General features: G+C 42.6%; 47 protein-coding genes (2 of these 47 cut by a window edge). 24 read left to right on the top strand and 23 right to left on the bottom strand.

Going from position 1 to position 57,671, the window contains the following annotated elements; genetic code table 11:
- Positions 1–510: the 3' portion of a LacI family DNA-binding transcriptional regulator gene (locus J3P37_RS07445; RefSeq protein ID WP_256010466.1), read on the top strand. It extends 492 nt beyond the left edge of the window; the window shows 510 of its 1,002 coding nt (coding positions 493–1,002); the start codon falls outside the window, past its left edge; the stop codon is at positions 508–510.
- 73 nt (positions 511–583) lie between these two features.
- Here the strand turns inward: J3P37_RS07445 and J3P37_RS07440 are convergent, their stop codons facing one another.
- The 5 genes from J3P37_RS07440 to J3P37_RS07425 form a co-directional block, all read right to left on the bottom strand.
- Positions 584–2,752, bottom strand: a complete 2,169-nt coding sequence (locus tag J3P37_RS07440; RefSeq protein WP_256010465.1) for a TonB-dependent receptor — start codon at positions 2,750–2,752, stop codon at positions 584–586.
- A gap of 443 nt (positions 2,753–3,195) precedes the next feature.
- The gene (locus tag J3P37_RS23090) at positions 3,196–3,516 is read right to left on the bottom strand and encodes a DUF6660 family protein (protein ID WP_369414058.1); all 321 of its coding nucleotides are present in this window, start codon (positions 3,514–3,516) and stop codon (positions 3,196–3,198) included.
- Between the two features lie 55 nt (positions 3,517–3,571).
- Positions 3,572–3,856 (bottom strand): hypothetical protein, encoded by a 285-nt coding sequence (locus J3P37_RS07435; RefSeq protein WP_256010464.1) that lies wholly within the window; start codon positions 3,854–3,856, stop codon positions 3,572–3,574.
- A gap of 138 nt (positions 3,857–3,994) precedes the next feature.
- Entirely contained in the window at positions 3,995–4,375 is a 381-nt protein-coding gene (locus tag J3P37_RS07430; protein ID WP_256010463.1) for an SRPBCC domain-containing protein, read from the bottom strand.
- A 53-nt stretch (positions 4,376–4,428) separates the two neighbouring features.
- Positions 4,429–4,938 (bottom strand): YdeI/OmpD-associated family protein, encoded by a 510-nt coding sequence (locus J3P37_RS07425; protein ID WP_256010462.1) that lies wholly within the window; start codon positions 4,936–4,938, stop codon positions 4,429–4,431.
- A 90-nt stretch (positions 4,939–5,028) separates the two neighbouring features.
- Between J3P37_RS07425 and J3P37_RS07420 the strand changes: the two genes are divergently transcribed.
- From J3P37_RS07420 to J3P37_RS07410, 3 genes are read left to right on the top strand one after another with little or no spacing between them, the layout of a single operon-like run.
- Positions 5,029–5,772, top strand: a complete 744-nt coding sequence (locus tag J3P37_RS07420) for a nucleotidyltransferase (RefSeq protein ID WP_256010461.1) — start codon at positions 5,029–5,031, stop codon at positions 5,770–5,772.
- Position 5,773: 1 nt separating this feature from the next.
- A complete protein-coding gene (locus J3P37_RS07415) occupies positions 5,774–6,514 on the top strand; it encodes a metallophosphoesterase family protein (RefSeq protein ID WP_256010460.1) in 741 nt (246 codons plus the stop codon).
- A gap of 38 nt (positions 6,515–6,552) precedes the next feature.
- Positions 6,553–8,865: a penicillin-binding protein 1A gene (locus tag J3P37_RS07410; RefSeq protein WP_256010459.1), complete on the top strand. Its 2,313-nt coding sequence runs from the start codon at positions 6,553–6,555 to the stop codon at positions 8,863–8,865.
- A 54-nt stretch (positions 8,866–8,919) separates the two neighbouring features.
- Here J3P37_RS07410 and J3P37_RS07405 read toward each other — a convergent pair whose 3' ends face one another.
- Complete coding sequence (locus J3P37_RS07405; protein WP_256010458.1) at positions 8,920–9,285, bottom strand: winged helix-turn-helix transcriptional regulator; 366 nt, start codon at positions 9,283–9,285, stop codon at positions 8,920–8,922.
- Positions 9,286–9,411: 126 nt separating this feature from the next.
- Between J3P37_RS07405 and J3P37_RS07400 the strand changes: the two genes are divergently transcribed.
- Positions 9,412–9,993, top strand: coding sequence for a YceI family protein (locus J3P37_RS07400; RefSeq protein WP_256010457.1), 582 nt, complete (start codon positions 9,412–9,414; stop codon positions 9,991–9,993).
- A gap of 138 nt (positions 9,994–10,131) precedes the next feature.
- Here the strand turns inward: J3P37_RS07400 and J3P37_RS07395 are convergent, their stop codons facing one another.
- From J3P37_RS07395 to J3P37_RS07380, 4 genes are all read right to left on the bottom strand, one after another.
- Positions 10,132–12,135 carry a T9SS type A sorting domain-containing protein gene (locus J3P37_RS07395; protein WP_256010456.1) on the bottom strand — a complete coding sequence of 668 codons (2,004 nt, stop codon included), beginning with the start codon at positions 12,133–12,135 and terminating at the stop codon, positions 10,132–10,134.
- 90 nt (positions 12,136–12,225) lie between these two features.
- A complete protein-coding gene (locus tag J3P37_RS07390; RefSeq protein ID WP_256010455.1) occupies positions 12,226–12,960 on the bottom strand; it encodes an acyl-CoA desaturase in 735 nt (244 codons plus the stop codon).
- A gap of 181 nt (positions 12,961–13,141) precedes the next feature.
- Positions 13,142–13,678 (bottom strand): AarF/UbiB family protein, encoded by a 537-nt coding sequence (locus tag J3P37_RS07385; protein ID WP_256010454.1) that lies wholly within the window; start codon positions 13,676–13,678, stop codon positions 13,142–13,144.
- The gene (locus J3P37_RS07380; protein ID WP_256010453.1) at positions 13,647–13,910 is read right to left on the bottom strand and encodes a hypothetical protein; all 264 of its coding nucleotides are present in this window, start codon (positions 13,908–13,910) and stop codon (positions 13,647–13,649) included. Before J3P37_RS07380 ends, J3P37_RS07385 begins: the two co-directional genes overlap by 32 nt.
- Before the next feature lie 270 nt (positions 13,911–14,180).
- Here J3P37_RS07380 and J3P37_RS07375 point away from each other — a divergent pair, with 270 nt between their 5' ends.
- From J3P37_RS07375 to J3P37_RS07365, 3 genes are all read left to right on the top strand, one after another.
- On the top strand, positions 14,181–14,717 hold the full coding sequence (locus tag J3P37_RS07375) for a DinB family protein (protein ID WP_256010452.1): 537 nt from the start codon (positions 14,181–14,183) through the stop codon (positions 14,715–14,717).
- Positions 14,718–14,789: 72 nt separating this feature from the next.
- Positions 14,790–15,104 (top strand): HPF/RaiA family ribosome-associated protein, encoded by a 315-nt coding sequence (locus J3P37_RS07370; protein ID WP_256010450.1) that lies wholly within the window; start codon positions 14,790–14,792, stop codon positions 15,102–15,104.
- Between the two features lie 228 nt (positions 15,105–15,332).
- Entirely contained in the window at positions 15,333–15,836 is a 504-nt protein-coding gene (locus J3P37_RS07365; protein WP_256010446.1) for a DUF6252 domain-containing protein, read from the top strand.
- Positions 15,837–15,905: 69 nt separating this feature from the next.
- Here J3P37_RS07365 and J3P37_RS07360 read toward each other — a convergent pair whose 3' ends face one another.
- The 4 genes from J3P37_RS07360 to J3P37_RS07345 all read right to left on the bottom strand — a co-directional run bounded on the left by J3P37_RS07360 (position 15,906) and on the right by J3P37_RS07345 (position 26,709).
- Complete coding sequence (locus J3P37_RS07360) at positions 15,906–17,825, bottom strand: beta-N-acetylhexosaminidase (RefSeq protein WP_256010445.1); 1,920 nt, start codon at positions 17,823–17,825, stop codon at positions 15,906–15,908.
- A 198-nt stretch (positions 17,826–18,023) separates the two neighbouring features.
- The gene (locus J3P37_RS07355; protein WP_256010443.1) at positions 18,024–24,356 is read right to left on the bottom strand and encodes an alpha-2-macroglobulin family protein; all 6,333 of its coding nucleotides are present in this window, start codon (positions 24,354–24,356) and stop codon (positions 18,024–18,026) included.
- Positions 24,357–24,550: 194 nt separating this feature from the next.
- Entirely contained in the window at positions 24,551–25,573 is a 1,023-nt protein-coding gene (locus J3P37_RS07350; RefSeq protein ID WP_256010441.1) for an LLM class flavin-dependent oxidoreductase, read from the bottom strand.
- A gap of 92 nt (positions 25,574–25,665) precedes the next feature.
- Positions 25,666–26,709 (bottom strand): MBL fold metallo-hydrolase, encoded by a 1,044-nt coding sequence (locus J3P37_RS07345; protein WP_256010438.1) that lies wholly within the window; start codon positions 26,707–26,709, stop codon positions 25,666–25,668.
- A 274-nt stretch (positions 26,710–26,983) separates the two neighbouring features.
- Here J3P37_RS07345 and J3P37_RS07340 point away from each other — a divergent pair, with 274 nt between their 5' ends.
- Entirely contained in the window at positions 26,984–28,663 is a 1,680-nt protein-coding gene (locus tag J3P37_RS07340) for a DNA recombination protein RmuC (RefSeq protein WP_256010437.1), read from the top strand.
- A 41-nt stretch (positions 28,664–28,704) separates the two neighbouring features.
- Here the strand turns inward: J3P37_RS07340 and J3P37_RS07335 are convergent, their stop codons facing one another.
- Positions 28,705–30,882: a histidine kinase N-terminal 7TM domain-containing protein gene (locus tag J3P37_RS07335; RefSeq protein ID WP_256010436.1), complete on the bottom strand. Its 2,178-nt coding sequence runs from the start codon at positions 30,880–30,882 to the stop codon at positions 28,705–28,707.
- A gap of 178 nt (positions 30,883–31,060) precedes the next feature.
- On the bottom strand, positions 31,061–32,167 hold the full coding sequence (dinB, locus tag J3P37_RS07330; protein WP_256010435.1) for a DNA polymerase IV: 1,107 nt from the start codon (positions 32,165–32,167) through the stop codon (positions 31,061–31,063).
- Between the two features lie 140 nt (positions 32,168–32,307).
- Between dinB and J3P37_RS07325 the strand changes: the two genes are divergently transcribed.
- The 4 genes from J3P37_RS07325 to J3P37_RS07310 all read left to right on the top strand — a co-directional run bounded on the left by J3P37_RS07325 (position 32,308) and on the right by J3P37_RS07310 (position 36,850).
- Positions 32,308–33,807, top strand: coding sequence for an FAD-dependent oxidoreductase (locus J3P37_RS07325; RefSeq protein ID WP_256010434.1), 1,500 nt, complete (start codon positions 32,308–32,310; stop codon positions 33,805–33,807).
- A 100-nt stretch (positions 33,808–33,907) separates the two neighbouring features.
- A complete protein-coding gene (locus tag J3P37_RS07320) occupies positions 33,908–35,296 on the top strand; it encodes an APC family permease (protein WP_256010433.1) in 1,389 nt (462 codons plus the stop codon).
- A 32-nt stretch (positions 35,297–35,328) separates the two neighbouring features.
- On the top strand, positions 35,329–35,847 hold the full coding sequence (locus J3P37_RS07315; protein ID WP_256010432.1) for a class I SAM-dependent methyltransferase: 519 nt from the start codon (positions 35,329–35,331) through the stop codon (positions 35,845–35,847).
- 193 nt (positions 35,848–36,040) lie between these two features.
- On the top strand, positions 36,041–36,850 hold the full coding sequence (locus J3P37_RS07310) for a hypothetical protein (RefSeq protein ID WP_256010430.1): 810 nt from the start codon (positions 36,041–36,043) through the stop codon (positions 36,848–36,850).
- A 180-nt stretch (positions 36,851–37,030) separates the two neighbouring features.
- Here the strand turns inward: J3P37_RS07310 and J3P37_RS07305 are convergent, their stop codons facing one another.
- A complete protein-coding gene (locus J3P37_RS07305; protein WP_256010428.1) occupies positions 37,031–38,212 on the bottom strand; it encodes a hypothetical protein in 1,182 nt (393 codons plus the stop codon).
- Between the two features lie 66 nt (positions 38,213–38,278).
- Positions 38,279–38,725 carry a MarR family winged helix-turn-helix transcriptional regulator gene (locus J3P37_RS07300; RefSeq protein ID WP_256010427.1) on the bottom strand — a complete coding sequence of 149 codons (447 nt, stop codon included), beginning with the start codon at positions 38,723–38,725 and terminating at the stop codon, positions 38,279–38,281.
- 85 nt (positions 38,726–38,810) lie between these two features.
- Between J3P37_RS07300 and J3P37_RS07295 the strand changes: the two genes are divergently transcribed.
- From J3P37_RS07295 to J3P37_RS07270, 6 genes are all read left to right on the top strand, one after another.
- Positions 38,811–39,284, top strand: coding sequence for a cupin domain-containing protein (locus J3P37_RS07295; RefSeq protein WP_256010426.1), 474 nt, complete (start codon positions 38,811–38,813; stop codon positions 39,282–39,284).
- Between the two features lie 118 nt (positions 39,285–39,402).
- Positions 39,403–40,215, top strand: coding sequence for a DUF5602 domain-containing protein (locus J3P37_RS07290; protein ID WP_256010425.1), 813 nt, complete (start codon positions 39,403–39,405; stop codon positions 40,213–40,215).
- A 1-nt stretch (position 40,216) separates the two neighbouring features.
- Positions 40,217–40,840 (top strand): hemerythrin domain-containing protein, encoded by a 624-nt coding sequence (locus J3P37_RS07285; protein ID WP_256010424.1) that lies wholly within the window; start codon positions 40,217–40,219, stop codon positions 40,838–40,840.
- A 104-nt stretch (positions 40,841–40,944) separates the two neighbouring features.
- Entirely contained in the window at positions 40,945–41,865 is a 921-nt protein-coding gene (locus tag J3P37_RS07280; protein WP_256010423.1) for a helix-turn-helix domain-containing protein, read from the top strand.
- 247 nt (positions 41,866–42,112) lie between these two features.
- Positions 42,113–42,952, top strand: a complete 840-nt coding sequence (locus J3P37_RS07275; RefSeq protein WP_256010421.1) for an SDR family NAD(P)-dependent oxidoreductase — start codon at positions 42,113–42,115, stop codon at positions 42,950–42,952.
- Between the two features lie 31 nt (positions 42,953–42,983).
- Positions 42,984–43,838, top strand: coding sequence for an oxidoreductase (locus J3P37_RS07270; RefSeq protein ID WP_256010420.1), 855 nt, complete (start codon positions 42,984–42,986; stop codon positions 43,836–43,838).
- Positions 43,839–43,967: 129 nt separating this feature from the next.
- Here J3P37_RS07270 and J3P37_RS07265 read toward each other — a convergent pair whose 3' ends face one another.
- Both J3P37_RS07265 and J3P37_RS07260 read right to left on the bottom strand, forming a co-directional pair.
- Positions 43,968–45,107: a glycerate kinase gene (locus J3P37_RS07265; protein ID WP_256010419.1), complete on the bottom strand. Its 1,140-nt coding sequence runs from the start codon at positions 45,105–45,107 to the stop codon at positions 43,968–43,970.
- A complete protein-coding gene (locus tag J3P37_RS07260; RefSeq protein ID WP_256010418.1) occupies positions 45,104–46,180 on the bottom strand; it encodes an SGNH/GDSL hydrolase family protein in 1,077 nt (358 codons plus the stop codon). Before J3P37_RS07260 ends, J3P37_RS07265 begins: the two co-directional genes overlap by 4 nt.
- Positions 46,181–46,528: 348 nt before the next feature.
- On the opposite strand from J3P37_RS07260, the gene katG reads away from it, so the two are divergent.
- Together katG and J3P37_RS07250 are read left to right on the top strand one after the other, a co-directional pair.
- Positions 46,529–48,805 carry a catalase/peroxidase HPI gene (gene katG, locus J3P37_RS07255; RefSeq protein WP_256010417.1) on the top strand — a complete coding sequence of 759 codons (2,277 nt, stop codon included), beginning with the start codon at positions 46,529–46,531 and terminating at the stop codon, positions 48,803–48,805.
- 326 nt (positions 48,806–49,131) lie between these two features.
- On the top strand, positions 49,132–50,487 hold the full coding sequence (locus tag J3P37_RS07250) for a glycoside hydrolase family 28 protein (RefSeq protein WP_256010416.1): 1,356 nt from the start codon (positions 49,132–49,134) through the stop codon (positions 50,485–50,487).
- A gap of 131 nt (positions 50,488–50,618) precedes the next feature.
- On the opposite strand, the gene J3P37_RS07245 is transcribed toward J3P37_RS07250, so the two are convergent.
- Positions 50,619–51,506, bottom strand: a complete 888-nt coding sequence (locus tag J3P37_RS07245; RefSeq protein ID WP_256010415.1) for a phosphodiester glycosidase family protein — start codon at positions 51,504–51,506, stop codon at positions 50,619–50,621.
- 120 nt (positions 51,507–51,626) lie between these two features.
- Here J3P37_RS07245 and yidD point away from each other — a divergent pair, with 120 nt between their 5' ends.
- Entirely contained in the window at positions 51,627–52,850 is a 1,224-nt protein-coding gene (yidD, locus tag J3P37_RS07240; protein WP_256010414.1) for a membrane protein insertion efficiency factor YidD, read from the top strand.
- Between the two features lie 11 nt (positions 52,851–52,861).
- A complete protein-coding gene (locus J3P37_RS07235) occupies positions 52,862–53,389 on the top strand; it encodes a hypothetical protein (protein WP_256010413.1) in 528 nt (175 codons plus the stop codon).
- Between the two features lie 129 nt (positions 53,390–53,518).
- Here the strand turns inward: J3P37_RS07235 and J3P37_RS07230 are convergent, their stop codons facing one another.
- Together J3P37_RS07230 and J3P37_RS07225 are read right to left on the bottom strand one after the other, a co-directional pair.
- The gene (locus J3P37_RS07230) at positions 53,519–54,079 is read right to left on the bottom strand and encodes a DinB family protein (protein ID WP_256010412.1); all 561 of its coding nucleotides are present in this window, start codon (positions 54,077–54,079) and stop codon (positions 53,519–53,521) included.
- Between the two features lie 89 nt (positions 54,080–54,168).
- Positions 54,169–54,753 carry a Crp/Fnr family transcriptional regulator gene (locus J3P37_RS07225; protein WP_256010411.1) on the bottom strand — a complete coding sequence of 195 codons (585 nt, stop codon included), beginning with the start codon at positions 54,751–54,753 and terminating at the stop codon, positions 54,169–54,171.
- A gap of 167 nt (positions 54,754–54,920) precedes the next feature.
- Between J3P37_RS07225 and purL the strand changes: the two genes are divergently transcribed.
- Positions 54,921–57,671 carry the 5' portion of a phosphoribosylformylglycinamidine synthase gene (gene purL, locus J3P37_RS07220; RefSeq protein WP_256010410.1) on the top strand. Its footprint extends 915 nt past the window's final position, so only the first 2,751 of its 3,666 coding nucleotides appear in the window; the start codon lies at positions 54,921–54,923; its stop codon lies beyond the right edge, outside the window.

Raw genomic sequence — 57,671 nt, 5'->3', positions numbered from 1 at the left:
TATCAAAGTGGATTCAGGTCAGCTCTTCACCTAATTCAAAAAGGCTGTAAAAACCTCGCCTACCTGTCGATCTCTAAACAGCTTTGCATGGATAAAAGGCGAATGAAAGGTTTCCTAGATGCAGTGAAGAAATTTGAAATCCGTAGCCGGGTGGTCTATTGCCATCAAGATGACGCGGGGAATGAAAAGGTACTTAGCGGTTTGCTATCTGCGGAAGATGCCCCTGATGGCATCTTTGCTTCTGTAGAAAAGCTCGGCGTTGCCGTGTATGAGGTGTGTAACAAGCTTTCGGTTAGTATCCCTGAAAAACTCAAGGTGATCAGTTTTTCAAATTTAAAGATGGCTCCCTTGCTACAGCCACCACTTACTACTATTACTCAGCCTGCATTTGAAATTGGCAAACAAGCTACTGTCGCTTTGTTTAAAGCTTTGAAGAATAATTTCATTTATGAGGAGGATGAAGAAATAATCATCCGTTCCGAGTTGATCGTTCGAAGATCAACCGAATGATAAAACAAATTAAAGGCACAGCTACTTTTAACTGATCGCTATACCCCTAATGTGTTTAATAAGGGTGTTACAACTATAACCTCAATTTGACACCTCCGTTCACCACAAAACCATCCAGTGGTGCATAAATATCTTTAAATACGGGGTTGGTAATACTGCCGGTATAAATGCTCTCGAATTTAGTCTGCCTGGTATTTGTGAAGTTCTCGAAGTTTATATACAAAGAGAACTTTTCCCAAAGTTTTTCAGCCATAAAACCGGTCACCCAATATGATCTTCCGCTTCGGCCATCGTTAAGTTTTTGCTTGCCAAAATAATAAGCTTCGGCTCCTATTTTCCATTTATCTTCCAGCTCATACATCAATACATTATTCAACCGGTGCTTTGATGTGAGGGGATTCTGCCTAAATTCACCATCAGTATGTAACTTAGTGTCAGTAAGAGTATAGCCAAGAAACAACTTAAAATCCCTAAATCCCAATTTAATGTTCGTTTCGGCTCCCCGGGTGTCTATATGTCCGGGGGAATTGACAAGCGAGAAAGATTCTCCTGTACTTATTAGCTGCAATGGGTTATCAAGATAGGTGTAAAAGAATAGCTGATTAATGCTGAAAGAAACTGCATCATCAAAAAAAGCGGTACGATAGTTCAAATCAGCATTCAGTCCATAACTCTTTTCCAACTTGTTTTTGTCAGCATCTACCGGTAGCACATTGCGGTATTGAATGCGTTCGGTATCCTCTGTGAAGATATTCGGTGTTTTATAACCGAAACCTCCTCCAAGCCTGGAACTTAATCCGGAGTTAATTTTAAACAATACCGACATACGCGGAAGGAATGCGACACCATAATCGACAACATAGTCGGCCCGGACTCCTGTTTCAAGTTCCATCCATGGCTTTATGCGCGTATTGTTTTGTACAAAGGCACCAGCAATTGTCTGGGTATAACTCCGTGACAATATACCGGGGGGAACTCCTTTCTCACGAAAATCATCCGTCCAAACGTTGAGGCCTGTGATCCATTCTGTAGCGTTTGACTGATGTGCGAAACTTAGCTCTGTAAAACTGCCGTTTTGGATGCCGTCAAAAGTATAATCATGAACACTTATTCGCCGGTTAAAGTGGTTGACACTGTTCTTCACTGTAAGCGTGTTGCTGCTGCTTAAATCATGTTCGAGAACAAACTGACTTGAAATACGTTCGGATTTATTCCGTTCAAAATAAGTATGACCGGCTGTTCGCTCTCCCTCAATATAGTGAAGATCACCACCTATCCGGTTCTCAAAATTGCTGTTGATCCCGATGTTTAGTTTGGTTTTGTCATTTAGGTAAAAAAATAGCTTCGGATTGAGAGTGTATCGTTCAAACCGAGGTATGGCTGAAAGGTCAATGTCCGCGGGATCATAAGCAGCATTGCTGTTCCGGGCAGCAAATACAGTTATTCCGACTTTACCATATCGGTCACTATAAAAACCATTCAGGTCTAATCCTCCCGCTGAAGTACCGTTAAAATGGAAATTTAATTCCGGCTCATTTCCCGGCTCTTTACTGATCAGGTTAACCAGCCCAGCTATAGCACCGCCGCCATACAAGGTTGAAGCAGAACCTTTAATTACCTCGATACGTTTAAGATCAAGCGGAGGCGTCTGCAGTAAACCGAGACCACTTGCAGCCCCCGAATACAAAGGAAATCCATCCTTCAGTATTTGGGTGTAGCGTCCGTCCAGGCCCTGAATCCTGATGGACGTATTACCACTTGTTGCAGAAGTTTGCTGGGTTTGGATCCCCGTGCTCTCGCTAAGTACCATTCGAATGTCGCCAGGTTTCATATTGGCTTTTTCCTCCAGTTCTTCGCCGGCAATAAATTCAACCCGGGTTGGGATGTTTTCGATGGTCCGGCTGGACCGGGTTGAACTGATGACCAACTCCTCCATTTCCTCCCCCGCCCTTTCGAGGGAGATCTCGAGGGTATCATTTCCTGTGATGTCCACCGTATCTAAATAACTATGATATCCTACAAAACTGATCTGCAGCGGCTGTTTACCGGCAGCAAGATCTTTAAATCCGGCATAACCGCGGCTATCACTGCTCGTCCTTAGACCGTTGTCAGGCAAAAGGAAAGAAGCGCCCGGAAGAGGATCACCAGTATCGGCGTCCCTTACAAAAAAACTGATATTATGCTGCGCATAAGAATAAGCGCTAAAAAGAACTATCTGTAGGGTTATTAAAAAAATCTTCATTTAAATACTGTTTCTAAAAAATAGAGTTTTATATGGATAAACGGAGCCTGGGCTCCCTCAGAGTACCATTTTTAACGTACGATGGGTGAGAGACTCTGGATCAAGCGGAAAAGTTGGGGGATGTTCTTTCTTTCGTCATCCTGAACTTGTTTCAGGACCTCTTGCTTAAGCATGTCCTTTATATTCCAGGAGTTGCCGAAATGAATTCGGCATGACGACCGTTTTGAAAAGTCTGTCCCCCCTCCTGTCCGGAGAGTTCCGAAGGGTCTCTCCGGACCAGTAATAAAAAAGAGACTCCGACTCGCTAGATTGCCATTTTAACGTACGATGAGTCACAGACTCTTTTTTATTGGACAATCCGTAGTCTCCTACCGCACCGCCCTTCTCACAAGACTAGCGGACAGACGGAGGCGTGCTAAATAAGCAGTGCTTTAGTCCCGGACTTAAACCAGCCGCGGTGGCTGCCAAATGGGCAAACAGATGTCTTGTAGACAAAAATAGGTATAAAGGGAATATTTTTTACTTGAGGAGAAAGAAACAACAGGCTTCACAAAAACAACAGAGCAGTAGATCATAAAACCGCTGCAGGAAGAGCAGGAAAAGAACGGGGAGCAACCTTTGCAATCGGGATCTTTAGAGCAATCGGCCTCTCGCTGCTCGATAAGGCACTCATCTCCGGAGGCATTCAGGTGCTCAGTGGCACAACAGGGTGATACTGCTAAAAGGAGAACGTAAACCGATATGATGAAACTAATCCATTTCACATTGCAAATGTATCAGAATTCATCAAATTTGAATTCAATAGTAGAAAAATATTACTTAGTCCATGTCACCCGATAGGGCCATACCGCATAAAGAGTCAATACTCACCTTCTCTGCGTTTTCCTTTACTCTTAAAACAAACTTGATTTTTTGGCAGATCTCGTATTCTTCAAGATCTTTAAATCGCTCAATGTCTGCTTTGATATCCTCTACGGACATGTCCGACATCATGTGCAAAAAATCCTCTTTGCTGAAAAAACGATATGCTGTTGTTGCCTGATGAGACCAGGCGAGAATTGAATGTGAAATTCCTGACTTAAATTCAGTTGTTTTTTTGGGCATCGCTTTCATTTTAGATAATTGCTTATACGCAAGTTATCAAGTTCGGTTACATTAATATAATATTAACCGATTGCTAATACAAAGTACACAAATATGAAAAAATAGTTTTCAAAGAAATTTAATTTAGAAAGATGACGGTTAATCTGCGTAAAAATCCTGAAGAGATCCGAAGTATGCAGTATCCCAACCTTCTGTAATATCCTCAAAATCAACATCTGGAATATTAGTATGTCGCAACTCTACAGATGTTCCTTCTTTACTTGGATGGAGCTTTATAGTTACAATAGAAGGTGCTTGCTGCTCTCCGAAATACCATTCCTGTACTATTTTTTTACCCTCTTCAAATTCAAGATTCTTTCCGGAGATACTTCCATCCCATAAAGAGAACTCTGAGCCTGGTTCCGTTGACATCTCTGCCTCTTCGCCTGACCATAAATGGATGGTATTCGGGTTAGTTAATGCCAGGTACACGTCGTCAGGCGGCGCTGGCAGGGTATAATACCTTTTAAAATCTTTCATTAAACGTTATATCTTATTACAAGGGCACAAATGTAAGAGTTTACCCAAAAATATCAGTCCTTTAATCTCGTCGAACGTATCATCTGCCCATAGTCCAATTTACGAGCCATGGCATTTGCTGTATTTACGATCCTCTTCTCACGAGTAGCAGGTGTTTTAGCGCTATCAATCCATTTTATAAAATACTCGCGGTGAGACTTCGCAAGGCTGTTGAAATATTCTTCTGCCTCCAGATCGCTATCAAAATACTCCAGCAGCTCGTCCGGAACCGGGAGAAAATAGTTAACATGCACTTCGAGACTTACCTGGAGCATGGCACCTTCTGATTTTCGGATACACTTGCGCATTCCGGCATTAATGGCCATAATAAAATTCCCTTCACCCACCGGTATAAGAGCGACACCGTCAATGGGACATAAGTCGAGAGTGCCTTTTACCCGGAACGATTTCTTATTACCCGGCGCCAATTCCTGCGCAATGTGAGAAGGAACTTCAATATAGGTCCATCCGGTTTTCTCACCATTTTCAGCAAACTTTAAAATAACCGTACTGTAGCTAACCATTAGGAGCTAAAAATAAGGCAAATTTTTATTTCAAACAGAAATCTTATAATCTAAGTTATTATGCTACCTGTAAAAAAAGGTAATATTTGTATGATCGTAACAGAAGAGCAAAAGAAAGAAGCTAATGAATTTTATAAAGAAGCCCTGAACTTACTTCACGATAGTGGTTCGAATTTCATGTTAGGAGGCGCATTTGCAATGTTTCAATATACTGGTTTATATCGCGACACCAAAGACCTTGATGTGTTCTGTAAACCCTCTGAGTACCCTAAAATTTTGAAGCACTTCGCTGAAAAAGGCTACAAAACTGAACTGACAGATGTTCGATGGTTAGCTAAAATATTTAAGGGCGAATATTTTATCGATATTATTTTCGACACTGTGAACAACATTTGTACTGTTGATGATACCTGGTACGAGCACTCAACAGAAGGCACTTTTGCCGGTGTACCGGTAAAGTTTTTACCGGCGGAAGAGTTAGTATGGTGCAAAATCTATGTACAGAACCGGGAGCGCTACGATGCGGCCGATGTAAATCATATTCTCCTGAAGTATGGAAAAAAACTGGATTGGAAACGGTTGCTGTTCAGACTTGACCAGCACTGGCATTTGTTACTGACACAGATCCTGATCTTTCAGTTTGTCTACCCTGCCGACTATCATGACATCATCCCAAAATGGCTCTTCGATGAACTTATTGAACGCGCAAAAGAACAATACGATTTGCCGCCTGCAGTCGAAAAAGTGTGCCGTGGTCCGGTTATTGACCAAACACAATACCAGGTAGATATCAAAGAATGGAACTATAAAGTAAGTACAATCAAAACTACTTAACATGTCAACTGAAAATAATAAAGTGCGCATTGCCGCCGTTGGGGATATTCATGTTCGTGAAACGGATAAGGGTAAATGGACTGATTTTTTCAAAGAAGTATCTAACCGTGCAGACGTGCTGATCATAGCCGGCGATCTAACTGATACCGGCGACGAGGGTGAAGCCCAGGTTTTGGCTGAAGAACTAAAAGCCTGTACAATACCTGTATTGGGAGTTCTTGGTAATCACGATTACGAAAAAGGCAGGCATAAGCTCATCCGTCAAATATTGCAAAACAATCAGATGACTATACTTGATGGTGAAGCTCTGGTGGTGCATGGTGTGGGTTTTGCCGGCGTAAAAGGTTTCGGAGGCGGCTTTGATAAACATATGTTGTCGATGTTTGGCGAAGGTGCTATGAAGGCCTTTGTTCAGGAGGCGGTTGATGAAGCACTTCATCTTGACCGTGCTTTAGCCCGCCTGGATCAGGAACATGAACATATCCGGAAGATTGCAGTCATGCACTACGCCCCTATCCAGGCGACCGTAGTGGGTGAATCGGAACAGATATTTCCGTTCCTGGGTTCATCCCGGCTTGCAGAACCGCTTAGCAGAAGAAACGTGGTTGCTGCGTTCCATGGTCATGCACATGTGGGTACACTTGAAGGAGAAACATCCGGAGGAGTAAAAGTTTATAATGTGGCGAAACCAATCCTGATGAAGGCTGGGTACGCACAAGGCTTCTTTTTGCTTGAGGTTTAAAGGAAGTAGGCTACTTACAATTTTTCATTTGTTTATTATTGAGATACGAATTTTCAAAGGGCACGGTAATCAGAATTTTGCTCTATATTATTAAAAAGACAGGACTGCTGATTTTAGTTCTGATGCTGGCCGGCTTCCTTTTTTATCTTAGCGTATTAGCCGGAACATTCGGAGCACTCCCAACCAACAAGGCACTCAGATCTATAAAGAATAGTACGCCCTCTGAAGTATATTCAGCAGACGGGGTTTTGCTGGGCAGGTATTATATACAAGACAGAAGTAACGTTTCCTACAAAGACATTTCGCCAAACGTGATCGCAGCTTTGTTAGCGACCGAAGACGTTCGGTTCTACAGCCACCGGGGAATCGATGCCCGTAGTACATTCAGGGTTTTCTTCAAAACGATGTTATTGCAGGAAGAGAGTTCCGGAGGAGGCAGCACACTCAGCCAGCAGCTTGCCAAAAATCTCTACCCGAGGAAAGATTACGGCATACTCAGTACACCGGTTAACAAGCTCAAAGAGATGATTACAGCCAACCGTCTTGAGAGTTTTTATTCTAAAGAAGCCATACTCGAGCTATACCTGAACACAGTTCCTATGGGAAGTAATGTATATGGAATTGAAAGAGCTGCCGGGCGCTTCTTTGACACTAGCGCAGCAGACCTTAAAATAGAACAGGCGGCCGTGCTGATTGGAATGCTTAAGGCCACCACCAGTTACAATCCACGTAATTATCCTGAACGTTCAAAACAGCGAAGAAATGTGGTAATGAACCAAATGGTAAAGTACGGCTTTCTGGAGTCACACAAAGCTGATTCTTTAAAAGAACTGCCTCTTGGTCTTAAATATAACAATAAAGATTCTGACAGCCGCATAGCACCCTACTTTAGAGAGCAACTACGGCTTGAGTTGGAAAAATGGTGTTCGGCTCATGAAAAAGACAATGGCGATAGCTATAATCTTTATACCGATGGCTTAAAGATCTATACTACCATCAACGCCCGGCTGCAGGCACAAGCCGAAAAAGCGGTTAAACAAAAGATGGCTTCCGTTCAGCAGCGTTTTAACCAGCACTGGAAAGGCCGGCAACCCTGGGGGAATAACAGCAATTTCATTAGCAATGCAATAAAGCAATCCCTGCGGTATAAACAGCTCCAGGAATCGGGTATGGATCAGGCAGAAATTGATAAGGTGTTTAATACTCCGGTAAAAATGTCGGTTTTCAGCTGGTCGGGATATAAAAGCAAGGTAATGAGCCCGCGAGATTCAGTTATATATTATCAGCGCCTGCTTAATACGGGACTATTGGCTATAGACCCGCAAAGGGGGTATGTGCGCGTCTGGGTAGGTGGAATAGATCACCGGTCCTTTAAGTATGATCATGTATTATCACGCCGTCAGGTTGGCTCTACATTTAAGCCTTTTGTTTATACGGCGGCGCTTGAAAATGGGCTTGATCCCTGCCAGTATTTTCCGAATCAGCGTCTAAGCTATCCGGAGTACGAAAACTGGTCGCCTCAAAACGCCGACGGTCAGTATGGAGGCGAATATAGTATGCGTGGAGCACTGGCTCATTCGGTTAATACCATATCGGCACAAGTACTTTTACAGACTGGTATTGAACCGACTAGAAGACTTGCCCATCAAATGGGAATTCATAGTGAAATTCCAAGAGTACCCTCCATTGCCCTCGGTACAGCTAATTTGTCGCTCATGGAGATGGTCGCTGCATATACAACTTTTGCCAATAAAGGCCGTTACAATCCGCCGGTTTACCTTTCAAAGATCAAAGAACAAAGCGGTGCAGTCATATTCCAGCATGTACCTGCGCCCCCAAAGCAGGCATTCAGTGAAGAAAGTGCAGCGATCATGCTAGAATTATTGAAAGGCGTTGTGGAGGAAGGAAGTGCTTCCACCCTTCGATCACAGTATGGCTTAAAAATGGATATCGCCGGAAAGACGGGGACTACTCAAAACCATGCTGATGGCTGGTTTATAGGGATTACCCCGGATCTGGTGACAGGTGTCTGGGTTGGAGCCGAAAGCCCTTTGGTACGTTTTAGGACACTCGCATTAGGACAAGGTGCGAAAACTGCCCTACCTATCTGGGGAGAATTTATGAGACGAATTTCAAAGGAAGATAAACTCCGATACGCCCGTTTTGAAACGCTGCCCGATTACCTTGCTCAGAGAATGTCTTGTGCCTCATTCAGATATGAGCAGGACGTGCGGACTGAAGAAAAAGAGTCTTTCTTCGAAAGGATCTTTAAACGAAAGAAAGATAAGGGTAAGCGAAAAGGCTGGAAGATCTTTGGCGGTTGGGGTAAGAAGGAAAAATCCCGTGATTAGTCATGAGATTAATTATCCGGGTAATCTGGATTATTGGTTTATATCTTCATACTTCTATCCTACTCTGCCGCTGATACGCTTACGGTGTTCAATACCCCAATTTCTCAGGGCATCAATTACATCATCCAGCGACTTGCCATATTCAGTCATGGAATATTCCACCACAACGGGAAAAGAATCGTGAACAGTGCGTTTTATCAGGTGGTTCTGCTCCATATCTCTAAGTTCTTTGGATAGCATCCTGTCCGTGATGCCCGGAATTTCGTTAGCCATTTGCTTAAATCTTTTGTTTCCAAAAGACAAAGCAATTATTATCGGCAGTTTCCACTTTCCGCTCAATATGGCCAGGGCATCTCTTACTGGAACGATCATGCTTAGACATTCGCTGTGAACTTTTGGGTTTTTATCGGATTCTGTCATTGTAATATCAATATGTGTTTAAACACACTATACTTTAGTATAGTACTTACAAAAGTATAGCAAATATATGTAAGTTTGCGACACATTTTAGCAACAAAACAAAACAATTAATTGAATAAAAACAAGATGAGAAAACTTACATTACTTTCACTATCAGCTATTTCAGCAATTCTTTTTTCGTTTACAGCTATTGAAGCTTCTACATGGAGTTTAGATAAGTCGCACGCGAAACTTGGCTTCAGTATCACTCACTTATTGGTATCTGATGTAGAAGGTTCATTCAGATCATTCGAATCAAAGATCACCTCAACTAAAGCAGATTTTTCTGACGCTGTGGTAGAGCTTACTGCAGATGCGAACTCTGTAGATACTGATAATGACAAACGTGACGAGCATATCAGAAACGCGGATTTCCTTGAAACGTCTAAGTTCCCTACTCTGACTTTCAAAAGCACGTCTTTCAAGAAACTTAGCGGCAATAACTATAAAGTGAAAGGTAACTTAACACTTCATGGTGTGACCAAACCAGTGGAATTAAACGCTGTCGCAAAAACTGGCGTTAATCCAATGAGCAAAAAGACTATTGCAGGTTTCAAAATTACAGGAACTATCAAACGTTCTGACTTCGGAATCGGCGCGAAATTTCCTGCTGCTGTATTAAGTGATGAGATCACTTTGAACGCAAACGCTGAGTTTATAAAGAACTAAGAAATTTTTTGTTCCCAAAAAAGCTTTTTTAGCACACGCGGCACGCGTGCGCTGAAAAGTTTTAAAAACCTTTGCTGGCGCACTCGTGCCGCGTGTGCTTTTTTGCATCTTGCAGCAGCATCCCGCTCAAAAAAGTTCCTACTTCTTAACTATCCTTTCATTATATACCTTGTTCCCCGATTTGACGCTGAGGATATATACGCCTGAAGGCACAGTAGTCAAATTAACCTCCAGCGGACCGGCGGTATATTGGTCTGAACGCTTAAAAACCAATCGCCCGGAAATATCGGTTAACGAATATTGAACCTGATCAGAAGGCTTTTTAAAGGAGACCATCAGCTTATCTGTAACAGGATTTGGATAATACGTTATTTCTGATGCCTGAAGTAGCGGAACTTTTACCGGCTGAACCTCTGAGTAATTAAAATCTCCATTAAAATCCACTTGTTTAATACGATAGTATAAATACCCGCTCTCCGAAAAAGCTTCCGGATCAGAATAGGAATAATGGCTGGTTTGCGTTGCCGTGCCCGATCCTTTAACAGAACCGATAGCACTAAATAACCTTCCATCGTTACTGCGTTCGATCTCAAAGCGGTCGTTATTCAGCTCTGAAGCAGTCGACCAGCTCAGCTTGCTTTGCTGATTTTCGTACCTCACGTTAAAACCCGCAAAACGCACGGGTAAAACCCCATTAAGAGGAACATTCTGGGCATAAATATCATACCCGTCAAAGGTCCTCAGATCGCTCCAAATTACAGCAACATTATCGGCAAATGGTATCATAAAACCAAATTTCGGACTTTGCACACTCGACACAATATTACCGCCCGGAGCATACTGAACTGCTCCGGCAGCACTGATCTTTTGAGCATACAAAAGTGAATTGCCAAATGTGGTTCCTTTTGAAATCAGGAAAACAAAATCGCCCCCCTGATTCCTGACGAGGCCCATTGCTCCTAAATATTGAATAAATTCCGGAACAACGGTTACTCCGTTAGCACCCCAAAACTTTGTTCCGGAAGCATTTATCCGTTGTGCAAAATATCCACCCTCCGCCGAACGCACACCTGTCCAGGCCATGACAACACCTCCGGCATTGTCACTTTCCATATTCACCTGGTAATCAAGATAACTAGCCCCTGGAACCTCTGATGGTCGGCCAATAGAGGGATCAACCTCAATACCCAGCGGCGTATTGTTAAAAGTCTTTGTACCATTGTTCAGCACATGCTGCAGGTACAATTTAGCTGTTACATCATCATCAGTTGTAATTCCTACATAGAACCCACCCGCTCCGTCAGGGACAAAACCGGCGAGATCCACAAAATTAGCAGACGGGGCGAAATCAAAGATCAGGGTATTTGTTGTTGCAGACTTTCTGCTGCCGTTGAGATTTAGCTTTTGCCAGTATGTTCTCGACCCATATACGTCGTCCGCGACAGTCTCTTCGTTCCAAAGTACCGTAAACCCGCCGCTTCCGTCTGGATAAACCAGGGCTCCTAAAATATCTCCCTCATTGTCAGACACCGGTACACCGTTTGTGGCCCATTGAGCCGCTCCGCCTCCATTAAACCTTTGAGCATATACATGACGGGAGAGCTCGCCTTCGCTACGGTTGTCTGTCCATGAAATAACAACACCACCAGCACCATCAGGAACCATATTGCTGGCATACTGCTCCTCGGGACTGTTGCATACTACAACACCGTTATTTCCCCAAAGCCTGTTCCCATGAGCATCTATTCGCTGAGCGTAGATATCTGAAGTACTTTCATCGTCATTAATATTTTCAACCCAGGCCACGAAACAGCCTCCGGTACCATCAGGAACCATAAAACCGTAAACGGTATGATTTAAGGATTCAGAAACCCTTTTTCCTTCTTCGCCCCACTGTTTAAAGCCTGCAGCTGACAATCTCTGCAAAAGAAGCTTGTTTCTGAATACCGCCTGACCGTCAGATCCGGTGTCATCTCCCCATGCGAGGATCAAACCTCCTGTGCCATCGTTGATCGCGTTGTAGACAACCTGACTTTCATCTTTAACCACTATGGGAGTATTTACTCCCGCATCATTGCTCCATTGTCCAAAACTCAGAAGTCTTGAAAACAATAGTCCCAAAACAAGTAGATTTTTTTTCATACAGAATGGAACAGAGCACTTTATGCATTGTTGCCCCTATCCTGCTGTTGTTCGCTTTTTGTAAAAAGCCTTTCTCATAGAGCTCTTAAGCTACACACTCTTGCGGAGTTTGATTATCTTCAGCATGTGCATCAACTTCATCACCGGATAAACCGGGTCTATCTCAAACCATCTTTTACCGAAGTTAGCACTGTTTGGGTGCTTATGGTGGTTATTCTGAAATAGTTCTCCAAGCATCAGAAAGTCGAATGGTGTAGTATTTTTCGACTTGTCATTATTATCATAATTAGTGTAACCGTATTTGTGACCGCACCAATTTACAATAGCACCATGAATTGGCCCCATTAAAAAATGAATAGGTAGTAGTAGAAACAGCCACCAATGGGTGGCAAAAGCGATATAAAAACAGGTATAGGCGGCGCCAAAAAGAAGCCTCGATAATATGGACGAACCTATTCGATCAACAAGTGGCCATTCGGGATAATTTCCTTTGAACCTTAGTTCTGGGTTCGACACGTTTTTGACGTGATCACGGAATGTTTTAACAGTTGCCACCATCATTTGAAACACATCAGTGAAAAAATGAGGAGAATGCGGATCTTTCTCAGTATCACTAAACGCGTGATGCTCCCTATGCATGATAGCGTACGCACGAGGATTTAAGAAGGAGGCGCCTTCACAAACATAAGCCAGTATATAAAAGATACGCTCCCAGGTTTTACTTGTAGTGAACATCCTGTGAGACGCATAGCGGTGCTGAAAAAAGGTTTGAAAAAACAACGACAGGAACCAATGCGCTACAAAAAAGCTTAAAATAATTAACATAGATAGAAATTAATAAGAAATAAAAAGCTGTTTAAATCTTCAAAACACAGATCACAAGCTTTTTAAAAAAAGGAGTGGAAATGGATATTCGAATATTATTGAACATATAACGACATAGCTTACCCGGATAGTATTGCTCAATTCTATTATTAATGTAATATTAGGATGGTAAGTGTACCATTTATTTTTTAAAATGCGGTGGAAACGTATCGGTTCTAACTGTCGCATTTAATTCATGAAGTATACTATACAGCCCGAAGTTGGTACGATTTATATAAATGAAGTGTTTAACGCCTCTTGCTTGTTTGAATTCAGGCATCTTCGCCATCTTTTCGCCATAAGCATAGATCTGCTCAAAGAACTCCTTCTTACTGAAATCGAATATGCTGTTAGTATACGGTTTAGTGAACAGATTGATCATCTCAGAGAAGTTCCTAAAATAGAACTCTATCTGCTGAGGGCTGTCGCCAGGGAGGATCATTTCCAGATCCCTGAATGCCTGCAGAGTTTCAGCTTCGTCATTTAGAGCCTCTTTTGCCGCAAGGGAGAAGAATGGATAGTAAAAATCGTCAGGCAGCACTTTGATGCATCCAAAATCAATGATACCCAGTTTCCCTTCTTCAGTGATGAGGAAATTTCCAGGATGGGGATCCGCATGCACTGCCCTGAGTTCGTGTTCCTGGAAATTATAAAAGTAATAAAGAAAGTACTTTTTCACGGGATGAGTATTGCGGCCAGATCTCCTGGGCCTTCACTTCAGTGATCGCTGTATCCAGCAAAACTTTCCAGATACTTTGTTCTATACTGTCAAACGAACCGAAATACTTATAAAACTCTTCTTCGGCAAGTTCATTCTCCTTAGCGAAAACAAAAACGCTTCTAGGTTGCTCATCATTAAGCAGCACGTGGTTAATATAAGCCTGCTGAAGTTGCTCCTTTTTTTCCATCATTGTATTAACGTTTGTGATTGAAATGAATAATCCTTTTAGCTTTTTTAAATATCAGACAAAAAGCTAAAAGGTGAAAGCTCATTATAAATGTTCTTGATTTATATATAGAAACACGTATAACACCGCCGTTATTTAAAGCTCTATCTAGAAAAGGATCACAACCAGATCATTGTCGTATGAAAAAAATGACATGAATCATGTTTATTATCCCATACGTTTCTTGCTATTAAGACTTCTTTATGAGAACTTGCATCACAGGAAACTTATTAAATGGAAAATACTTTTGATCTTAATGTACTCAAGTTCCCAATTGGACCGTTCGTAAAAAAAGACAGCTACAGCCGTGAAGAAATGGCTTCAATGCTCGAAACAATTAGGGAAGCACCGAAAGAGTACAGAACTGTGGCCACGAACCTATCTTTTGAGGATTTGACAAAAACCTACCGGCCTGATAGCTGGAATGTTAGGCAGTTAATCCATCATGTTGCCGACATTCAGCTTCTGCATTTCTTTAGAATGAAAAAAGCTCTGACTGAGCCCGACTATAATGAAGTGACCCTTATTAACCTGGATGCCTGGGTTAATACTGCTGATGGAAATAGTGAGCATATTGATGATTCTATAATGATGCTCGAAGCACTAACCAAAAGATATGTATTGCTCATCCAATCGCTGAAAGATTCGGACTTGAAAATTGAGTACTTTCATCCCGTGAGGAAATTTACGGTGAACCAGGCACAAGCGATTGCAATGTCTGCGTGGCATCTTAAACACCATCTGGCACATATAAAGCTGGCGGTCAACTGAAATAAGCAGAGAACAAGAGGACACTTTTTATGTTATAACACGAGTTGAAATTTCACACATAAACACAAATAAATGGTAATTCAATTCAATACAGATAATAATATTGCTGGGAGTGAAAGGCTGAATGCTTATTTCACGGGTGTAATCACAGACGCTTTAAGCAGATTCGGTAGTCAGATTACCAGGATCGAAGTTCATCTTACGGATGAGAACGGCAGCAAAGAAACCAGGAACGATCAGCGCTGCATGCTCGAAGCAAAGTTAGAAGGTTTGAAGCCAATTGCGGTTACAAACAACGCAGATACGCTAGAACAAGCCGTTAAAGGAGCTATTGATAAACTTAAAGCTTCTTTGGAAACCACTTTGGGACGTCTTAAGACTTATTAGTTTTTCAGTATTTATAAGCCCTATGAGTAGCAAAACACCTCATAGGGTTTGTGTATAATTCGTTCAAGCTCTCCCCTTTTTACTCCCCCCTTTTCCTGATTCCTTTCGCATAATGCCGGCCAGGCAAAACTTTACAGTTCCAAAAACAGAGTAACATTTTTTTCTTGCATTGTAATTGTTTACTGATATGCTCCGTAATCATCTATAAAATTTTAACATTTTATTTTTATGAAAAAATTTACATCTGCATTTTTAATGCTTGGCCTTTTTGCGGCAACACTGTCATCGTGTAAAAAAGATGACGACAACAAAGTTGATGACGAAGAAGATGTTAAGTCAACAAAAATGTCATTCAAAGTCGATGGATCTCAGAAAACGAGTACTCATCTTTTTGCCTACAAAACAGATGAAGACGAGCTTGGGATTTACGGTTCTAATAGTTCAGAAGCGGTTACTGTTGCTATTGACAACTTTCATGGAGTAGGAGACTACGTGTTAGAAGGCGATGATGACAATAACGATGATGATGGGGTGATGGTCCTTTATACTGTAGGAAAAGAATCGGCAGCCAAATTATACTATGCGGAGGAAGCCACGGTTAAAATTACTTCTTCAAATGATAAGGAAGTTAAGGGAACATTCTCGGCAACTGTTAAAGAACTAAACGGGGATGCCAGCATGGTTTTGACGGAAGGAAAGTTCGAAGCTAAAATAGTCGAAAGCATGGACTAAATCTTTTTAATCCATCAAAATAAAAAGTCACGGTAAACCCGTGACTTTTTATTTATAAACCTGAATAAACTATTTCTTTTTAATTCTCCCCTTCAGGTCACTGATCTGCACAGTGATTATGCGGCCGATAGGCTTTCCATCACGGTACGTGATCACCTTTAAGGTATTAGCGTCTTTTGGCACAATAAGAGGCGACGTATATTTGGGATAGAAATTATCAGGAAAAGAGTTATCAAAAGTGTAATGAATATCCAGACCGGGAATTTCAGTACTTAACTGCACCATCAAAGTGTTTTGTGGTCCGGCGGAAGCCTGAAAAATTGGATCATAAATACTTGGCGCATATTTTGTTTCAGCAAAATCTAAACGTTTAAAATGCTCTTCCACTTTGGGGTAAAAGCTTGTCCAGTCTTTTTTAGCTGGAGGTGACCAAACCGACTCCGCTATAGCCATTCCTCTTGGCCAAACCATGTATTCAGCATGACGCATGTTGTAAACATTTTCGGTCCATAAGTTAGCCTGTCCTCCTTTTACTAAATTGACATTAGTGATACCTTCTGCCGGATCAAATTTGTAAGATTTGTTTAAACGCAAGGTGGCGTAAATTTTAGGCTCGATCGCCACATCTCCCTGCATATAATCCAGGTAAGCGTAAGTTAGGGGACTCATCACCACTTCGTGACCAGAATTTGCGGCTTTGATACCTCCATCAACCCCTCGCCAACTCATTACCGCCGTTGACTGAGAAGGCGAACCACTTAATATTTCGTCCCATCCAATGAATTTCTTCCCTTTAGACTGCACAATAGTCTCCACCCTGCGAGTAAAATATCCTTGTACCTCTTCCATTGTCTTTAATCCTTCTCGCTTCATAAGCTCCAATATAGCAGGATTCTTCTCCCAATAATTATGAGGGGCCTCATCACCACCCATATGAATATATTCAAAGGGAAACAGGGCAGCAACTTCCGTGATCACTTTATCCAGAAAATCATACACCTTTTCATTAGCGGGACAAAGTGTATTGTCAAGCATTGCGATGGGCGGGGCACCTTGCGACCAGTCCATGATAGGCTCCCCCGCACGTACGGAGTACTTTTCTACCCCTGGAGTACACGAAAGTTCCGGATAAGATACTACTGCAGCCAGGCTATGTCCCGGCACATCAATTTCAGGCATTATGTTCACAAAGCGGTCAGCAGCATATTTGATCAACTCTTTAATATCATCCTGGGTATAAAAGCCGCCGTAGTCTCTGGGTTCAGTCGGCGTCGGTGGAGAAAATGTACCAAACTGACCGGTCTTGTTCACCCTCCAGGCTCCAACTTCTGTAAGCTTGGGTAAGCTTTTTATCTGAATGCGCCAACCTTCATCGTCGGTAAGGTGAAGATGAAGCATATTATACTTGTATCTCACCATATTATCGATAAACTTCTTTACTTCTTCTTTAGTAAAGAAGTGCCGTGAAACATCGAACATTAGTCCGCGCCATGCAAATCTAGGATAATCCATTATATTGACACAAGGGATCTGCCATTTTTCTGTTTTTACGGGCCTGGCGCTTTCTATTTCATGCGGAAAGAGTTGCAGCAATGATTGTGCTCCGTAATACAAACCGGCTGGCTGATTGGCTTTTATTATGATTGTTTTGGGGCTAACCTGCAAGCGGTAACCCTCTTTGCCTAAGACTGCGTCCTCATCAGCATTTAGCTGCAGCCTGATGGTATAAGTATCGTCTGTATTACTGGTTTCTACGCTTGCTCCAGTCGCTGCCTCCAACCTTGATTTTAACAGGCTGGCAGTGTTCATAACCTCTGGAGATTCCGCCGATCTGATGGTTATTTTTGCAGGAAGGGTAAAATGGCCTCCAGTTCTGTTGATGTCAACAGGTTCAGGGATAATTGAAATTTTTCTTTCAGTATTCTGAGCCAGAACAGCAAGCCCAGTCAAGCAACACAGGGCTATTAATGTAATTTGTCTAAGTATCATGTGTGCAGTGTATATCGCGTTGTTCGCAAATGCTAAAATATACATTTTTGTGTGTCAAAGGAAACAAGAGTCCAAAAAAATGCCGGTTTGTTCGCACACACCGCACATAAGCGTTAGTAAGGATAGCTTTTTATAAGTTCTAATACAGGCATGCCAGTTTTAATTTTTTACACTTTTAAATAAAGCTAGTCGTTGTACTTAATCAATCTCCATCCTCTCGCCTTCTGAGTGAGCATTATATTCAGGGGCATATAAACATTGTATGCTGCTGATCCCGGTTGAGAAATTCCCTGACTGCACTACCCTCAGGCGATACTCAAATACATATTTACCCTTTGGAAGATTGTTTATAAAGAAATTTGTTGACACGTCTTTAGTCACCTGGTAATAGTAAAATCTTTCCTGATACTTGTAACCAGACAATACATCCACAGGCTCCGTTCCTGACGGACGCATATCCTTCAGCTGTACGTATTCATAATCCCTGTCTGCGTTCAGATACACCACCACTTTTAGCAGATCCCCTGTCCTAGGTTTATGGTTTTTATCGATCGCAGTTAATACTGGACCAGCATCAGTTTGCTTCTGAATAAAGTATTTGCGCTCAAGTTTTAAGGCTGTTTCTGCACTGGTGATCTTGTCCAGGCGTTCAAGGTATTGCCAGTGTAGCGCTCCCCAGTTTACCAGCTTAGAATCATTTTTTAAACTAACCTTCCCCAGTTCAGTTTTTATCGCCCTTTCTTTCCAGCTGGTTTTAATATAACCGGATCCAGCTTCTGCTTTAAGTCCTGGTTTTAGATCGGTCAACGTTTTTGACCCAAGACTGATGCCTGGCAGCGACTGAGATGCTAACCAGTTGTCGCCACGCATTAAAAGGGCATAACAGGCCAGAGCTGTAGCTTTAGTTGTTTTCCAGTTTGTAGTTTGTTTATTTCTTAGCAGCCAGATCTTCATTTCATCGATATGTTTCGGGCTGGCGCCGGTTTCAGTAAAAAACTCAATCAGCAGGGCCTGGGTTTCTATTGGCGACTGATACCAATAATATCCAAGCTTATTTTCCGGCCAATACATCCCCAGTTCATCAGATTGCCGGGCCCTTTCTATGAGCGAGCGGATTACGGCTTTGGCATTTTCAATATCTTTATTTCTATGCATAACGACAGCCATGAGTCCTTGTTCATAAACAGATTTGAACTTCCAGCTTGTGATAAGGACTGGAAGGAAATAATTTAGAGCTAATTTCAATTGGGCAGACTTCGGTTCGTCCTGAAAATAAGAACGAACATACAAGGCATGCAATGTAATGTATGATAACTCCTTAAGCTTAACCTTATGCTTCTTTTCATAATTTAAAGCTACTTTATGATCCTGTACAATCTCATTGTCCAGGTACTTCATAGCCTCCTTACCAATTTCCTCCAAAAGCCTGGAATCTGGTACCGCTTTAACATTCATCAACTGCCCAAGCCCGGCCAGAATATGTTGGGTGATATATCTGTCAGAGTAGTTGGATCCTGCAAACCAGGGAAACCCACCGTCAGAGCGCTGCATTTTACGCAGTTTTTCAATATTCAATTGCATTTCATTAGCCATCTTGTTTAGATCGAACAAAAGAGCAACCCGTTTTTTCTGCTCCGCTTCGTTGGCTGCCTGCTGCAGCCATGGAGTTTCTTCTATCAGGAGCGCTTTAAGTTCCTGGTTTTTTTCCAGGTTCGATAGTAGTGCACCTCTGTTAAGGTTCTTCCATTGATCGAATACTGTTTTAATCTGAGGATGCTTATTCACAATATTACTTGCCAGGCTATTGGCAAAAACGCGACTAAAGGTCTGTTCGGAACCTTCGTAAGGAAACTCCATAAGGTATGGCAAGGCCTGAACAGCATACCAGGCTGGATTGGATGTGTATTCCAAAGTAAGTGTTTTATGCTCTAATGTTTCGCTTGTATTATTCAGCAATCTATCAAACGTAAAGTCCTTCGTCTGGCCTGCCCGCACCATCATAGGCATTGACTCTGTCACCACCATGGCGTTGGGTAACACTGGAATTGTGTTTTCCTCACCATCACTAAACTTACCGGCATCAGCAGTTAAACGATAAGTAATGGCATCCAGGCCGGGAGGTATAACAAGTTTAAACGAAACCGATTTATTAAGCGAGCTTCCTATCTCGAAATTTTGTTCAGCCTCACCGGCATTGACCAACAAGGTTACTGGCTGCATGTTTAACGCGTTGAATAGTTGCAGCTTCACTTTTCCAGTGATTGGCCGCTTGCTTAAATTAGCTATTCTTGCAGATAGTTTAATGGTATCGCCCTCCCTGAAAAACCTGGGTGTGTTTGCCGAGACCATCAAATCTTTTTGTGTAACCACCTCCGTTTCAATATGACCTGACTGCAGGTCTTTGGTATGGGCAAAAGCCCTGAATCGCCAGCGTGTTAATGCCTCCGGAATTGTAAATTCAATCAGGATTTCACCTTTTTCGTTGGTAAGCAGGTGCGGATAAAAAAAAGCTGTTTCAGCGAAGTTCTTTCGAATGCTGGCCGTCTCTGTTTTTTTGGGAGCAGGCACTGCTGCAAAATCATAGACACTGTTGTCTTCGACAATTGAACTGGTTCCCCTGATCATAATACTCTTTTCCTCCCCAGGCGCTGTAACTGAACTGACAGCCCCGGTAAGGTCCTGTTTCCTCTGGGTACCGTAACCCACAACCGCTACTTCATTTAATACAGCATCACCGGGTACCATTTTTGCTCCTGCTTCGTGCTTAGCTTTAGAAGTAAGCTTTGTTAAATAACCGAAATAAACATCATTATATCCACTGAAATGCCTGGATCCTAATAAATCAAGAGACTCATAATTACGTTCTGAAACCGAGCTATTGATATATTGGTACCTAAATGGTAAGCTGTTTGCTTGCTGCACAAAGTTGCCGCCATTCCAACGAAAATAACCTGGTACCTCCTCCGAAAACCTCAAATTGGCGGTCCATGAGTCCGGCTGCGCAACGTCATCCAGCGAGGCATCGTAAAGCCCGGCCAGCATTTCAGCGGCTTGCTTATCTTTAGCTTTAACCTGAAGCTTCCACTGCTCTTTTTGTCCCGGCAGCAATTTATCGCGATGTGTCAGAAAACGAATCTCCAGGTCCCTGGCTGATTTCCGTAGGGAAACGTCATGATAGCTACTCATCATACGGTTCTGAAAGACCGTTATAAATTGAAACCGCAAGTTTTTGCTATCTACGTTTACAGGAACCTTAACCAATTCCTGCTTGTTCCCAATTTTCAACCATTGCGAGGAAAGTAGCTGATCTGCCTCATAGGTTTCCATTAATATGTTTCCTGGTATACCTGTGCCAACCAGGAATTCAGCTTCTTTACCAGGAATTACCACCGTCTTTACCGGGATAAGCCAATCCTCGGATTTCGCCGGAACATCTGGTTGTATGATCAGACTGGTAAAATACGTCGCAGAACAAGTATCACCTGTGCGGTTTGTAGCAAAAACTTCTATCTTATATACTCCGCTTTTCTCATTTTTCAGAAAAGACAGATCCAGAGACTCTTTTTTTTCCCCATTTAATTTTTGCTGCCTGGCCGCCACAAGTGCTATCACGGGCCAGCTTTTATACTTAAGGTCGTTATTATATTCGTAATAGGGAAACAGCTGAGAAAATTCATCTTTTGAAAGAATAGGCAGGTCGGGACTAGTCCACAGACGTTTTATAGTTGTTCTTTCCGGAGTCTTCAGGCTATATACCTTCACCTTTACTTCACCATCCAGATTTTGATTATTGAGATTACTTAAACCTATAGGAACTTTGAAAGGGTCAGCTTTAGAAACATTCGTTTCGTTTTTATTTTTTGTTGTGATGAGAACAACACCACTTGCTCCACGTGAACCGTAAATCGCCGTGGTTGATGCGTCTTTGAGCACCTGAATTTCCGCGATCTCCGATGGATCTAAACTTTTAAAATCTTCGAAGACACGCCCATCGACAATATACAGCGGTCCTTTGCCTGGCTTAAAGCTTCCCGAATTCACTGTTCCCTCTTTCTCATCCCCGGGAAGTAATCTTTCAGGCAAGAGCAGATTGATGGTATAGACCTTCTCAGAAACGGCTACATTCGCGAAAGCGGAATGCGTTTCACCGCTCATATCCATGGCGTCAATACTGATCTCAAAATTATATACCATATTTTCCTGGGAAGGAAGTTCTTCAGGCAGGGCCTTAAATCTGACAGTAAACTCCCCGCTTCCATTCGTTTCGATGGTATCAGAAAGTATCTCAGTGCCCGGGTTTGGATTTCCATAGTAATGAAACCTGCGGTGATTTGTCCTTTTTCGGACGACCCGGTAAGCAATATTCGCGTGGGACAGGCCGTATCCGGAAAATGCAGCGACCCGGCCTTTAACCATCACGGAATCATCCAACCGGTAACTTTCTTTTACTGCATCTACCTCCACTGTAAAGGATGGCCGTTTATATTCCTCAACCTGAAACGGCTTTGAACCATTATCAGAATGTATGCGAAAACTGCCGTTCAAGCTACCTGGAGGAAGAATGAATGAGCCACTGAATGTACCAAACTCATTGGTCTTCAGCTCTGCCGAGCTTATATCTTTTCCGTTGGCATCTTTTAAATAAACTTTGGTGGGTTCATTCACCAGAATACTTGAACTTGCCCCTGTTTGTACAAGCTTTATCCCTTTAAAATATACCGACTGACCAGGGCGATAAACATGACGGTCGGTAAACAATATAGTTCTGGTTACGTCTTTCGGTGATGATTTGCTCTTCAATACTCCATATAAGTAATGTCCTTCATCTTTGTAAGAGTCATCGGCAAGAGACAAACTTATAGTTGTCTGTCCAAAACTACCGCTCATACCAGAATAGGTAAATTTACCCTCTTTATCGCTTTTTCCCGAGCCAAGAAGAACATCCGCTCTCTGCCCTGAACTATATTCAACCCGTTTCAGACTGACAGTAACATGGGCTAGCGGTTCTCCTGTTTCGCGGTTAAGCGTTCTAACTTCAATATCTCCCGACGGTGTAACTCTCGATGTATAACTTAGCTTAGTAACTTTGAACTGCAGCAGGCTTAAACAGCTGTCTACGTCTCCTGGAAGTCCTGTTAATAATAAGTAGTTTCCGGTCGTCAGGGGTTTAAGAGCAAACTCTGTAGTATGCTTGCGGTAATCGAGCGGATCTTTAATCTTAAACTGAGCTTGGGCGTATCCCTTTTTAGCCGAGAGGTATTTCAATAACGCCTTCGAAGGCCTTACAGATGTACTGCCCCATCTTTCATAATTTTCATCAAGTTTCCTGATCTCTGCGAATTGCTTGTCGGTCAATTTATAAAGGTTATACTTTACTTCCTGGATGTTTTTATAGTTGAGGAAAACTAAAATAGGGTTATCCGGCAGATTTACATTTTCAGCAGCCACTGAAATTTCCTTGTGTCTGATCTGCATAATCAGCGACCGGCCATTCTTCTCAGCCAGGCTTCCTGACTTTATCAATGTTGCCTGTTCAGCATAATTTAGTGCCAGCTTAAGACTATCCTTCTGCATGTAATACCGGGATAATAAAATCAAGGCGTCGCCAATTATCTCGCTTTTTGGAAGCGTTTTAATACGCTCCCTTAAGTTTCTTACATAAAGACTGTCTTTATCAGTATGCACCGATTTCCTGAAAACAAACTCCAGACGCTTTAAATCTACGTCTGCAAGTGCGGCGCTATTAGCTTTATTCAGATGAAATTGGCTGAGGTCCTGCAAAAGCTTAAGCCCCTGATAACTTGTAGATAAAGTATCAGAAGAAATAATGGGGCTGTTTATAAAATCACGACTGCCTGCAAATAATTTAGCATCTCTGAGAGTAAAGGGTTGTTTAGGCTTAAGAAGATCAGCTTCTTCATGCAGGAAAAAATCAAGTGCACGATGGGCCAGCAGATCGTACAATGTAGGGCGTAAATATCGTGTTGTCGTATCACCGATTAGAACGCCTTCCAGTGCCTCAAGAGGCGTTCTTTGTAGCTTCTCTGTTTCTTTTAAAGAGGCCTTATACAAGACGGACACTTCACGGATGATCGTCTTCAGATCCCAGCGGGTAAAGTCATCATCAGGTTTCTCCAATATGGACCTTTTACTGAACTGGTAACGATTGTTCTGGTAGTAACGCCAATAAAGCTCCCCCAGTAGGGATTCAAGAACAGGTCTGACAGGATAGGCTGTAAGGTTGATATCTGTTTTTAATCGTGCAATAATCGATTCAAGTGCAGTTTCCTCCAGGTACGACATAAAAGTTATGCGGTAGATGGTAGCTTTAATTTGCAGAGGGGTGTTCTTTTCTCTCCTGGCAAGATCTTCGAGTTTACCAATCTCGGCTAAAGCCGATTTTGGTAAGCCTTTAATTGCTAATGAATCTATCTTTGTTATCAGTACTTTGTATTTATCTGCCGTCTTTTGTGCAAAGATGCTGTTGATAGTAATAAAGGAAATCAAGAGGGTGATAAAGGTTTTTTTCATATCTCGGGGCAATCTGTAATTATCATTTTAATTACAGATTGAAAAATGCCTAAATTTCCATAATTAATGAAATAAAAATTTAACCGGGGTTTGACTATGGTTTTCAATTTAGGACTGAAAACTATTTTTCAGGAAATATGGAGGGCTGGGTTGGCATAGGGGGCACGCGTGCGCCAGAAGCGCTAGTAGAAGCGTTAATTCTTTATACCGGGAACTAATTCGAAAGCTTCGGCTAATAGCTCAAATGAACGGAGTCTGTCTTCCTGCGAATACGTCATGGTAGCCACCACAATTTCATCCAGATCAAAATCATCAGCAAGTTTTGTAAGCTGCTCTTTTACCTGATCTTTCGTTCCTGAAATGATCCTGCCGCTGTTGTACTGAATTCTTTCCTGTTCTTGCGGACTGAACTGGTAGTCCTTAATTTCCTCATAAGGGCCCATGGGCTCAAACTTGCCCCGTTCAAATTGCAATAAGAAGTAATCAGACAGCTTCCGAAGCTGCAAAGCTTTCTCTTCGGTGTCCGCGCAAAGTACAGTAATCGACAATAGCTCTTTTGGCTCCGGAAAATACTCTGAAGGTCTGAATTGCTTCCGGTAAGATTCCACAAGGTCTGGAGATGCAAAACCATTAATAAACCTTGCCACTGCAAGACCAAGACCATATCTGGCTGCAATACCGGCACTACCTCCACTGGAGCTCAAAATCCATTGAAGAGGTACCGTTGGAGCCTGGGGCACTGCCAGAATCGCTCCGTAGGAAGTTGCTGCCGTATCCGTAAAATATGCCTGTAAATGCTCTAATTGATCAAGATAACCTTGTTCACTAAAGTCGTTTGAGGGATTAAGCAAAGACGCACTTACCCGGTCTCCACCCGGAGCCCGCCCCATCCCAAGGTCAATGCGGCCTGGAAAAAGGGTCTCAAGCATTCTGAAGTTCTCGGCAACCTTTAAAGCACTATGATTAGGTAGCATTATTCCGCCTGAGCCGATTCTTATAGAGTTAGTTACATCAGCCAGTTTCACCATCAATACCTCGGGGGCTGAGCCAGCGATCATTCTTGAATTATGATGTTCAGAAACCCAAAACCTGGTATAACCAAGACGCTCGGCTAATCTCACAGTTTCAATCGTTTCTATTACAGCCTGCCTTGCATCGCCGCCCTGGCGAACAATCGACTGATCTAATATACTGAGCTTAATCTTCCGCTGCGACATAATGAGTTATAAGTTGTATTGAGTTGAAACTGACAAGTATTTGAGCTCTCGAAGACTTTTTATCTTAAGCATAGTTAACACCTGTTTGATGTCTACTTAACATCGCGCCACCACTGTTTAAACTGTTGATCCTGGGCACGCAGATTCACCTGTTCACCAATAACAGGTGTAATCAAAGGAACGTTTTGATTTTCATTGAGTTCTGTAAGCTTCTTTAAGGGTTCATCCCACGCGTGGTTAGCCATAGCGAATTTAGACGAATGCACCGGAAACAGCCGTTTCGCTTTCAGATCTTTCGCAGCCTTCAGTACTTCATCTGGAAGCATATGTATGTATTTCCATTTGATATCGTATTGACCATTTTCCAGGATCGCCAGGTCTATGGGGCCGAATTTATTGCCGGCTTCCGCGAAATGAGTATCGTAACCACTGTCCCCTCCTATGAAGATCTTTAGGCTGGGGAATTGCAATAGAAAAGAAAGCCATAATGTATTGTTTCGTGTGAAACCTCTTCCCGAAAAATGCCTTGCCGGAACAGTGTGCACGACAAAGCCGCTGTCAAGTTCAACCTTCTCATACCAATCTCTTTCCACAATTTTTGATGCAGCAAAGCCCCATCGTTCCAAATGTTCGCCTACACCGAGACCGCAGATAACCCTCCCGGTCTTAGCATTCAGCTTAATAAGCGTTTCATAATCCGCATGGTCATAATGATCGTGAGAGATAAATAAATAATCAATTTCAGGTAAGTCATCCACAGAATACCGCTCTGTACCCTCAAAGGCCTTATTACTCCCAGGAAGCGGAGAGGCATTCCCACTGAAGACCGGGTCGACCAATATTCTTTTTCCGTCAAGCTGTAAAAAATACGACGAGTGCCCAAACCAAACTAACACGTCCTCTGTCAGCTCAAGAGCTTTCAAATCGGTTTTGACTGATGGAATATTATCCACAGGAACCCGTCGCTCTCTTTTAGAGAATATAAATTCATACAGCACACCAGGATAACTATATCCCTCAGTAAGCGCAGGGGTAAAATGCTGATTTACGAATTTTCCGTCCTTATAGTTCTGAGATTTTCTGATCTGCTCCAGGCGTCTGGCCGATGGGCTGGCACCAAATTCAGGCCTTTGCATATAAAAAAAGATAACTGCAACGAGCAGCACAAATATCAGGAAAAAGGAGAACATTATTCGCTTAAGTATTTTTATAGACTTTCTATTCAATTGAACTAAATTTTACGGGCGCATATTAGCATTTATCTTCCGCCTGGCTATCATGATATTGTCAAATCAGACCTTAAAAAACTAAGGATATTAGCATTTTTATGCGATATTTGAAAAAGTTATCAGCCTGATAAGTTGTGACTGATAACAATATTTTTAACTGCTCTGCTACAATAAAGAAAATATGGAAATCATTTTTTGCTTCGCAATAGGCGCTGTTACCGGAATACTCATCACCTGGCAAATTTCCCAATCCAAATGGAAAAGAACTATTCAGGCTGAAAGAGAGGCCGGTATTCATAAATACAACGAACTTGAAAGACTGCATATCGCGCTCAGGGCAAACTCAGAAACGCAACTACTGGCATACCAAAGAAATCTTGATGAAAAGAACAAAGAGCTTACTGACTTGAGTGAAATTATTCGCATAAAATACAATGATCTTTCGTTGGTAAATCACCAGTTATCCACGGCAACGGCAAACCTGCAAACAGCGCATCAGTCTATTCGCGACAGAGACCGAGAGCTGGATGAAGCAAAACAGGAATTACGAATTCTAAAGCAGCAACTCGACGAAATGAATCAGCAGCTGGTTATATCCAGAGCAGGCAGTGATGCCATGGATGAGCGCTTCAGGCAACTAAGCAACGAAGCTGCTATCCTGAAAGAAGATCTGCACCTTGCGAATAATCAGTTAACTGAAAAGAACCAGGAACTGGCAACAAGTCTTGCCCGAAACATTTCATTGCAAGAGAAGCTAGAAAGGGAGAAGAAAGAAATCGAAGAACTGGGGAAAAAGTTCAATACAGAGTTCGAAAATATTGCCAACAAAATTCTCGAAACTAAAACTGAAAAGTTTACCGAGCTGAATAAAAACAACCTTAAAGACATACTTGATCCCCTGGGTATGAACATCAACGAGTTTAAAAAGAAAGTGGAGGATGTTTACGAAAAAGAATCAAAAGAGCGCTTTTCTTTGGGAGAAAAGGTCAAAGAGCTGGCCCTGCTTAACCAGGTGATCAGCCAGGAGGCCCGTAACCTCACCCGTGCTTTGAAAGGTGAATCGAAAACTCAGGGTCGCTGGGGAGAGATGATTCTGGAAAGTATTTTGGAAAAATCCGGTTTGGTAAAGGGGCGCGAATATTTTATGGAGCACGAACTAACTGGTGAAGACGGCAAAACACTAAAATCCGATTTAGAAGGAAAAAAAATGCGGCCTGATGCTGTCATCAGGTATCCCGATAACCGGAGCGTAATTATCGATTCCAAAGTTTCATTGAACGCATTTACCCGTTTAACCGAAGCGTCAGACCCTGAAGAACAAAAAAAGGAATTAAACGCACATATTTTGGCTATAAAAAACCACATTACCAGTCTGAGCGCCAAAGGTTATGATGACTACAACCATGCGCTCGACTTTGTGATGCTTTTTGTGCCAAGTGAAGCTGCTTACAACGCAGCCCTGCAAGGCGATCCAAACCTATGGAACTTTGCTTACGATAAACGTATCTTATTGCTCAGTCCAACCAATCTGATCACTTCCCTAAAACTGATTGTAGATCTATGGAAGCGCGAATACCAAAACAAGAATGCGCAGAAAATAGCTAAAGCCGGAGCTGACTTGTACGACAAGTTTGTGGGTTTTGTGGCTAACCTACGGAAGGTTGGCGATCACTTGAACTCTGCGCAGGATAAATTTAATGAATCGTATAAGCAACTTTGTACAGGGAATGGCAACCTGCTAAGGCAGACTGCTGAGCTGAAAAGCCTCGGATTGAAAACTAAGAAAGAACTTCCTCAGGAGCTCGTGAATATTGCTTTTGAAGAGGATTTATCGCAGATACTTGAAAAAAATTCCCAGTAAGGACTTACAACCTCTTATTGGACTATTCAACTATCAGGCTCCTATCTGAATCCAGCACTAACTTTATCATAAAGCGATTGCGGGGTAAAAGGCTTGGATAAAAAATCTTTCATACCTGCAGCGAGCACCCTCTCCTGAACATCTGCCATTGCATTTGCAGATAGTGCTACAATAGGTAAATGCTGGAACTTGGGGTCCGGCAGGAGCCTGATTTCACGACTGGCCGTATAGCCATCCATTTCCGGCATTTCAAGGTCCATCAACACCAAATCATAGTCATTCCATTGCACCTCTTTCAGTGCCTCTAATCCATTTCTTGCCACGCCCACCTGAATGTTCCATCTTTTCAGGAATTGGCTTGCAAGCAGAACATTCATCGGATTATCGTCCACCACCAGGATCTTTCTACCTGTTAGGTCTTTCGGAACACTATCCTCTTCCTGATCTTGCTTTTCTTCGGGAGCCACCATTACAAGTTTAAACAAAAGTTCGAATGAAAATGACGATCCTCGTCCAGGTATACTTTTAACATGCATTTCGCTATTCATCAGTTCCAGCAAACGTTTACATATAGTAAGTCCCAAACCAGTGCCGCCAAATTTACGTGTAGTATCAGAACTCGCCTGTGTAAAGCTTTCAAAGATGACGTGTATCTTGTCTTCGGCAATACCTATCCCTGTATCTGTCACCTCAAATAAAACAGCTATACTTTCCAAAGTCTGTTTACCGGGAGTAATATTCACACTAACCACCCCTTCCTGGGTAAATTTAATTGCGTTGCTTATGAGATTAGTAAGTATCTGGGTAATTCTGAAGGGATCGCCCAAGACCATCGGGATACCCTCGGCAGGAAGATTCAGTTCCAACTTGATTCCCTTTTCACCTGCCGCAGATTTAAAGGTAGAAAATATTTTTTGAGCCAACTGGTTAAGGTTTATGCTCATTTCCTCCACATCGATCTTACCCGCTTCAATTTTTGCAAAGTCAAGGATGTCATTGATCAGTACCATGAGGTTCTCCGCAGCAAACTTCTGAACATTTAGATATTCTTTTTGATCCTCACGCGGATCATTCTGCAGCAATAAATGCGTGAAACCAAGTATACTATTCATTGGAGTTCTTATCTCATGGCTCATGGTAGACAAAAACTGATCCTTGGCTGCAGTAGCCTGCTCAGCCGCCTCCCTTGCTTTCAAAAGAACCTTTTCAGTAGCTTTTAAATAACTGATATCTTTGAAAAGAAATATCCGTCCTATTGCGTTGCCCTTTTTATCATTAAGATTGCTAATTGTAACAGAGTATGTTTTTTCCCCGGTTTCAGATTGCAGAACAATTTCCATCTCACCTGTAAATTCAGAATGCTTCAACTCCGGGAAGAACTTATCGAGATTCGCTCCTATAAAATTTTTGTTATCAGCATTTAAAATGGCACTCATTTCCGGATTTAGATCAATTATTCTATTTCCGATATCGCTCACCAAAACACCCTCCCTTAAGGCCTGGATGATCTGCTCGCTGGCAACCGGACGAATATCAAGCAGCTGGTATTTAATAAGCGCATATGAAAAGAACGATGTGCTTATGATAAACGAAAATGGTGTAATATCAATTCCTTCATCCAGCCGGAATCCAATTAAATAGAGAATATTAGCAAGCCAGGGAATGGTCGACGCCAGAATGAGTGCGTTCTTCTGTTTCCTGAACAGGTTATTTTCTTTACTTCTATTGATGACAAGCAGGAATAAGCCGAAAGCAAGTGTTGCATAAAACCAAATGGTAAATACAATGTACCAGGGTCCCGGAGTGAAAGTGAATACACTGTAGTAATCGTTTTGGTTTAACTGAACATCTGAGTAATGAAAATGATGTTTTTCATTAGTCCAAACGATGATTATGGTCAGTAATGGAAACAACAACAGAAGGAGAAAATTTCTGAGGTTTATATATTGATGCAGTCGTAAAAACTTAACTATAAAAATCAACCAAAAAGTAGGAAGCAGGGTGATTCCTATATATTCAATTTCAACAATGGTATAAGCCCTTTCCAATTCAACCTGCAAAAGCTCCACGGCATACATAATAGCCCACAGTGCTGCTGACAGAATCACGAAACTCAGGTATTTGCCTATATCCCTGATCCTGATGAATAAGAAGGTTGAAATTACAAAAGCTGCTATTCCAAAGAAAAACAGTACAACAGAATAAATATTTATGTCCACAAGGCCTTACTCAAACTTTACGAAGGAAAGAAGATTAAATTTTAATATCAATTAAATTAATTGAAAGCCTGATATAACCTTTCAAATGTTATTCAGTAGCCACAAACCGCCACGTAATTCTCATGGACGGTGGGAATAAATTCAGAATCTTCGAAAAATTAATTCAGACAATGCTCATTCAGAATAATTTCAGCTGCGCGGAATTAGCAGCATTTTTTTGCATGGACTCCGGGGTGCCAAAATTTGAAATTGAAATCCCTAAGAGACGCACTTTCTGTTCATCCTGAAAAGTGTCGGCTAACAATTGCTTTGCACATTCAACGATCGTTTTAAGATCCCATACGGGAAAAGGAAAAGACCTGTTCCTTGTGATCTGTTTAAAATCGCTGTATTTGATCTTCAAAGTGATGGTTCGTCCCTTTAAGTTTTTCTTTTGCAAACGTTCATATACCAGGCTGGCAATCCTTTCCAGTTCAGCCTCCATGTCTTTGAGGCTTGTAAGGTCAGTAGCAAAAGTATCTTCGGCAGCTAACGACTTTGTTTCGCGATGCGGTTGCACTTCCCGTTTATCGATTCCCCTTACGATCTGGTAGTAAAAATGACCTGACTTCCCAAAATGCCTTACCAGCTCTTCTTCAGATAACCTTTTAAGATCGGCTCCTGTGAATAATCCTATACCCTTCATTTTGGCGGCCGTAACCTTGCCTACTCCGAAGAACTTCTCTACAGGCAATTGTTCCATAAAACCTTTAACAGACGAGGGGCCAATAAAGGTCAGGCCATCCGGCTTATTGATATCCGAGGCTATCTTCGCGACAAATTTATTAATTGAAACACCTGCAGAAGCACTAAGGGCCAACTCGTCTTTGATAGCTGCTTTTATCTGCCTGGCTATTTCGAGGGCAGAGCCGACACTTAACTTGTCATTAGTCACATCAAGATAGGCCTCATCTAATGATAAAGGCTCGATAAGATCGGTATATCTGCTAAATATCTCACGGATCTTCCTTGAAACTTCCTTATACACCTCAAACCTCGGTTTGACAAATATGGCGTCCGGACATAGCTGAAGAGCCTGTTTTGAAGACATGGCCGAGCGAATGCCAAAATTCCGGGCTTCATAACTTGCCGTAGCCACTACTCCACCTCTGCCTTGGGGCAAACCTCCAACTACCAGCGGCTTACCGCGGTATTCAGGATGGTCGCGTTGTTCCACCGACGCGTAAAAAGCATCCATGTCGATATGAATGATCTTCCGATATGAGGTGACTGCAAGGCTGGCCATGAAATACAAATATAAGGGCCGCACCGAAACGCGGGGTTAAATTTTCAAATCCTGACATTGCTTACGGAGTTTTGACAAACTTTTCTTAAACCATTTTTCCTGCTATTCATTATTACATAACACCCATTAAAAAAGACACTATGGAAAACCCTTCAGTTTGGAGAGATGCAAGTCCTGAAACTACCTATCCGCAACTACGCGGTGATTTAAATGTAGATGTGGCGATCATTGGCGGAGGAATTACAGGTATTACAGCAGCCTATTTATTGTCAAAAGCAGGCAAATCAGTAGCAGTTGTTGAGGCTCGTAAAATAGGCGAAGGAGCTACTGGATTTTCAACAGGAAACCTCTACGCCACCATAGGCGGGGAAGGATTGCATAATGTAGGAAGCAAGTTTGATGCAAATAAGATGAAAGAGGTGGTGAATTCAAGAGCCGCCGCGATAGATCTTATTGAACAAATCGCTGGAAATGAAGGAATCGAATGCAGTTTTGAACGTGTGCCCTGGACATTGTTCAGCGTCGAAGGGAAAAGCGAATCTTTTGTAATAAAAGAAAAGGAAGCAGCAGAAACAGCGGGGCTTGAAGTATTCCCACATATATCCTACCCTATGCCGGTTAGCGAGGGATTTTCCCTCCAAAATCAAGCACAGTTTAACCCGCTTAAATATGTTACTGGTCTGGCGACAAAAATCTACTCCTCCGGCTGCCAGATCTTTGAAGGTACACGTGCCACCAACGTAAAAGAAGGTGAGACATGTGTAGTTGAAACAACATCCGGAAATATCACCGCCTCACAGGTCATTATGGCCACGCATACACCTAAAGGAATCTATTTTGTACATACACTATTGGAAGCTTACAGGGAGTATGCAGTGGGTGTCACCCTTAAGGGTGAATACCCGGCTGCCGGCGTCTATTGGGAAATGCAGTCTTCAGAGCATTATTCCGTAAGAACCGCAGACTCTCCAAAAGGTAAGATCCTGATGGCTTTGGGGCAGATGCATAAAGTCGGTCTCAAGGAAGAGAACGCAGATAGTTTCGAAAAACTAGAAGCGTTTTTACGTGAGCGCTTTGACGTTGCCAGTGTAGAGTATCGCTGGTCGGCACAGCAGTTCAAACCTGCGGATGGAATTCCATATATCGGCAAAAGCATTGCAGACAACAAAACTTATATCGCCACAGGCTTTGCCGCCGACGGATTAACCTACGGCACCCTGGCCGCAATGATCATCAGCGATCAAATACAGGAAATAGAGAACCCATGGAGCAAAACATATGACGCCTCACGAATTACTCCTTTAGCGTCTGCAAGCAAATTTGCAAAAGAGAATTTTACGGTAGCCTACGAGTTGGCAAAAGACTGGTTGTTCAAAGAAGACGCTAATGAACTATCGGAGGTCAAGCCAAATGAGGGCAAAGTAATCAAATTAAACGGCACAAAATGCGCGGTTTACCGAAATGAAAGTGGCAGCTTACATGCAGTATCAGCGATCTGCCCGCATATGGGTTGCATTGTTCACTGGAATGCCGCTGAAAAAAGCTGGGACTGCCCATGTCATGGAAGTCGCTTCGCGATAGACGGAGAAGTGCTCGAAGGGCCGGCTTATAACCCTTTAAAAAAATTAAATCAAATCTGAGAATTTACTGAGCAAGAATAAACCACTGGGTAACAGACCAAAACAAAATAAAACTGTTACCAACTCTGGTGGTTAGATAGTAGTTCTTAATTCAGTTTGTATGAATAAAGATGCTAGCCCGGATGCTAATAACCTGCAATCAACGCTAAATGAGCCGCGAAAAACGTTGGAGTTAAGCGATGCAATAGCGTTGATCATTGGTATTGTAGTAGGTGCTGGCATTTTTCGCACTCCCTCTCTTGTTGCAGCGAATTCCGCTGATGAAACGATTTTCTTTTCGGTTTGGGTTCTGGGGGGTTTGATGTCATTGATAGGGGCGCTTTGCTATGCTGAATTGAGCACCGCCTTTCCAAATACAGGAGGAGATTATCATTTTATTTACCGCGCCTACGGACAAAATATGGGATTCATGTTTGCATGGGCCAGGATGACTGTTATCCAAACTGGTTCAATCGCATTACTTGCCTTTATCTTTGGCGATTATATGGCCGAAGTTTACAATCCTATTAAGTATTCCTCCATAATATATGCCGCTCTGGCGGTGGTTGCCCTCACAGCGATAAACATTGCAGGAGTGCAATTCGGGAGCGGTACGCAAAAGCTTCTGACAGGCCTGGAAGTCATAGGCGTGCTCTTTGTGATTGTCGCCGGTTTGTTCTTTGCCGATACAAGCGTTGAGCATACTCATAATGTTGCGAGGGCTTCAGCCGACAGTTCCTTTGGAATGGCTATGGTTATTGTTCTTTTAACCTTTGGAGGCTGGAATGAGGCAGCTTATATTTCTTCCGAAATGAAAGCTGGCAGTCAACAGATTGTAAGAGCATTAATGACCGGCTTGATTGCAATTACCTTAATTTACCTGCTTGTTAACTTTGCCTACGTGAACACCCTTGGTCTTGATGCCATGTCTAAATCCGGAGCTGTGGGTACAGATGTAATGAAAGCGACGTTCGGCCCCCCAGGAGTTATGATCCTTGCAGGCATTGTTGCTTTATCGGCATTAACTTCGGCAAATGCAACAATGTTTACAGGTGCCAGAACGAATTTTGCCTTGGGCCGGGATTTTAAACCATTTGGACAACTGGGGCGATGGGACTATAAAAACTCAACGCCTGTAACTGCTTTTTGGGTTCAAGCCCTGATTGCACTTGCTCTGATCAGTATGGGCTTTTTTACCCGGAGCGGATTCGAAACAATAGTACAATATACAGCTCCGGTATTTTGGTTCTTCTTTTTATTGGTTGGAATAGCCCTTTTTCTGCTGAGGGTTAAAGAACCCAGGCAAGCCAGACCTTTTAAGGTTCCTTTTTATCCACTAACACCGCTTGTGTTCTGTTTCACAAGTTGTTACCTATTGTATGCCAGCATCATGTATACAGGTATGGGAGCACTGGCGGGAATAGTAATACTGCTTAGCGGCCTGATCGTAAATTTTGCTTTTGGTCGAAAGAATCGGAAGAGAAAAAAATATTTTGAGTCTACTGCATGATCAGACTATAATCATCCATTAAACAATATAAAATGAAAACCCTTAAAAATCTACTCATTCTCCTGCTGATGCTAAGCGCATCAGGCTGGGCCGTCGCCCAGGTTCCCTATGTTCCAACTCCTCAGCCAGTGGTCGACGCAATGCTGAAAGCTGCAAATGTAAAGTCGAGCGACATCCTTTATGACCTGGGCTGTGGTGATGGAAGAATTGTAATAACTGCAGCAAAGCGCTACGGAGTGCGGGGAACAGGAATAGATTACGACCCTGAAAGAATTAAAGAGGCTAACGACAATGCAAAAAAGGAAAATGTTACCTCCAAGGTCAATTTCGTCGAAGCCGATCTATTCAAAACTGACTTCAGCAAAGCTACAGTAGTTACATTATACTTGTTACCCGACATAAATATGAAGCTCAAACCCATTCTCCTGAAGCAATTAAAGCCTGGTAGCAGGATTGTCTCTCATGCCTTCGATATGGGCGACTGGAAGCCGGAACAGACGCTGGATGTTGGTGGAAAGACAGTTTATGTGTGGACAGTGCCGAAGAAGTGATCGTCTTCCTGGTTCCGGGTTAAAGAGTTTCTCACAACCCGGAATTAGCTGTATGCCTGCAACTTCCTTTCCACCAAAGCTTATATATTCATACTACATGATCCAAAAGTTTATACAAAATAATTTTCCCAGTAGCGTTTTGCTAGACTAGTACGTATGGATAGGTGCCCGGTATAATTTCCGGTATTATATAATGAAAACAATTTTTACCTTACCTGCCGTTTTATTTCTGATATCTAGCCTGACCTTTACTTCCTGCCAAGAAGACGACAATTCTGACGAAATTATTATAGATCCTGTTTTCGCTCCTAAGCTTGTAAAAAGTATAAAATGGGGAAATTCAGGGGAAGAAACTTATACCTACAATCCGGACAGTACAGTGAAAGCTACAATAGCCGGTGGTGCAGGTACCACTACAATGACCCGGGAATTTAAATACACCGGCAAAAGGCTTACTCAGGTAATTAAATCGGATATGATGGAAGAGAATTACCAGTACACTCCACAGGGACAGGTGAGCAGCATTACTGAAAAACTAGTAGGCACAACTTACCCGGGAACGCGTTTAGAGTTTGTATACAATGCCGACCTGAGCCTGAAACAGATGAAGTATTTTGAATTCGATGATTTGAGAAGTGTCTTAAAAAGCGTCACTACCTACGAGTACGATGGCCAAAAAAGGGCTAAAAAAATTGAAACTCAAAGTGAGACAAACCCTAATAGCAAAGTTATTTTCGACATCGAAGGCTACTCAGAGGAACTTTTTGTAAATCCATGGCCATTGATAGACCCCTGGCACCTGGTGGCTAAAGACTTTCAGATATACAACTTTGCTTTCTTAAATACTTTGAGACATTTACCCCTTAAAGTGACAAAAACGTTGATGTATAACAACACCGTGCAGGAGACAGAAACCGAAACTTTCACCTATGAAATTAAAGATTACCAGCTCCAGTCTCTGAAGTTTAATTCAAATAATTTCCTGGTCACTTACATATATTAAATACCACGTTGAAAAGCAATCAGGTATTTTTGGCAAGAATCGCCTTAAGCGATCTTGCCAAATTTCTTGATTAACTTCGGCCACATTTGGGCCATCCACCTTAATAGTAGCCTGAGATCTTATCCATGTGGTATGAGGCTCTTGAAAAGCAACAACATTGAAAAGATCCACGCAAAACTGTTACTGATAACTAATATGGGCTATCCTCGACTGGTTTAAACCGCTTTTATCTGGAACAATCAGCTTTGAATTTTTCCAATAAACGCCATAATCGTCAGCCACTCCGTTAATGTATATGTCATCCCCATATTTATACGTTTTCAAAGCAGTATACCCCGTGTGAGTTTGAGCCGTTTCGAGCGAAACTTTGTTAGTTGTTGGAATAGTCGGTGTCACGTCAATTACAAGGCAAGCCACATCCCCGGCTCCATTTTTCGCAGCTATATAAAACTGGCCGTTTTCATATACTCCTGACCCTGAAAAAATGCTACCGGTTTCCGCACCGAAAGACGGTGTATAACCATCTGTTTGGACTGGCCGTTGCACTATCGGAGCATCTTTGCTCAGCTTTAGGTAATAATAATCATTGGAGTGATCTGCATAAGCCAATAAATGACATACGTCGTTTACAATAGCTGCTGTACCTACAAACAGGTTGTTCCACAGGTATATTTCTTCATTTAGGTCAATCTCATAGGATGCATAAAGGACATTATTTTTCAAATGTTTGATAATGGTTTTCCCCTCAGAATTCACATCAGTATAAACCTGAGTAACTGTAATCAAATGAACATCTGAACCGTTTGCCTGAATATAAACAGGCATTCCATGCGCCCCTGCATTTATAGAAGTCTTAGAAACAGCGTTCCCTCCTTTGCTGACTTTGTAGTAATAATAGTCGTAATAATAGTCTTTTTCATTGGCTGCAAGGATATAAATCTCATTACTGACCGGATTTACTGAGAAACCATTAATACGCTCCTGCTGAACAGCATGCAGGGTCTTTTCCGATAGAACGGTTTTGGTAATACCCTGCCACATGACAGCTTTTGAGGAAGATGGCGAATGAATATCTTCTATCCCAAAATATAACCAATTTCCATCCGCCCTGCTGCTGAAGCTCATTTTATAGTGTGCGTTAATATGGGTTGGCAGGAAGCTAAGCTGACGGCCGTCTGTCCATAAGGCAGGCACGAGGTTGTCGTTATTTCCCGCCTGAGTCCAGCCAAGCACCTGAAACTCTTTAGCTTCCGGCACGATAACTTCTGGCTCGTTCACCTTGGGCTCATTTAAAACATTATTATCTTTTTCACATCCCGTAAAAATTACAAGGACTGTTAATAGAAGTAAGTAGTATCTCATTATAAAGTATTTACAGAAATGACAAGTAAAAAGAACATATTAATACAAGGATAGAAATATCTGCTTTCAACTATTTTCGGTTTTCAATAAGGTGGTATCATCACACAAGAGTTCGAGACTATTTCTGAAATCGGCATACTTTTTCTTCCCTAGTTTCGCCTCCCAATTTTTTTCAAATTCATAATTAATAGACTGGCCCAGCGCTTTAACCTGTTCTCCTTTCGCTGTAAGTATAAATAATACCGCCCTTTTATCCGAAACGTCAGGCTTCCGCGTCAAATACCCCTTTTCTTCGAGTTCATAAACGATTGCACTCATTGACTGCTTGGTAATTTTACCTTCAGCAGCCAATTCTGTGATTCTCGAGCCAGAATCCCGGATATACTGAAATACGGTACCGTGCGAAGGTCTTATCTCTTCATAACCAGCTCCGGCAAGCGTATTATGAAGATTATCAATTAGTTCATCCAGTAATTGTCTTAGGTAAGCACCAGTGTTTTTACGATTTTTCATATATTTTTAAAGAAACATTTGCCAAATATAGTCAGTTTACCTTGCATTTGTAGTAAGTTAAACTTACCAAAAATAAGAAAACATTATGAAACTTCCAGGATTTTTAAATCAGCCTCAGCCCGGTAATTCAAGAGCAATTCCCGGTGCACTTTTTCACTTCCTAGTTAAAGGTGAGCAAACGGGAGATGCCCACGCACTTCTGAAAATCGACGTGCAACCTGGTGCAGAACCACCAGAGCACGTTCATGCTAATGAAGACGAAGCCTATTACCTGCTAGAAGGGAAAATCACGTTTAAAATTGGCGACGACTTTTTTGAAGCAACAGCAGGAGACTATGTCTATCTGCCGAAAGAAGTAAGCCATACCTTTCAGGTTAAAACAGATGTTGCTAAAGTATTAATGTGGATTAGTCCTGCCGGTTTAGACCAATGGTTTTGGGATAACAGCGCCCCGGCCGAAGACATGAAGGCTTTACCTCCTTTACAGGGCCCTCCTCCTCCACACGTAATCACTCATAACACAGAAACCTTGAAAGACTATGGTGTAGAAATGATATAATCTCTGTCTATACTATGAAAATTTACTGTGATATGCCACGCATCGCTTAAAACTTTTTAGGCGGTGCCTTATCAGGCGATCTATCACCAGCATCACATAAACATCTAAACGACAACAAATGAAAACAAAAACTTTGTTTAATGGTAGCCTATTGGCTTTACTTTTGGTGAACTCAACTTTAACTAGTTGTAAAAAGGATGACGAAAAAAATGATAAGTCGGGAACCTTCTATGGGATTGAAGTGCCCGTTGGCAATGGCAAGGCAAAAACATTTATAACCACCGACGAGACAGGTGCTCCTATAGCTGTAGGAGTGCAGCTTACCGATCAAGCTTTGGTAAACCTTCCTAATGGCAGTCACCTGCATACAACTCACGCGGAAGCACCATCTTATACTTTGCCACTGCCGCAACAAAAACTGCATACACCTTTTGATCATGTTACACTCGACTGGAACCCCCATGGACATCCACCCGAAAATGTTTTTGACAAACCACATTTCGACGTTCATTTTTACATGATGTCTGAGCAGGAACGACTAACTATCACTGGGGATGACCCAAAAATCGAGGATTTACCGGAGCCACGGTTTTTGCCGGAAAGCTTTGTACCAATAGCCGGCGGCGTTCCTCAAATGGGCAAACATTGGGTCGATCCCTCCTCTATGAGCGGCACATTCACTCAGGCCTTCCTTTACGGTACCTATGATAAACGTGTCACCTTTTATGAGCCAATGGTTACGCTTGCTTATCTCCAATCAAAGCCGGATTCAGTAAGCCTGATCGCTCAGCCTGAGGCATTTCTTAAAACAGGAGTTCATTATCCTTCCCGCTATCGCGTGAAATACGATGCAGGTAATAAGGTTTACTTGATAGTGCTTGAAGATTTTAAATTAAATAGCAGAAACCGACTCTTCTTAATATCTACATAAGATGGACCAGCGTTATAACACATTTTATTACAGCCATAAGGGCTTGAGGGGAATGTTATTTCATACCGGAATAGCTATTCAAAAGATTGATTTTTCTTCCAGGCATGAAACAAACAAATTTCTAATAAAATTGACAGAAGTTCTGGAATTGGTTGAGCGGCATTCCTTTCACGAAGACCAGTATATTTTCCCCCATTTGACAAAATACGACGAACATTTGATGCTGGAGCTTGAAAATGATCATTTACATGGGCAGCGTTTGAGTGAGACACTAATTAAGTTAATCAACGATGTTAGGATTGCAGAGGATGTACACATACGGCAGAAACTGGGGATGCAAATCTTCCTTGACTTCAACCGTTTCATTGCTTTCCACCTCCAGCATATGGAAAAAGAAGAAGAGAAAGTGAATGTTTTGCTTTGGGAAAACTTCTCAAACCAGGAAATTGTGGATATGAAAGGGGCCATTGTCGGCCCCGATCATTCCCCGAAGCTCCTTACAGAAATTACCTGGATTTTGAGATCCGTCAGCGTGAGGGAGAAAAGCCATTGGCTGGAGGGGATGAGTACCCGTGTATCCGAAAAAACTCTTAATACCTTCAGGGACTTAGCTGAAAAACTCTAATGTTTGAATTTCGCAAGACATTATGTGAATATTACAAACAACATTGACTTTTTCATCCTAACTTTAGACATTGCCGTTGATAAGGGCCTTATAACACCGGGTGTATGAACATAGTAATGAAAACAGAGACTATCGAAGATTTCTACAAGATAAAGTTCGACCGTTTGCCTGGAGATCTAAACCGGGAGACGGGGCATTTTAACGTGTTCCGGCTTGAAGATTGCCATGGGCCTAATGCCCTTCCGGTGAATTACAGTCGCCGCGACTTCTATAAGATCAGTCTTATCCGGGGTAAGAACAGGTATCACTATGCCGATAAAAGCGTTGAGATATCAGGCTCTACACTCATGTTCTTTAACCCCAATATACCTTACACCTGGGAATCACTCTCAGATGACAAGACCGGCTTTTTCTGTATTTTCTCTAAATCGTTCTTCACAGAAAAAATTAGAGGAGGATTAGGCGACCTTCCCATGTACACTCCAGGGGGTAATCCCGCATATAAACTTGATCCCCTGCAAGACGAACACGTAAGCGCCATATTCCTTAAAATGCTGGACGAGATCAGTTCCGACTATACTTTCAAAATGGATCTCATCCGAAACTACGTCACCGAATTAACCCACTTCGCTCTTAAATCAAGGCCGACAGAAACGCTATATCACCACCCGGATGCAAAGACACGTATCACTGCTGTCTTTACTGAACTGCTCGAAAGACAGTTCCCAATTGAGCGTCCAGGTCAGCGCCTGACGATGCGTTCAGCGAAAGACTATGCAGAGCAACTGGCTGTACATGTTAATCACCTGAACAGGGCGATAAAAGAATCGACAGGAAAGACCACTACCCACCTTATTGCAGAACGCTTAACCGCAGAAGCAAAGGTACTTTTGAAGCATACCAACTGGAACATTTCCGAAATAGCTTACTCCCTCGGATTTGAAGATCCCGCACATTTCAATAACTTCTTTAAAAAACATACGCTTTTAACGCCCAGCAGCTTCAGGAATAGCCAGGCGGCTTAGCTCTAATTTTAAAGCGAATTGGCGAAAACGCAAGCAAGCAAGTCCCCGGATTTGCTTGCTTGCGTCTGTAAAAATATCTTCCTGCCCCTGCTGACTTTGCCGCCTCTTGCTGACCCTGGCATAACCTTGTACATTGCTGAGAATTGCTCATTTCTTCCCACTGTTTGAATTTCGCAAAGATCTCATTGAATCTCACAATCTCACCCTTCACAAGCGAGCTACCTTTGAACTATCAAACGATTTAGATATGGATAACAAAAAAACATGGTTTATTACAGGAGCTTCTAAAGGATTCGGACTAAGCCTCGTACGACAGTTGCTAAATCAAGGGCAGCGCGTTGCAGCTACATCCAGAAACCTTGAGCAATTAAAGGATGTAGTGGGTACAGACTCCCCTTCCTTTCTTCCCCTCCAGGTGGATCTGGGCAGCGATTCGAGTGTTAAGGCTGCAATAGACAGAACGGTTGAGACCTTCGAAAGGATCGATGTGGTGGTCAACAACGCCGGCTACGGGATTGGCGGCAGCATCGAAGAGCTAAGCGATAAAGAAAGCAGGGATAGCTTTGATATCAATGTATTCGGAACTCTTCATGTCATCCGACATGTAATGCCAATTATGCGGAGGCAGCATTCAGGCCACATTTTTAATATCTCCTCCATTGCAGGTATTGCTGCCAATACCGGCTGGGCGATGTATGCGGCCACCAAATTCTCAATAGTAGGTTTAACTGAAGTACTTGCCGAAGATGTAAGGGAATTTGGAGTTAAGGTAACTATTGTGGCACCCGGTGCATTCCGAACCAGCTTCCTGACAAAGGAATCCTTAGCCCTTCCCGAATGCCCGATAGCGGAATATCAAAGCGTACGTGAATCCCATGAGAAATACCTGCAAATGAACGGACAGCAGGCCGGCGATCCGGAAAAGGCAGCAGCAGCAATCATTCAAACTGCCACAGCAGCAGAGCCTCCCTTATATCTTCTTCTGGGCGAGGATGCCTACAACCGGGCCATGAGAAAACTGGAATTCCTCGCCGAAGAATTCAAACGCAGTGAAGAGCTTGCACGCTCCATGGCTTACCACGGATAAGAAACAAATAAATCAAACTATTAACACAAAAATGGAAACAAAAAAAGTATGGTTCATAACCGGGGCTTCCAAAGGATTGGGTCTAAGCCTGGTTAAGCAATTATTAAACAACGGCTATCGGGTAGCAGCTACATCAAGAAACTTGAATGAGTTGCAAGCGGCAGTAAGTGCTGAATCCGATCAGTTTCTGCCTCTCGCGGTAGATATTAAATCAGAAAGAAGCGTAGAGGCGGCCATTGCAGACACGGTTCGCAAGTTTCAACGGGTTGATGTAGTAGTGAACAATGCAGGTTACGGACTGCTTGGTAGCCTGGAAGAACTGAGTGATAGTGAATCGCGCGAAAACTTTGAAGTAAACGTTTTCGGTCTTCTAAACGTGATCCGGAAGGTAATGCCGTACCTGCGGGAACAAAAGTCGGGACATATTTTCAATATTGCTTCGATTGGAGGTTTTACAGGTCTGTTCCCTGGCTTCGGAGTTTACTGCGCGACTAAATTTGCAGTACACGGATTGACAGAAGCCCTGGCCAGCGAAGTAAAACAGTTCGGTATCCATGCTACTGTTGTTTCTCCGGGGTATTTTCGCACCGATTTCCTTACCAGTGGCTCTCTTGGCTCGCCAAAAAACCCATTGGAAGCTTACGAGGAAGTCCGCAAAGTAGAACAATTGCATAAGAGCAACATTAATGGAAATCAGCCTGGCGATCCTAAAAAGGCAGCATCTGTATTGATGAAGGCAGCCGAAAGCACTAGCCCTCCACTGCATCTCTTTCTCGGTGAAGACTCCTATCAGCTGGCGCAGGACAAAATGAACCTGCTGAACAGGGACCTGGAAGAGTGGAAGTATCTGGCAGCAAAAACAAACATCGAGTACACCGAACAATAGGGATCATACAGGGATGGGTCACCGCTGATGGATAAATCAGGCATCATGTTCATTCTCGAATAAAACACATTTTACCGGCATACAGCTCAGGCATGTTTGCCGGAATTTTTCAATAGAATATCTATTACTTTATTGGCTCTTAACCAGTTTAAGCATATATCCCAGCTCAGCTGCAGTTCTTTTCAGATTATCATGTGTTGACTTAAGGGCATCATCTAAACCCATAGGTTGATTTCCTATCGGAAGAATAACGTCAAAATATTTTCGCAATTGGGGTATATCGCTTAATGCAACCTTGCCGGTCAAAGCAAACACCGGAATGCCGCGTTCTTTCGCAACCTTCGCCACCCCTACAGGACCTTTGCCTTGCAACGTTTGATGATCTAAGGCTCCCTCACCTGTTATCAGGAAGTCACAGGCTTTTAAAGTATCCTCAAATCTGGTAAGCTTCAAAAAGTAACTTATGCCATTTTCAAGCCTGGCATTAAAATAGGCAGCTACAGCTGCAGCTGCCCCTCCAGCAGTGCCACCATATTTCATTTGAGACATGTCTAAGCCTGTTTGCTGAAGTGTTATATGATTAAATTGAGTAAGAAAAGCATCCAGTTCTTTTACTTGTTCCGGACTAGCTCCTTTCTGAGGACCAAAAACTGCTGCTGCTCCATCCTCCCCCAAAAGCTTGCTATCTACATCGCACAAGACGGTCAACTGGCAATTAAACACCCTTTGATCCACTTTCGACAGATCAATGGAAGAAAGCGAATTATAACTCTGTAGCACATTCTCTATCGAATTCCCTTCAGAATCTAAAAATTTGACTCCCAGGGCTTTCAATATTCCCAAACCTCCATCAACGGTTGCCGAACCTCCCATTCCTAAAAAAATCTCCTCGACACCTTTATCCAAAGCCATCTTTAACAATTGCCCGGTCCCTTTAGAAGTAGCTAGAGTTGGATCCTGCTCATCGGGCTTTAACAATCTTAAACCGGAAGCATCAGCCATTTCGATTATAGCTGTTTTCCCGCCATTTATGAGGCCAAATGAAGATGCAATCTCGCGCTCAAGGGGATCACTAACGGTCACTTCCACAATTTCTCCCTGGCACTTTTGCATAATCAAAGCAGCGGTTCCGTCGCCCCCATCGGCGATAGGAAAACATTCATAGGATGCCTTCAGAACGCTTGTACTTAAACCTTCCTTAATAACAATTGCAGCTTCACTTGCTGTAATGCTATTTTTGAAGGCATTGGGTGCTATGAGTATCTTCATTCTTTTAAGATCTTCTCGATTTGAGGCTCTATAACGTTCACGAACCTTTCGAAGCCAATGTCATTAGGATGTGTTCCGTCAACAGTTCCTTCATGGTCTGTCCCGAGGAAGTTGGATTCTTTGATAAAATACAAGTCTTTTACCCCTTTTGATATCAAAGCATCAAACTCTCTCTGAAACGATTGGTTCTGTGCCGCAACACGCTCTCTGGTAGCGTTATTCCAGTTACCCTGCTCTCTAACGAGGCTTTGTATCATAATAATAGGAGCTTTTGGATATTTTTTCCGGATAGAGTTTACAAGGTAAGCCGTTCTTTCTTTAATTTCATCCGGCGAAGAATTTGGAACACAATCCAGAATATAAGCATCGGCAGGTATGTCAACAATCATATCGGCCACTTCCCGATGCATTTTGGCATTTCCACTCAAGCCAAGATTTAAGAAATTTAATCCCGTTCTCCTTGATAACATCGCAGGATAAGCCAGACCAGGCCTGCTGGCAGAAGCTCCCTGTGCAATACTGGAGCCGTAGATCAGCACCCTTTTTTTAAACGGCGACGCACTCGCAGCAATCGTGCTGCCAGTTTCTACACCGATTTCCAGCGAAATGGTTTCATCATAAAGAGGAAGGTAAAGAAGGCACTCTTTATCTGAATTATCCATATCGCCAACGATAGTTTGCTCGGTGCAGTTAGCCTTCGGCCTTCCAACACCTGCCCATACCCATTCGCCCTGCCTTTTAATGTACAAATCGAGGCCTTTCTGATTAATCGCAGTAAGGTTGTCTGATTGCTTTCTTGGACTCACGCACCATTTTGCACCAATTGTATTACTATTCGTTGTAAAAACAAAAGCCTTTCCCGCAGACTGGGTAAGTAGGGTCTTTACAACAGCTGGCAAATTTGGATAAGTTGCCGTGTCAATCCGGTGAAAAAGGTTAGCAGTAGGAAGGATCTGCCCCACGCGACCCAATTCAGAAGCTTTGGTGTAAAAAAGTTTCTTTTGGGCTGTTGCGCCCTCAGTCAATGAAAGCGAAGTAATTGCCAGTATTGCACTTAGAAGAAATGAATTCATTTGAATATTTTAATGCTTTTATTTTCTAAACTTAATGGTTTCCCTCAGAATCTTCATACAAGGTATCGTACATGTCTTTAAATCTTTCACATCAGAACATGGAAAATCATGTAGTTCGTTTAATCCATCCAGATGTTAAGCGAGATATTATAAGTATAACCACCCCCTTCACAACACCCAAGTCATCGATTGTTTGAAATTTGATCAAAATTTTCATTTAGTGAAATAGATTTTAGCTATCACAATATAGGTTTAATTGATTTTGATTATACCCATCACCATCCTAACTTTATAGCGAGCAATTTAACTGAGAGTACTAAAAAACTATTCGTTTTATAAACTTAAAAAATGGAAAAAGAATCAAATGACATCAGTAAGTGCCCATTCCATAATGGCACTATGAAGCAAAATGTAGGCGGTGGCGGTACCAGAAACCGTGATTGGTGGCCCAACCAATTAAAATTAAACATCCTGCGGCAGCATTCTTCCCTCTCAAACCCGATGGATGAGGATTTTAACTATGCAGAAGCATTCAAAAGTCTTGACCTCGAAGCTGTAAAAAAAGACCTCCATGCACTTATGACCGATTCCCAAGACTGGTGGCCGGCAGACTTCGGGCACTATGGTCCCCTGTTTATCCGTATGGCATGGCACAGTGCAGGCACCTACCGTGTAACGGATGGCCGTGGGGGAGCCGGACAAGGGCAGCAGCGTTTTGCCCCATTAAACAGCTGGCCCGACAATGTGAGCCTCGATAAGGCCCGCAGACTGCTTTGGCCAATCAAACAAAAATACGGGAAAAATATCTCATGGGCTGATCTGCTGATCCTTACCGGAAATGTTGCCCTTGAATCCATGGGTTTCAAAACGTTTGGCTTTGCGGGTGGACGCGAAGATGTGTGGGAACCCAATGAGGACGTGTATTGGGGTTCGGAAAAAACCTGGCTTGGCGGCGACCTGCGTTATGGCCATGGTTCAGAAGGGGTTCCAAAAGAACATGGCGTATTAGTATCTGACGACAATGCAGATGGACAAATTCACTCCCGAGATCTCGAAAAACCGCTTGCAGCTGCACAAATGGGACTGATTTATGTTAATCCCGAAGGTCCAGACGGTAATCCAGACCCTATAGCCGCCGCTAAAGACATTCGCGATACGTTCAGCCGTATGGCTATGAATGACGAAGAGACTGTTGCCCTGATTGCCGGAGGACATACTTTTGGTAAAACCCATGGTGCGGCTCCATCTTCCCATGTAGATAAAGAACCTGAAGCTTCCGGGCTGGAACTGCAGGGACTTGGCTGGAGCAATAGCTACGGTACTGGTAAAGGTCCGGATACCATTACCAGCGGACTTGAAGTAACATGGACGAAAACACCGACCCAATGGAGCAATAATTTCTTCGAAAATCTGTTTGGCTTTGAATGGCAACTTTCAAAAAGTCCGGGCGGTGCACATCAGTGGGTGGCTAAAGATGCAGAAAGCATTATACCAGATCCTTTCGACAGCTCAAAAAAGCGTTTACCTACAATGTTAACCACCGACCTCTCTTTGAGACTCGATCCTGTTTACGAAAAAATATCCAGACGCTTCCTGGAGAACCCAGACGAATTTGCTGATGCATTCGCCAGAGCCTGGTTTAAATTGACCCATCGGGATATGGGTCCGCGATCGCGTTACCTGGGACCGGAGGTGCCAGAAGAGGAATTGCTTTGGCAGGATCCGATTCCAGCCGTTGACCATCCTTTGGTTGATGCAACAGATATAGCAAACTTGAAAGCAAACATATTAGAATCGGGCTTGACTGTATCTGAACTGGTATCTGCAGCCTGGGCTTCTGCTTCCACCTTTCGCAGTTCTGATAAACGCGGTGGTGCCAACGGAGCACGTGTTCGCCTTGCTCCTCAAAAATTCTGGCAGGTAAACAATCCCGGACAGCTTCAAAAAGTACTGAATGTCCTGGCAAACATCCAAATGCAGTTTAATTCCGCACAAACAGGCGGCAAAAAAGTTTCCCTGGCAGACCTTATCGTACTTGCTGGATGTGCGGCTGTCGAAAAAGCCGCAAAAGACGCTGGACAAGCTATTTCCGTTCCTTTTACGCCGGGCCGAATGGACGCTTCACAGGAACAAACTGACGTCGAATCATTCAGCTTCCTGGAGCCAGCTGCCGACGGCTTCCGTAACTATCGAAAGTCAAGATCGTCTGTATCCACAGAAGCACTGCTGATAGACAGGGCTCACCTGCTTAGCCTTACCGCACCTGAATTAACCGTATTATTTGGAGGCATGCGTGTATTGGACACTAATTATGATGGCTCCAAACACGGTGTTTTCACCCAGCGGCCAGGAGCACTTACGAACGATTTCTTTGTGAACCTCCTTGACATGAGCACTGCGTGGAAAGCTGCAACTGAAGACAAAGAGGTCTACGAAGGCAGCGACCGCAGCACTGGTGTAGCAAGATGGACAGCCACCCGTGCCGATCTGGTATTCGGTTCCAACGCTGAGCTAAGGGCTATTGCCGAAGTGTACGCAAGCGCCGATGCCCGCGAGGAGTTTGTAAAGGATTTCGTTGCAGCCTGGAACAAAGTGATGAACCTGGACAGGTTTGATCTCGCTTGATGCATAATTTCCAAGACGAGCAGGGTTTTCATTTTATCCATACTTCTAACTAAGCTTTGAAAGGCGCTGGGAAGAGTTGCCAAATAACCTGTACAAAACCCCTACCAAGCGCGTACCAGGTTTGGAAAGCTGGCGCCCAGTAGCGGTTAAATACTTCTTAGATATCGGTTATTTACAATTGATTCCCAGCTTTGATAAGCGTTCATTGAAGCCACGTTCTAATGAGGATAAAAATGAGTTTGCAGACTCGCCCCAAACAAAAACCTATTCTTATATTGTGTGGCCTGTTGAATCAGAAAGCCCTTTGCTCTTAAAATAGTATCCTCATGAAATACATTTTTCTCCTTTTTATATCCGTCTATACCGTTTCCTGCAGTCGTGCTCCTAAAAAAGATTCTTCCCGGACCGGAAAGCGTGACGAAATTCTCAAGAACATCGTTCCCCCTAAAATTTCCGAAAACACGATGCTGATCACCAAATTTGGTGCTGTCGGCGATTCAATTACGGACTGTAAACCTGCATTCGACAAAGCTATTCAAACATGTAAAGAACAGAACGAAGGAAAAATAATAGTTCCCCCTGGCACTTACCTTGTCAAGGGCCCCATACATCTGACAAGTAATCTTTGCATTGAGTTACAAAAGGGATCGAAGCTGGTTTTCGGAACCAATCCATCAGATTACTTGCCAGTGGTACTCACCAGTTGGGAAGGCACCTTTCTTTACAACTATAGTCCATTTATTTACGGGTATCAGCTTGAAAATGTGGCAATCATTGGTGAAGGTATCATTGACGGAAATGCCAGTGACTCTTTCGCCAAATGGCATGCGCAACAAAAAGAAAGTCAACTTTTAAGCCGGAGGATGAATCACGAAGACGTCCCTCTGAAAGAACGAATATTCGGCAAAGGACATTTCCTGCGCCCACAACTCATCCAGTTTTTCGAATGTAAGAATATCCTTATGGAAGGTGTGACTATCAAAAACTCCCCTTTCTGGTGTGTACATTTCCTAAAGTCAGAAAACATCACTGCACGAAAAATGAAATTCGAAGCCTTTAATAAAAACAACGACGGCTTCGACCCCGAATACTCAAAGAACATATTGATTGAGGATATTGATTTCAACAACAGCGACGACAATGTCGCCATCAAAGCCGGGCGTGACCACGAAGGCCGGAAAACAGCCACTAGCTCTGAAAACATCATCATTCGCAATTGCAGGTTTAAAGGGCTTCACGGCGTGGTGATTGGTAGTGAGATGTCGGCGGGGGTACAAAATATTTTTGTTGAAAACTGCACTTACGGCGGCTATTGCAAGCGCGGCATCTATTTAAAGTCTAATCCGGACCGGGGTGGCTTTATCCGTAATATTTATGTGAATAACGTTGAATTTGGGGACGTAGAAGACGCCTTCTTCATCACGTCATATTACCATGGAGAAGGAAAAGGTTTTGCAACTGATATACGGAATGTCTTTGTCGACAGCGTAAAATTCAGACGAGCAACTAACGCTGCTATTGTTATTCAAGGTTTCCCAACAAAAAAGGTGAGGGATATACATTTCTCCAATGTTACCATTGATTCCGCCGCCACAGGATTAAGTCTCAGCAATACTGAAAATATTGTGTTTAATAACGTGATCATTGGCAAAGAAGTAAAAGTGCCATCGCACGTAAAGTGAAGTTAAAAAAGTAACTGGTTCCTCCAGGAAAACAGTTACTTTTTTAACTATCCAAATACTGCTAAAGGTTACTCGGTGTTTCAAAAACAAGCAGAAGATTGTCTTAGATTTCGTTAAACCAAACGTGAATTTTACTTTCTTCTCCTGACAACCAAAGCATTTGCCACCTTCCTTTCTCCCACATGATCCCATATCTTATTATCCGAAGGATAGCTTACAACTCCATTTTCAGGTTGTCCGTCTATCCATAAAGCAGAAGATCCGCCGCCGTCCATACTAATCGCTTCGCGACTGCCCAGCCATTTCAACACTTTACTAAGCTCAAAAAGACTCATGCCTGCCGCATTAGCATCCCGGCCATCAACTACAACAAATAATATCTTATTCCTATTTTTCAAGGCCAAAGCAGACCGGGGATGACGAGAAGAGTTATGTGAAACAGAATCAAGCCTTTGAACCTGATCGTCAATTAGGAGCGCAGGTCCGGACTCCAGCACATCCTCTCCATCCAGATGCTTTTCCCAATCGTTTGTTCCATCCCATTTTTCAATATCCACTACACCCTGCTTAATTAATATAGCCGCCTGCTGATGAGGTGCACGCTGTCCGCTCTTTCCCAAAACATTGGAATCAATAAGCTGGCCGTTGGAGCGAATATAATCTACCGAACCTCCTTTTTTCATATTGAAAAACCCAGCATTAATGGCAGCAATAGCCCGGTTCTCTTTCCCAAACTCACTCGTTCTTTTTAGCAATTTTTTTTCAAAGACTAGGTCAATCTCATATCTCCGGCCTCTTCTGATCTCGAGGATGCTGATGTATTGATTGGAATTAAACAGCGAACTATCAGTAAACCCAAACTGCTTTAAATGGATTTTCGGTGCAATTTTCTTCACCCCCCATTTCGCCTTTACAACTTTTAATGAATCTGTTTGTGCAAAAGTTTTAAAAGATAAGGTGGATACCATAAACAATAAGCTTGCGATAAGCGAAAATTGTTTTTTTTGACTACGATACATATACATCAATTAATTACAGGATAATAATAAGGTTATTACAGGAATTTTTTTTATAAAATCAAGCAAAGCTATTTAAAGATTAAGTGATTTTTATAAATTTGCCCAGAGTTTAGAACCATCTTGTACCGCTTATCACACCTTATCATCACTTCCTCGATTGGAATTGGTTGCTTTAATTTAACATATGCTCAGACTTTTACGTCTAAAGTTGACGGCAATAGTCTTACCTCCCGCGTCAGCTATTCTAGTGAGAAAATCCAAACGAAGGAATCCTCAACAGAAGACTACATACGTTTTTACCAAAATTACATCAGCGAAATTAGAGGCCAGGAATGTCCTATGTATCCGAGCTGCTCAAATTTCGGGCTGAAATCTTTCAAAGAAACAAACTTTTTACACGCTTTTTTGCTTACTTCCGACAGACTTTTAAGGTGCGGGCATGACCATAAGAACTATGCACTAACATTGCAGGAAAATGGCTTTAAAAACATTGATTTCCCCGTCTATCAACAAACTCCAGCAAATTTATACTTTAAAAGAAAACTTCCAACATTTGCTTACTCTGATGCCCAGCCTGACAGCAGCGTAAAAAACACTCTTATAAAATCGCTGATTAACGATGGCCTTTATCACGAAGCGATTATTGAGCTAAAACGAATAAGGCTCAGCACGGGTCGTTTGAGCGAAGAGCTTTTCTTAAATGAACTGATATGTTTCAATGCTCTGGGTGAATTTGAAAAAGCACTTTATTCTTACGAGATTCATTGTTCCCCGGAATACAAAGACAATCCGGAAGTATTGTATCAGATAGCTACCATTCAGTATAAACTGAACAATTTCCAGGAAAGCTTAAAGATTGCAGATAGACTCGAAAGGAAGCCGTCTGATGAATTTATGAAAACAAAAGTTGCTTTGTTGAAGGTTTCCAACTACTCCCAGTTACATGATTGGGAAAATTCACGATCAACCTTGCAAAGCCTCAAAGGTCTTCCATTTCCCGATAAAACACGTGATGGAAAAATAAGCGTTCTCGATGCCTCATTACCCCTTAAAGAAAAAAAACCAGCGGTTGCTGCAGCAATTTCAATCGTTCCAGGAGCCGGATATGCTTATGCGGGTCACAGGCAAACGGCATTGTCTGCATTTATCATCAATGGCTTGCTTACCTATGCCACTTACTCCAATTTTTCAAAGAAGAATATCGGCATGGGGCTGCTTACGGGAGTTTTCAATCTTAGCTTTTATATCGGAAATATTTATGGAGCGAGTAAGAGCGCACAGCGTTATAACCAACGTCAAAAAGAAGATCTTAAAAACAAATTACTATTTAATATACAACCCTAATTTTCACAATTATGTTAACTTCAATTTCCAAATCTCTTCAGTTCAGACTGGTAGCTTGCCTTTTAATTGTCGCTACACTATCAATGTCCTTTCGTATGCGTGCTGATGGCGTCGTCCTGAACGCCGGAACGTCTGTTATATTAGAAACTGCAACGTCACTTTCATCGTCGACGCTGGCTCCTGGTCAGATAATAGACTTTAAAGTTCGTTACGACGTAAAAGCAAATGAAAAAACTGTTATAAAAGCGGGATCTCTTGCGAGAGGCCAGGTATTAAGAGTACAGAAAGCGAAGGGGCTCGGTAAAGAAGGCTTTGTGGAAATCCAGCTAAAGTCTGTAAAGGCCGTTGATGGCCAAGAAATTCCCCTAACCGCAGGAAGCATTTTTCATGAAGGAGAGGACAAACAAACACTCTCTATCGTTTTAGGAGTATTAGTTTGTATCCTATTCTTAACCATGAAAGGCAAAAACGCAGAAGTCCCCGCGGGATATGAGACCAGCGGTTCAGTAGCTGTAACTACAACCATTAACGTAGAATAATTAATCAATTATGCAGACAATGGCCTAGCAAATTGCATCGACCATTGTCTGCCTGGTTTTGAGTTCATAAAACCTCCTTTTGGGTAACGTATATATGGCCCTGCTTAGGGCAAGAAGCGCTAATTAAGTTCAAGATTGTTCTATCTCAGGCACCGGCGATAAATCACTTACCTGTACTCTCTTTAAATTTCTCAAAGCCTGCTGCATATGCCGCTCATTATGCGCTATAACAAAACGAAAAACATCACCGGATTTCAAGCGTATTAAGGGTGAGATTGAGATTGGTATCCTGTTGTTAAGCCTGGAGGTCCGGGCAATTCTGAGCAGATCCAGCAATTCCAGCTGCTGAGAAATGAATTTATCAACCACAGCACCGGGGTCTAAATTTGTAACCGGTAGGTGCCCTTTAAATGCGTTATACTTCTTTTCTGATGGTTCCATCATATTACTGAAATAATTGCCTAACCAACCACTTCTAAAATCTGCTTCTTCACTTTCGGTACCGATATTCAATACAGCCCGAATTCGTGGCAAATAATAGTCTCCATAAGAATTGAGGTGTTCCAGGCACTGAGCAATGCTCCAGCCGCCAGTTTCAGGGAAACGCAATAATTCCTGCTCTCCCTGATTCTTAAAACGGGATTTAACAATATCGAGGTGCGCTTGCGCGCGATCACTGAGAGTGTTCAAAAGTTGTTTCTTTTTAAAGATCATCACAGTTATTTTTTACTGCAAAAATGCCAGGCACTTTTTATTTAAATCTTGGTAAATACCATGATTTAAATTTTTACTTTGTTGATCAGCTTGCTGAAATTAGTAGCGTCAATGCCAATATAATTTGCAAGGTATTTATGGGGTACCAGCTGAAGGATGTGCGGACTGCGAGCCAAAAACCGGCTGAATTTTTCTTCAGAACTGAAAGACTGCAATTCAACCAGGCGTTCCAGCAACCCTGACAACACTTGCGACATCCCCTGTAAAATTAATCCTTGCAGTGCCGGGCGGCTTTTCATCAAAGCATTCACATCAACGAACGATGCTCGCAAAAAGCGGGAAGTGCTCAACGTCTCAAAGCAGTATTTAGAAGGCAGCTGAAGCATAAAGGAATCGAGTACCCCGGCAAACGATGGTGGATACATAAATACGATTGTAGCTTCCCTTCCCTGGCTATCAAAATAGTATACACGCTGCACTCCATCCAGCACGAAATAAAGATACTTTTCGGTTTCGCCCACATGTGTAAGGGCAACCTTCCGCGGGGACGAATATGGTTTCCAGATTGCAGCAAAGCACTCCCAGTCGGCCTCGTTTAAGGAGCCCATAGCATTCATCAAGGCTTTTAATTGCTTCAGATCTTCGTTCATACCCTTAATTTAAGCACTAAAATAAGAAAGTTTAGGATGTGAATGACGAGCTGATAAAATCAGGCTCTTTTCGGTCCAATCACTCCTGAAGCACCCCCAATCAGATTTTCATATCAAAATCATTACTTTTAAATAAAAAGGGTAAATTTGCAGCTACAATACTAAGCATGATCTATTTCTTTAAAAATCCATCTGACGCGATTTTTGTCCTTCAATCAAACAATCAGTTTTCCGGTAATGAAGTTTCTAAACTTGAATGGCTCTTCGGCGATGCAAAATTGTTGCCTGAAACCAACCTGCAAGGCTATTATATCGGCCCCAGGGCTGCAATGATAACTCCATGGAGCACAAATGCTGTAGAAATTACCCAAAATATGGGAATGGAAGGCATCATAAGGATCGAGGAATTTAAAAAAGCAGCTAAAGACTTCACTGCTTTCGACCCCATGCTATTCCAGAAATACGAAAATATTGGTCAGGAAGTGTTTACGATAGCAATTCAACCTGAACCTATCCTAGAAATAGATGATATAGCGGCCTACAACATTCAGGAAGGCCTGGCCTTGAGCAATGACGAAGTAGACTATTTAAATCAGCTTTCTAAAAAGCTTGGCAGACCTTTAACAGATTCTGAAGTTTTCGGCTTCTCGCAGGTAAACTCAGAGCACTGCCGGCATAAAATATTTAACGGTGAGTTTGTGGTCGACGGACAAGTTCAGCCAACCTCTCTGTTTAAGCTGATCAGAAAAACCTCTGAGGCAAATCCTAACGGTATTGTCTCGGCTTATAAAGACAACGTCGCCTTCGTAAAAGGCCCAAGGGTCAAACAATTTGCTCCTGAACGAGCCGATATCCCCGCCTTTTATAAAGAATCGGACTTTGACTCTGTGATCTCTCTAAAAGCCGAAACGCATAACTTCCCGACAACGGTTGAACCTTTCAATGGTGCTGCAACCGGATCTGGCGGCGAAATAAGAGATAGGCTGGCAGGCGGGCAAGGTTCACTTCCCCTGGCCGGAACAGCAGTATACATGGCAGCCCTCTCTCGTCTTGAAGCTGGCAGAACCTGGGAAAACCATATGCAGGAGCGTCAATGGCTGTATCAAACGCCAATGGACATCCTCATAAAAGCATCTAACGGCGCAACAGACTTTGGTAATAAATTTGGACAGCCCCTCATCACAGGTTCAGTACTTACGTTCGAACATGAGGAAGGCGATCAAAAACTAGGATATGATAAGGTGATCATGCTTGCGGGCGGTATTGGCTATGGCAAGACTGATCAGGCGCAAAAAAAGACACCAACTCCCGGCGACGACGTAGTTATATTAGGAGGAGAAAACTACAGGATCGGAATGGGTGGCGCTGCCGTTTCTTCTGCAGATACAGGTGCATTCGGGACAGGTATCGAGTTAAATGCCATCCAGCGCTCAAATCCTGAGATGCAAAAACGCGCGGCCAATGCCATCAGGGGCTTGATTGAAAGTCCCGAAAACCCTATAGTTTCTATCCATGATCATGGTGCGGGCGGACACCTTAACTGTTTATCTGAACTAGTGGAAGCCACCGGTGGAAAAATAGACCTGGATAAACTTCCTGTGGGCGACCCTACCCTTTCTGCAAAAGAAATCGTGGGAAATGAGTCACAAGAAAGGATGGGCCTTGTGATCGGCAATGAGCATATCGAAACTTTGAGAAAGATCGCAGAAAGAGAACGCACGCCGATGTACGCTGTAGGGAAAGTTACCGGCGATCACCGGTTTACTTTTGAATCGTCATCTACCGGCATCAAACCTATAGACCTGGAGCTCCATGATATGTTTGGCAACTCTCCTAAAATCACTATGGAGGATGTTACCGTAGAACGTATTTACCAGGATTTAAGCTACCAAAAAGAGAACCTATCGAACTATCTTGAACAAGTATTACAACTCGAAGCTGTTGCTTGCAAGGATTGGTTAACAAATAAAGTGGACCGCTGCGTAGGGGGAAAAGTTGCTAAACAACAGTGTGCCGGACCATTGCAACTGCCATTAAACAATTGCGGGGTGATGGCATTAGATTTCCAGGGTAAAGATGGTATTGCCACTTCCGTGGGACATGCCCCATTGTCTGCTCTGATTGATCCTGCAGCAGGAAGCCGCAATGCTATCGCTGAAGCGTTGTCAAACATCGTTTGGGCTCCATTAAAAGACGGACTGACAAGTGTTTCCTTATCGGCCAACTGGATGTGGGCTTGTAAAAATAAAGGCGAAGATGCCCGCTTGTACGAAGCGGTAAAAGCGTGTTCCGAATTTGCTATTAGTCTTGGAATCAACATTCCTACTGGAAAAGATTCCCTTTCGATGAAGCAAAAATACCGCGACGCTGAGGTTATTGCCCCCGGGACGGTGATCATTTCTGCAGCAGGCCATTGCGACGACATCAATATAGTAGTAGAACCTGTATTGCAAAAAGATGGCGGTTCAATCTATTACATCAATCTATCAAACGATGCACATCAACTGGGCGGCTCCTCCTTCGCTCAGATACTAAACAAAATAGGTGCTGTAAGTCCTGATGTTAAAGATGCAGAATATTTGAGAAATGCGTTTAACGTTCTGCAAGATCAGATAAAAGCCGGAAACATCCAGGCAGGACATGACATAGGAAGTGGTGGTTTAATTACCACTCTACTAGAGCTTTGTTTTGCAGACAATGATCTGGGTGCTACGATTGACCTGTCGGCTGTCGGCGAAGCAGATTCAGTTAAATTGTTATTCGCTGAAAACATTGGTGTTGTTTTTCAGGCCTCACAATCAGTAGTATCAGCATTTGCAGACAAAGGCATTAAACTATTTAAAATTGGTACCGTTAGTACATCTGCATCTTTGGAGGTAACTAACGGCAATGATAGTTTTAACTTTGATATTGCTCAC

This window comes from Desertivirga xinjiangensis (genome assembly GCF_024436435.1).
Classification (GTDB): Bacteria; Bacteroidota; Bacteroidia; order Sphingobacteriales; family Sphingobacteriaceae; genus Desertivirga; species Desertivirga xinjiangensis.
The sequence above is the reverse complement of the archived record's forward strand: the minus strand, read 5'-3'. Positions and strand labels throughout refer to the sequence as shown.

Bases quoted from the DNA above. Each gene is read 5' to 3' on its own strand.
- J3P37_RS07340 (WP_256010437.1), top strand. From the start codon at position 26,984: ATGGAAATCATTTTTTGCTTCGCAATAGGCGCTGTTACCGGAATACTC.
- J3P37_RS07300 (WP_256010427.1), bottom strand. From the start codon at position 38,725: ATGAAAAATCGTAAAAACACTGGTGCTTACCTAAGACAATTACTGGAT.
- J3P37_RS07390 (WP_256010455.1), bottom strand. From the start codon at position 12,960: ATGTTAATTATTTTAAGCTTTTTTGTAGCGCATTGGTTCCTGTCGTTG.
- J3P37_RS07440 (WP_256010465.1), bottom strand. From the start codon at position 2,752: ATGAAGATTTTTTTAATAACCCTACAGATAGTTCTTTTTAGCGCTTAT.
- J3P37_RS07395 (WP_256010456.1), bottom strand. From the start codon at position 12,135: ATGAAAAAAAATCTACTTGTTTTGGGACTATTGTTTTCAAGACTTCTG.
- J3P37_RS07305 (WP_256010428.1), bottom strand. From the start codon at position 38,212: ATGAGATACTACTTACTTCTATTAACAGTCCTTGTAATTTTTACGGGA.
- J3P37_RS07375 (WP_256010452.1), top strand. From the start codon at position 14,181: ATGGAAAATACTTTTGATCTTAATGTACTCAAGTTCCCAATTGGACCG.
- J3P37_RS07365 (WP_256010446.1), top strand. From the start codon at position 15,333: ATGAAAAAATTTACATCTGCATTTTTAATGCTTGGCCTTTTTGCGGCA.
- J3P37_RS07420 (WP_256010461.1), top strand. From the start codon at position 5,029: ATGATCGTAACAGAAGAGCAAAAGAAAGAAGCTAATGAATTTTATAAA.
- J3P37_RS07285 (WP_256010424.1), top strand. From the start codon at position 40,217: ATGGACCAGCGTTATAACACATTTTATTACAGCCATAAGGGCTTGAGG.
- J3P37_RS07260 (WP_256010418.1), bottom strand. From the start codon at position 46,180: ATGAATTCATTTCTTCTAAGTGCAATACTGGCAATTACTTCGCTTTCA.
- J3P37_RS07315 (WP_256010432.1), top strand. From the start codon at position 35,329: ATGAAAACCCTTAAAAATCTACTCATTCTCCTGCTGATGCTAAGCGCA.
- J3P37_RS07435 (WP_256010464.1), bottom strand. From the start codon at position 3,856: ATGCCCAAAAAAACAACTGAATTTAAGTCAGGAATTTCACATTCAATT.
- J3P37_RS07320 (WP_256010433.1), top strand. From the start codon at position 33,908: ATGAATAAAGATGCTAGCCCGGATGCTAATAACCTGCAATCAACGCTA.
- dinB (WP_256010435.1), bottom strand. From the start codon at position 32,167: ATGGCCAGCCTTGCAGTCACCTCATATCGGAAGATCATTCATATCGAC.
- J3P37_RS07310 (WP_256010430.1), top strand. From the start codon at position 36,041: ATGAAAACAATTTTTACCTTACCTGCCGTTTTATTTCTGATATCTAGC.
- J3P37_RS07325 (WP_256010434.1), top strand. From the start codon at position 32,308: ATGGAAAACCCTTCAGTTTGGAGAGATGCAAGTCCTGAAACTACCTAT.
- J3P37_RS07430 (WP_256010463.1), bottom strand. From the start codon at position 4,375: ATGAAAGATTTTAAAAGGTATTATACCCTGCCAGCGCCGCCTGACGAC.
- katG (WP_256010417.1), top strand. From the start codon at position 46,529: ATGGAAAAAGAATCAAATGACATCAGTAAGTGCCCATTCCATAATGGC.
- J3P37_RS07405 (WP_256010458.1), bottom strand. From the start codon at position 9,285: ATGACAGAATCCGATAAAAACCCAAAAGTTCACAGCGAATGTCTAAGC.
- J3P37_RS07350 (WP_256010441.1), bottom strand. From the start codon at position 25,573: ATGTCGCAGCGGAAGATTAAGCTCAGTATATTAGATCAGTCGATTGTT.
- J3P37_RS07355 (WP_256010443.1), bottom strand. From the start codon at position 24,356: ATGAAAAAAACCTTTATCACCCTCTTGATTTCCTTTATTACTATCAAC.
- J3P37_RS07290 (WP_256010425.1), top strand. From the start codon at position 39,403: ATGAAAACAAAAACTTTGTTTAATGGTAGCCTATTGGCTTTACTTTTG.
- J3P37_RS07425 (WP_256010462.1), bottom strand. From the start codon at position 4,938: ATGGTTAGCTACAGTACGGTTATTTTAAAGTTTGCTGAAAATGGTGAG.
- J3P37_RS07380 (WP_256010453.1), bottom strand. From the start codon at position 13,910: ATGATGGAAAAAAAGGAGCAACTTCAGCAGGCTTATATTAACCACGTG.
- J3P37_RS07275 (WP_256010421.1), top strand. From the start codon at position 42,113: ATGGATAACAAAAAAACATGGTTTATTACAGGAGCTTCTAAAGGATTC.
- J3P37_RS07280 (WP_256010423.1), top strand. From the start codon at position 40,945: ATGAACATAGTAATGAAAACAGAGACTATCGAAGATTTCTACAAGATA.
- J3P37_RS07270 (WP_256010420.1), top strand. From the start codon at position 42,984: ATGGAAACAAAAAAAGTATGGTTCATAACCGGGGCTTCCAAAGGATTG.
- J3P37_RS07345 (WP_256010438.1), bottom strand. From the start codon at position 26,709: ATGCAAAGGCCTGAATTTGGTGCCAGCCCATCGGCCAGACGCCTGGAG.
- J3P37_RS07250 (WP_256010416.1), top strand. From the start codon at position 49,132: ATGAAATACATTTTTCTCCTTTTTATATCCGTCTATACCGTTTCCTGC.
- J3P37_RS07245 (WP_256010415.1), bottom strand. From the start codon at position 51,506: ATGTATCGTAGTCAAAAAAAACAATTTTCGCTTATCGCAAGCTTATTG.
- J3P37_RS07295 (WP_256010426.1), top strand. From the start codon at position 38,811: ATGAAACTTCCAGGATTTTTAAATCAGCCTCAGCCCGGTAATTCAAGA.
- J3P37_RS07360 (WP_256010445.1), bottom strand. From the start codon at position 17,825: ATGATACTTAGACAAATTACATTAATAGCCCTGTGTTGCTTGACTGGG.
- J3P37_RS07225 (WP_256010411.1), bottom strand. From the start codon at position 54,753: ATGAACGAAGATCTGAAGCAATTAAAAGCCTTGATGAATGCTATGGGC.
- J3P37_RS07265 (WP_256010419.1), bottom strand. From the start codon at position 45,107: ATGAAGATACTCATAGCACCCAATGCCTTCAAAAATAGCATTACAGCA.
- J3P37_RS07370 (WP_256010450.1), top strand. From the start codon at position 14,790: ATGGTAATTCAATTCAATACAGATAATAATATTGCTGGGAGTGAAAGG.
- J3P37_RS07400 (WP_256010457.1), top strand. From the start codon at position 9,412: ATGAGAAAACTTACATTACTTTCACTATCAGCTATTTCAGCAATTCTT.
- J3P37_RS07235 (WP_256010413.1), top strand. From the start codon at position 52,862: ATGTTAACTTCAATTTCCAAATCTCTTCAGTTCAGACTGGTAGCTTGC.
- J3P37_RS07415 (WP_256010460.1), top strand. From the start codon at position 5,774: ATGTCAACTGAAAATAATAAAGTGCGCATTGCCGCCGTTGGGGATATT.